The sequence below is a fragment of the Collinsella sp. AF31-11 genome, from assembly GCF_003475605.1.
Classification (GTDB): Bacteria; Actinomycetota; Coriobacteriia; order Coriobacteriales; family Coriobacteriaceae; genus Collinsella.
In genome coordinates, this window is record NZ_QRQS01000006.1 from 113,786 (window position 1) to 166,825 (window position 53,040).

46 protein-coding genes and 1 riboswitch (1 of these 47 running past the window's edge) are annotated in these 53,040 nt (G+C 59.9%); of the genes, 30 read left to right on the forward strand and 16 right to left on the reverse strand.

Annotated features, from left to right (window positions below; all coding sequences use genetic code 11):
- From DWZ22_RS05325 to DWZ22_RS05365, 9 genes are all read left to right on the forward strand, one after another.
- Window positions 1-113, forward strand: the 3' end of a protein-coding gene (locus DWZ22_RS05325) for a PTS transporter subunit EIIC (protein WP_118405636.1). 1,312 nt of this gene lie to the left of the window's left edge; 113 of the gene's 1,425 nt are visible here — the last part of the coding sequence; the start codon falls outside the window, past its left edge; it ends in the stop codon at window positions 111-113.
- A gap of 72 nt (window positions 114-185) precedes the next feature.
- The gene (locus DWZ22_RS05330) at window positions 186-1,067 is read left to right on the forward strand and encodes a Nif3-like dinuclear metal center hexameric protein (RefSeq protein ID WP_118405616.1); all 882 of its coding nucleotides are present in this window, start codon (window positions 186-188) and stop codon (window positions 1,065-1,067) included.
- Window positions 1,068-1,513: 446 nt separating this feature from the next.
- Window positions 1,514-3,517 (forward strand): NAD(+) synthase, encoded by a 2,004-nt coding sequence (locus DWZ22_RS05335; protein ID WP_118405617.1) that lies wholly within the window; start codon window positions 1,514-1,516, stop codon window positions 3,515-3,517.
- Window positions 3,518-3,635: 118 nt separating this feature from the next.
- On the forward strand, window positions 3,636-4,799 hold the full coding sequence (locus DWZ22_RS05340) for a pyridoxal phosphate-dependent aminotransferase (RefSeq protein ID WP_117735271.1): 1,164 nt from the start codon (window positions 3,636-3,638) through the stop codon (window positions 4,797-4,799).
- Window positions 4,800-5,000: 201 nt separating this feature from the next.
- On the forward strand, window positions 5,001-5,951 hold the full coding sequence (locus tag DWZ22_RS05345) for an L-lactate dehydrogenase (RefSeq protein ID WP_022094138.1): 951 nt from the start codon (window positions 5,001-5,003) through the stop codon (window positions 5,949-5,951).
- Between the two features lie 113 nt (window positions 5,952-6,064).
- Window positions 6,065-7,225, forward strand: coding sequence for a DUF2974 domain-containing protein (locus tag DWZ22_RS05350; RefSeq protein WP_118405618.1), 1,161 nt, complete (start codon window positions 6,065-6,067; stop codon window positions 7,223-7,225).
- 111 nt (window positions 7,226-7,336) lie between these two features.
- The gene (locus DWZ22_RS05355; protein ID WP_118099007.1) at window positions 7,337-8,341 is read left to right on the forward strand and encodes a nucleoid-associated protein; all 1,005 of its coding nucleotides are present in this window, start codon (window positions 7,337-7,339) and stop codon (window positions 8,339-8,341) included.
- 112 nt (window positions 8,342-8,453) lie between these two features.
- Complete coding sequence (locus DWZ22_RS05360) at window positions 8,454-8,777, forward strand: hypothetical protein (RefSeq protein WP_147352268.1); 324 nt, start codon at window positions 8,454-8,456, stop codon at window positions 8,775-8,777.
- Window positions 8,774-9,118: a type II toxin-antitoxin system RelE/ParE family toxin gene (locus DWZ22_RS05365; RefSeq protein ID WP_117794500.1), complete on the forward strand. Its 345-nt coding sequence runs from the start codon at window positions 8,774-8,776 to the stop codon at window positions 9,116-9,118. Before DWZ22_RS05360 ends, DWZ22_RS05365 begins: the two co-directional genes overlap by 4 nt.
- Before the next feature lie 118 nt (window positions 9,119-9,236).
- Here the strand turns inward: DWZ22_RS05365 and dapD are convergent, their stop codons facing one another.
- Genes dapD through dapA form a run of 3 tightly spaced genes read right to left on the reverse strand, consistent with a single transcriptional unit; the run spans window position 9,237 to window position 13,038 of the window.
- The gene (dapD, locus tag DWZ22_RS05370) at window positions 9,237-9,956 is read right to left on the reverse strand and encodes a 2,3,4,5-tetrahydropyridine-2,6-dicarboxylate N-acetyltransferase (RefSeq protein WP_117763758.1); all 720 of its coding nucleotides are present in this window, start codon (window positions 9,954-9,956) and stop codon (window positions 9,237-9,239) included.
- Between the two features lie 39 nt (window positions 9,957-9,995).
- On the reverse strand, window positions 9,996-10,736 hold the full coding sequence (gene dapB / locus DWZ22_RS05375) for a 4-hydroxy-tetrahydrodipicolinate reductase (RefSeq protein ID WP_199568423.1): 741 nt from the start codon (window positions 10,734-10,736) through the stop codon (window positions 9,996-9,998).
- Window positions 10,729-13,038, reverse strand: a complete 2,310-nt coding sequence (dapA, locus tag DWZ22_RS10455; protein WP_147336100.1) for a 4-hydroxy-tetrahydrodipicolinate synthase — start codon at window positions 13,036-13,038, stop codon at window positions 10,729-10,731. Before dapA ends, dapB begins: the two co-directional genes overlap by 8 nt.
- Before the next feature lie 65 nt (window positions 13,039-13,103).
- Window positions 13,104-13,272, reverse strand: a riboswitch (Lysine riboswitch).
- Between the two features lie 144 nt (window positions 13,273-13,416).
- On the opposite strand from dapA, the gene DWZ22_RS05385 reads away from it, so the two are divergent.
- The 5 genes from DWZ22_RS05385 to DWZ22_RS05405 all read left to right on the forward strand — a co-directional run bounded on the left by DWZ22_RS05385 (window position 13,417) and on the right by DWZ22_RS05405 (window position 17,472).
- Window positions 13,417-14,604 (forward strand): amidohydrolase, encoded by a 1,188-nt coding sequence (locus tag DWZ22_RS05385; RefSeq protein WP_233546455.1) that lies wholly within the window; start codon window positions 13,417-13,419, stop codon window positions 14,602-14,604.
- A gap of 2 nt (window positions 14,605-14,606) precedes the next feature.
- Entirely contained in the window at window positions 14,607-14,930 is a 324-nt protein-coding gene (locus DWZ22_RS05390; protein WP_147352269.1) for a hypothetical protein, read from the forward strand.
- A 164-nt stretch (window positions 14,931-15,094) separates the two neighbouring features.
- A complete protein-coding gene (locus DWZ22_RS05395) occupies window positions 15,095-15,538 on the forward strand; it encodes an FxLYD domain-containing protein (RefSeq protein WP_117735262.1) in 444 nt (147 codons plus the stop codon).
- 48 nt (window positions 15,539-15,586) lie between these two features.
- Window positions 15,587-16,009, forward strand: a complete 423-nt coding sequence (locus DWZ22_RS05400) for an XRE family transcriptional regulator (RefSeq protein ID WP_117735261.1) — start codon at window positions 15,587-15,589, stop codon at window positions 16,007-16,009.
- Between the two features lie 95 nt (window positions 16,010-16,104).
- Window positions 16,105-17,472: a protein kinase gene (locus DWZ22_RS05405; protein ID WP_158573300.1), complete on the forward strand. Its 1,368-nt coding sequence runs from the start codon at window positions 16,105-16,107 to the stop codon at window positions 17,470-17,472.
- Between the two features lie 55 nt (window positions 17,473-17,527).
- Here DWZ22_RS05405 and DWZ22_RS05410 read toward each other — a convergent pair whose 3' ends face one another.
- Entirely contained in the window at window positions 17,528-18,661 is a 1,134-nt protein-coding gene (locus DWZ22_RS05410; protein ID WP_117763754.1) for a glucosaminidase domain-containing protein, read from the reverse strand.
- A gap of 396 nt (window positions 18,662-19,057) precedes the next feature.
- Here DWZ22_RS05410 and DWZ22_RS05415 point away from each other — a divergent pair, with 396 nt between their 5' ends.
- Window positions 19,058-20,314 (forward strand): ATP-grasp domain-containing protein, encoded by a 1,257-nt coding sequence (locus DWZ22_RS05415; protein WP_118345533.1) that lies wholly within the window; start codon window positions 19,058-19,060, stop codon window positions 20,312-20,314.
- 84 nt (window positions 20,315-20,398) lie between these two features.
- Window positions 20,399-21,145 (forward strand): aspartate/glutamate racemase family protein, encoded by a 747-nt coding sequence (locus DWZ22_RS05420; protein WP_233502225.1) that lies wholly within the window; start codon window positions 20,399-20,401, stop codon window positions 21,143-21,145.
- Between the two features lie 125 nt (window positions 21,146-21,270).
- On the opposite strand, the gene DWZ22_RS05425 is transcribed toward DWZ22_RS05420, so the two are convergent.
- The 5 genes from DWZ22_RS05425 to DWZ22_RS05445 form a co-directional block, all read right to left on the reverse strand.
- Window positions 21,271-22,017 carry an energy-coupling factor transporter transmembrane protein EcfT gene (locus DWZ22_RS05425; RefSeq protein ID WP_117763752.1) on the reverse strand — a complete coding sequence of 249 codons (747 nt, stop codon included), beginning with the start codon at window positions 22,015-22,017 and terminating at the stop codon, window positions 21,271-21,273.
- A complete protein-coding gene (locus DWZ22_RS05430) occupies window positions 22,010-23,761 on the reverse strand; it encodes an ABC transporter ATP-binding protein (protein ID WP_118405620.1) in 1,752 nt (583 codons plus the stop codon). Before DWZ22_RS05430 ends, DWZ22_RS05425 begins: the two co-directional genes overlap by 8 nt.
- Window positions 23,762-23,973: 212 nt before the next feature.
- Window positions 23,974-24,546 carry a hypothetical protein gene (locus DWZ22_RS05435; RefSeq protein ID WP_117794508.1) on the reverse strand — a complete coding sequence of 191 codons (573 nt, stop codon included), beginning with the start codon at window positions 24,544-24,546 and terminating at the stop codon, window positions 23,974-23,976.
- A gap of 408 nt (window positions 24,547-24,954) precedes the next feature.
- Window positions 24,955-26,760: a C69 family dipeptidase gene (locus tag DWZ22_RS05440; RefSeq protein WP_158573301.1), complete on the reverse strand. Its 1,806-nt coding sequence runs from the start codon at window positions 26,758-26,760 to the stop codon at window positions 24,955-24,957.
- 409 nt (window positions 26,761-27,169) lie between these two features.
- A complete protein-coding gene (locus tag DWZ22_RS05445) occupies window positions 27,170-28,087 on the reverse strand; it encodes a diacylglycerol kinase family protein (RefSeq protein WP_117735253.1) in 918 nt (305 codons plus the stop codon).
- Between the two features lie 98 nt (window positions 28,088-28,185).
- Between DWZ22_RS05445 and rnd the strand changes: the two genes are divergently transcribed.
- The 9 genes from rnd to DWZ22_RS05490 all read left to right on the forward strand — a co-directional run bounded on the left by rnd (window position 28,186) and on the right by DWZ22_RS05490 (window position 37,307).
- Window positions 28,186-29,319, forward strand: a complete 1,134-nt coding sequence (gene rnd, locus DWZ22_RS05450) for a ribonuclease D (RefSeq protein WP_118098998.1) — start codon at window positions 28,186-28,188, stop codon at window positions 29,317-29,319.
- A 64-nt stretch (window positions 29,320-29,383) separates the two neighbouring features.
- Window positions 29,384-30,088 (forward strand): zinc metallopeptidase, encoded by a 705-nt coding sequence (locus tag DWZ22_RS05455; RefSeq protein WP_118345529.1) that lies wholly within the window; start codon window positions 29,384-29,386, stop codon window positions 30,086-30,088.
- Window positions 30,089-30,203: 115 nt separating this feature from the next.
- Entirely contained in the window at window positions 30,204-31,655 is a 1,452-nt protein-coding gene (gene xseA, locus DWZ22_RS05460) for an exodeoxyribonuclease VII large subunit (RefSeq protein ID WP_369833872.1), read from the forward strand.
- 42 nt (window positions 31,656-31,697) lie between these two features.
- On the forward strand, window positions 31,698-31,964 hold the full coding sequence (gene xseB, locus DWZ22_RS05465; protein ID WP_118405622.1) for an exodeoxyribonuclease VII small subunit: 267 nt from the start codon (window positions 31,698-31,700) through the stop codon (window positions 31,962-31,964).
- 155 nt (window positions 31,965-32,119) lie between these two features.
- Window positions 32,120-32,455 carry a histidine triad nucleotide-binding protein gene (locus DWZ22_RS05470; protein WP_118405623.1) on the forward strand — a complete coding sequence of 112 codons (336 nt, stop codon included), beginning with the start codon at window positions 32,120-32,122 and terminating at the stop codon, window positions 32,453-32,455.
- A 41-nt stretch (window positions 32,456-32,496) separates the two neighbouring features.
- Complete coding sequence (locus tag DWZ22_RS05475; RefSeq protein ID WP_118405624.1) at window positions 32,497-33,387, forward strand: LysR family transcriptional regulator; 891 nt, start codon at window positions 32,497-32,499, stop codon at window positions 33,385-33,387.
- 119 nt (window positions 33,388-33,506) lie between these two features.
- Window positions 33,507-34,667, forward strand: a complete 1,161-nt coding sequence (locus DWZ22_RS05480; RefSeq protein WP_118405625.1) for an MFS transporter — start codon at window positions 33,507-33,509, stop codon at window positions 34,665-34,667.
- Between the two features lie 120 nt (window positions 34,668-34,787).
- Entirely contained in the window at window positions 34,788-35,966 is a 1,179-nt protein-coding gene (locus DWZ22_RS05485; RefSeq protein ID WP_117735248.1) for an acetate/propionate family kinase, read from the forward strand.
- A gap of 162 nt (window positions 35,967-36,128) precedes the next feature.
- A complete protein-coding gene (locus tag DWZ22_RS05490) occupies window positions 36,129-37,307 on the forward strand; it encodes an acetate/propionate family kinase (protein ID WP_118405626.1) in 1,179 nt (392 codons plus the stop codon).
- Window positions 37,308-37,417: 110 nt separating this feature from the next.
- Here DWZ22_RS05490 and pta read toward each other — a convergent pair whose 3' ends face one another.
- Window positions 37,418-38,398 (reverse strand): phosphate acetyltransferase, encoded by a 981-nt coding sequence (gene pta / locus DWZ22_RS05495; protein WP_117655322.1) that lies wholly within the window; start codon window positions 38,396-38,398, stop codon window positions 37,418-37,420.
- Between the two features lie 231 nt (window positions 38,399-38,629).
- On the opposite strand from pta, the gene glf reads away from it, so the two are divergent.
- Complete coding sequence (gene glf / locus DWZ22_RS05500; protein ID WP_118405627.1) at window positions 38,630-39,832, forward strand: UDP-galactopyranose mutase; 1,203 nt, start codon at window positions 38,630-38,632, stop codon at window positions 39,830-39,832.
- Window positions 39,825-40,856, forward strand: coding sequence for a glycosyltransferase family 2 protein (locus DWZ22_RS05505; RefSeq protein ID WP_118098994.1), 1,032 nt, complete (start codon window positions 39,825-39,827; stop codon window positions 40,854-40,856). The genes glf and DWZ22_RS05505 overlap by 8 nt, the downstream gene beginning before the upstream one ends.
- Before the next feature lie 362 nt (window positions 40,857-41,218).
- Here DWZ22_RS05505 and DWZ22_RS05510 read toward each other — a convergent pair whose 3' ends face one another.
- The 3 genes from DWZ22_RS05510 to DWZ22_RS05520 form a co-directional block, all read right to left on the reverse strand.
- On the reverse strand, window positions 41,219-42,220 hold the full coding sequence (locus DWZ22_RS05510) for a P1 family peptidase (RefSeq protein ID WP_118405628.1): 1,002 nt from the start codon (window positions 42,218-42,220) through the stop codon (window positions 41,219-41,221).
- Between the two features lie 101 nt (window positions 42,221-42,321).
- Window positions 42,322-42,903, reverse strand: coding sequence for a nucleoside triphosphate pyrophosphatase (locus DWZ22_RS05515; RefSeq protein WP_118405629.1), 582 nt, complete (start codon window positions 42,901-42,903; stop codon window positions 42,322-42,324).
- Entirely contained in the window at window positions 42,900-43,442 is a 543-nt protein-coding gene (locus DWZ22_RS05520; RefSeq protein WP_117655326.1) for a DJ-1 family glyoxalase III, read from the reverse strand. The genes DWZ22_RS05515 and DWZ22_RS05520 overlap by 4 nt, the downstream gene beginning before the upstream one ends.
- Before the next feature lie 500 nt (window positions 43,443-43,942).
- Between DWZ22_RS05520 and DWZ22_RS05525 the strand changes: the two genes are divergently transcribed.
- The 3 genes from DWZ22_RS05525 to DWZ22_RS05535 all read left to right on the forward strand — a co-directional run bounded on the left by DWZ22_RS05525 (window position 43,943) and on the right by DWZ22_RS05535 (window position 47,956).
- On the forward strand, window positions 43,943-44,923 hold the full coding sequence (locus tag DWZ22_RS05525; protein WP_118405630.1) for an EamA family transporter: 981 nt from the start codon (window positions 43,943-43,945) through the stop codon (window positions 44,921-44,923).
- 122 nt (window positions 44,924-45,045) lie between these two features.
- Window positions 45,046-46,476, forward strand: a complete 1,431-nt coding sequence (locus DWZ22_RS05530; RefSeq protein ID WP_118405631.1) for a 6-phospho-beta-glucosidase — start codon at window positions 45,046-45,048, stop codon at window positions 46,474-46,476.
- A 31-nt stretch (window positions 46,477-46,507) separates the two neighbouring features.
- Window positions 46,508-47,956, forward strand: coding sequence for a PTS transporter subunit EIIC (locus DWZ22_RS05535; protein WP_118405632.1), 1,449 nt, complete (start codon window positions 46,508-46,510; stop codon window positions 47,954-47,956).
- 175 nt (window positions 47,957-48,131) lie between these two features.
- Here DWZ22_RS05535 and DWZ22_RS10285 read toward each other — a convergent pair whose 3' ends face one another.
- The 3 genes from DWZ22_RS10285 to ppk1 all read right to left on the reverse strand — a co-directional run bounded on the left by DWZ22_RS10285 (window position 48,132) and on the right by ppk1 (window position 52,468).
- Window positions 48,132-48,461: an IS3 family transposase gene (locus DWZ22_RS10285; RefSeq protein WP_197032199.1), complete on the reverse strand. Its 330-nt coding sequence runs from the start codon at window positions 48,459-48,461 to the stop codon at window positions 48,132-48,134.
- A 138-nt stretch (window positions 48,462-48,599) separates the two neighbouring features.
- Window positions 48,600-49,928 (reverse strand): 23S rRNA (uracil(1939)-C(5))-methyltransferase RlmD, encoded by a 1,329-nt coding sequence (gene rlmD, locus DWZ22_RS05545; protein ID WP_118405633.1) that lies wholly within the window; start codon window positions 49,926-49,928, stop codon window positions 48,600-48,602.
- Window positions 49,929-50,014: 86 nt separating this feature from the next.
- Window positions 50,015-52,468 carry a polyphosphate kinase 1 gene (gene ppk1, locus DWZ22_RS05550; protein WP_233546457.1) on the reverse strand — a complete coding sequence of 818 codons (2,454 nt, stop codon included), beginning with the start codon at window positions 52,466-52,468 and terminating at the stop codon, window positions 50,015-50,017.
- Window positions 52,469-53,040: the final 572 nt, after the last annotated feature.

A 53,040-nucleotide genomic window follows, 5' to 3' on the forward strand; every position in this document is an offset into this window, starting at 1 on the left:
TCATCAACGCCTGCATCGCCGGTGCTGTAGGGTTTATCGCGGCCTTTGCCCTTACGTTCTTCTTTGGGTTTACCGAGGACGAGCTCGAAAATGGACCTGTTTCCGAGCTCTAGTATCAACTCAGCGATGTTTAAACTTGGAAAGCGGCCTTGCGGGGCCGTTTTCCGCTATCGATAGGAGCACATATGACTATCAACGATGTTATCGAGGCCGTGAAGGGATATTGCTCCAGCATGGATGCCTTTACCGGCAAGCCCATCGATCCGGCGACGACGCGCGATCAGGTGACCTTTGGCGCCGAGGCGCTCGACTGCGCCTGCACGGGCGTTGTGACCTGTATCTGGCCTACGGTCGAGGTAGTGCGCCGTGCGAAGGAGCTAGGCGCCAATCTAATCATCTCGCACGAAGCAATCTTCTGGAACCACGGCGACCATCGCGATGTGGTGGCTGGTAATGCCTCATTTAAGGCTAAGGTTGCCCTGCTTGAAGAGTGGGATGGCACGGTTTGGCGCTGTCATGACTACATTCATGCCGGTGTGCCGCTCGAGGCGGACGGTTCCCTTGCCGATGGCATCTTTTACGGGCTTGCCGATAAGCTCGGCTGGCTCGATTGTCGCATCGAGCGTGATTGCATGGATTTCGAGATTCCCGAGATGCTGGCGCGCGAGCTGGCGGCATATGTTGTCGAGCGTTTGGGGCTTGCCGGTACGTGTGTGATTGGCGACATGGATGCTCCCGTGCGCCGTGTGCGCATCCCCATGCATATCATGGGGCATCCCATGGGCGATACCGAGACACTCAACAAGATGGATGCCGAGGGTATCGATTGCCTGCTCGCCATGGAGCTTATCGATTTTACGGCGAGCGAATACGTGCGCGACGCCGCGATGCTCGGCCAGGGCAAGTGCATTATCCACATGGGGCATTTCAACGGTGAGGAACCGGGCATGGAATACATGGCAACCTGGGTGCCGCGTGCGCTCGAGGGGGCGGGATTGGATTCTGCCAAGGTGCCGGTGAGCTTTGTGCCCATGGGGGATACCTATCAGTACGTGCTGGCACGCTAGCTGAGAGTGGGGAGGCGGCTTTTGTGGCCACCTCCCGCTGTACGTATTTCAGGTAACTTTTCGTGCCCCATCCTGCTGTCCTAGATATGCACAGCGCGCCGGCCGGGAAGGACGGCCAATCCTGGGGCGTCGGCTGGGGACGCTGCATGCGTCAATGCGCTCGCTACTCTACGCTTGCCCCCGCAGCGGTTTCCATGAGGCAAATCGGGAACATTGTGGCAGGCGAGCTCTTCGCCCGTGGTTTCTTGGGCCTCGGTACCTTGGAATGTGCGAGCAAACTCGGGAAGCTTGTCGTGCGTCCATGTATTTAGTTCCATATGCGCTCCGTCTCTCAAGGATTTGACGAGGCCTATCGTATCCCGCGGAGCGCGCCTAAAACGACGGCGCGCAGGCAAGGCGCTACAATGGTGCCCATAAGAATCGCCTTTATGCGCAAGGAGCATGCTATGGATACAGAGCTCAACCAGACGGGCGCCGTGTGCGCGAAAGCAAACGACGGCTTTCTGCGTGTGGCGGCGGCCTCACCGCAGATTCTCGTGGCCGATGTCGAGGGCAATGCCGAGGTTGCGCTGGCGGCTGTTCGCGAGGCTACCGAGCGCGGCGTTCGCGCGCTGGTGCTGCCCGAGCTTAACCTGTGCGGCTATACCGCGGCCGATCTGTTCCATAACCGCACACTGCTGCATGCCTGCGAGGCGGCACTTGTGCACATCCTCGATGAAACCCGTGAGTTGCCGGTCGTCTTTACCATCGGTCTTCCCGTTGCAGTTGCCGAGAATATCTACAACTGCGCCGCCGTGTGCTGCGCGGGCGAGCTTTTGGGCCTCACGGCCAAAAAGTATCTGCCCAACTATGGCGAGTTCTATGAGCGCCGTTGGTTTGCTCCAGCGCCTGCGGATCCCGTGTGGGTTGAATTTGCCGGTCAGGGTCCGGTTCCGCTGGGTTCGGGGCTTGTCTACCGCTGCTGTGATGAGGGTGCCGAGGATATGGTGCTGGGCGTTGAGGTCTGTGAAGACCTGTGGGTGCCGGCGCCCCCTTCGACCGAGATGGCGCTTGCCGGTGCGACGGTGATTCTCAACCCGTCGGCCTCGGATGAGATTATCGGTAAGGCAGACTACCGCCGCAGCCTTATCTCCAATCAGAGTGCGCGCCTGTACTGCGCCTATGCCTATGCGGATGCGAGCGAGGGCGAGTCCACGACCGATATGGTCTTTGCGGGGGAGAACCTCGTCTACGAAAACGGTTCGAAGCTCGCCGCGACGAAGCTCCTCACTTGCGATATGGCCGTCGCCGACGTCGATCTTGACCGCCTGGTTGCCGAGCGCCGTCGCTCGACGACGTGGACGCGCGCGGACGATGCGCCGGAGGCCACGACCGTTGAATTTTCGTTTGAGGGCGTGCTGGCCGAAGAGCCTGTCCTGCGCGATGCGCTCGGCATCGACCGCGCCTTCCCCCGCGCGCCCTTTGTGCCGGCCGATCACGGCGACCTGGCCGAGCGCTGCGAGACCATTCTTGACTTGCAGACCGCGGGCCTCAAGACCCGCCTTGCCCATACGGGCACCAAGGCGGCCGTCATCGGCCTTTCGGGCGGCCTCGATTCCACGCTGGCGCTCCTCGTGACCGTGCGTGCGTTCGACGCCTTGGGCCTGCCGCGTACGGGTATCACGGCGGTTTCCATGCCGGGCTTTGGCACGACGTGCCGCACCAAGTCCAATGCCGAGTCGCTTGCTCGCGACCTGGGTGTGAGCTTCCGCGAGGTCTCGATTCATGCGGCCGTGGAACAGCACTTTAAAGATATCGAGCACGATCCGGCAGTTCAGGACGTGACCTACGAGAACAGCCAGGCGCGCGAGCGTACGCAGATTCTCATGGATCTTGCCAACCAGGCCGGCGGTTTTGTCATCGGCACCGGCGACCTCAGTGAGCTGGCGCTCGGCTGGGCTACCTATAACGGCGACCACATGAGTATGTATGCCGTCAACGCGAGCGTGCCCAAGACGCTCGTGCGTCATCTGGTGCGCTATGCGGCCGATGTCTTTGGCGAACGCATCGCCGAGGTGCTGCTCGATATCCTCGATACGCCGGTGTCTCCCGAACTTCTGCCGCCCACGGGCGACGGCGAGATTGCGCAGAAGACCGAGGATTTGGTGGGCCCGTACGAGCTGCACGACTACTTCCTCTACTACCTGCTGCGTTTTGGCTTTGAGCCGGGCAAGATCTACCGCATGGCGCTCAAGAGCTTCGAGGACGTCTACGACGCCAAGACCGTCCACACGTGGCTGCGTACGTTCTACCGCCGCTTCTTTGCCCAGCAGTTTAAGCGAAGCTGCCTGCCCGACGGCCCCAAGGTGGGCTCGGTGACGCTCAGCCCGCGTGGCGATTGGCGTATGCCGAGTGACGCCAGCTCGCGTCTGTGGCTTGCGCAGATCGATGCGCTCAATCCGATTGACTAAGGTTGGCTAAATTGAACCAATACGGGGGTTGCAAGCGTTACACTTTTGCAATCTGATGGCCCGTATCGCGCGGCGCTCTTGTCGGAACGCCGCGTTTTTTATATCGAAAGGTGGCACCATGCAGGCATCGGAGCGTCTCGACCGCTTTGGCGCGGAGGTATTTGCCTCGCTCAATAATAAGCTTCTTGTGCTTAAGGCCCAGGGCAAGACCATTTACAACATGAGCGTGGGCACGCCTGACTTTAAGCCGTACGACCACGTGGTCGAGGCGCTGGTCCAGGCCGCCCAGGACCCCGAGATGTGGAAGTATGCCCTGCGCGATCTGCCCGAGCTTAAGCAGGCCGTGTGCGATTACTACGAGCGCCGCTTTGGCGTTTCGGGCATCACGCCGTCCATGGTGCAGTCGTGCAACGGCACGCAGGAGGGCGTGGGCCATTTGGGCCTGGCGCTGCTCGATCCGGGTGACACCATTCTGGTTCCCGATCCGTGCTACCCGGTCTTTGAGGCGGGTGCCAAGATCGCCGATGCCAAGCTCGAATACTATCCGCTGGTTGCCGAGCATAATTACCTGCCCTATGTGGCGGGCATCGATCCCGAAGTGGCCGATCGTGCCAAGTACATGATCGTGTCGCTGCCCGCCAACCCGGTTGGCTCGGTGGGCACGCCCGAAGTCTACGAGGAGATTATCGCCTTTGCCCGTGAGCATGACCTGCTCATCGTCCATGACAACGCGTACTCCGATATCGTGTTTGACGGCGAGCCGGGCGGAAGCTTTTTGCAGTATCCCGGCGCGCTCGAGGTGGGCGTGGAATTCTTCTCGCTTTCCAAGTCGTTTAACGTCACCGGTGCCCGCATCGGCTTTTTGGTCGGTCGCGAGGACGTGGTCTCGGCCTTTGCCAAGCTGCGCAGCCAGATTGACTTCGGTATGTTCTTTCCGATCCAGAAGGCTGCCATCGCCTGCCTGAACGGTCCGCGCGATGAGGTTGAGGCGCAGCGTCTGAAGTACCAGGAGCGCCGCGATGCCCTGTGCGACGGCCTTGAGGGCTTGGGCTGGGAGCGTCCCAACGCGCATGGTTCGATGTTTGTGTGGGCCAAACTTCCCGGCGGCCGTACCGATTCCATGGCGTTTTGCGAGGAGCTCATGGAGAAGGCCGGCGTTGTGGTGACGCCGGGCGCGAGTTTTGGTCCTTCGGGCGAGGGACACGTGCGCATGGCGCTGGTCCTACCGCCCGATCAGATCGCTTTGGCTGTCGAGGCTATTCGCGAGGCGGGTCTGTATTAAAAAGACATTTAGGCGCGTCAATAGCTCGAAACCGATTTCGGGCAGTTATCTTACGAATTCTGCAAACAATTTCGGTAAACGGTCGATTTTTGGCTGCGAATAGGCGCATAATCAAAGTCCCGATTGGCTATATTGGGATTACGGCAAGCCGCTTGGGTCGTTCCCGGGCGGCCTGTTTGTGGAGAGAGATGGGAGTTTCTAATGGTTAACGAGAAGAAGGTCGCTATTGTCGGCTGCGGTTTCGTCGGTTCGTCGTCGGCGTTCGCACTGATGCAGAGTGGTCTGTTCTCCGAGATGGTCCTCATCGACGTGGACAAGAACCGCGCCGAGGGTGAGGCACTGGATATCGCGCACGGCATGACGTTTGCCGAGCCGATGAAGATCTACGCCGGCGATTATTCCGATGTCGCCGATGCTGCCATGATCGTCGTCACCGCTGGCGCTGCCCAGAAGCCCGGTGAGACTCGCCTGGACCTGGTCAACAAGAACGTCAGCATCTTTAAGTCCATTATTCCCGAGATTAAGAAGTCCGGCTTCGACGGCATTCTACTAATCGTCTCCAACCCGGTCGACGTTCTGACCTATGCCGCCATCAAGATGTCCGGTCTGCCCGAGGGCCACGTCATCGGATCCGGCACCGTGCTCGACACCGGCCGTCTGCAGCAGATGCTCGGCGCTCACGTCGAGGTCGATCCGCGCGACGTTCAGGCCTACGTCATGGGTGAGCACGGCGACTCCGAGTTTGTCGCTTGGTCCAGCGCTCAGGTTGCCGGCGTTCCGCTGAACACCTTCTGCGAGCTTCACGGCCATCTGGAGCATGAGGCTGCCGAGAAGCGCATCGCCGAGGACGTCAAGAACTCCGCCTACACCATCATCGAGAAGAAGCACGCCACCTACTACGGCGTCGCCATGGCCGTTAAGCGCATCTGCACTGCCGTCATGCGCGATGAACAGACCGTTCTGCCCGTCTCCTCGCTCATGGTGGGCGAGTACGGCCTGTCCGATCTTGCCATCTCCATGCCGACCGTCGTTGGCCGCGACGGCGTTGTCTGCCGCGTCCCCGTGCCGCTGAACGATGACGAGCAGCATGAGCTCACCGTCTCCGCCAAGGCCCTCAAGGACATCATCGACAGCGTCGACTTCTCCTGCTAAATTAGGCTCGTTTGCCAGCAAGCTACAATGAAGGCGCCTGGGTCCACACGACCCGGGCGCCTTTTTGGTGCAAGGGGGACAGGTTGCTTTGCGCCATTGTTGATGGGAGAGCCATGTCGGATTTGCCTAATTTTTTGACCTATGCCCAGACGGCGTTTGATCCGTTTGAGGAACGGTCGTTCTGCGCTGTGGATAGCCTGGTCTTTGCGTGGCTGTCCTATTTGCGTTTGCCGGGGGATATGCCGGAGCTTACCGGCTGGCAGGGTCTTGACGTACGCGAGCTGCTGCGTGCCGAGTGCTACCGGGACATGATTGGCGACCTGTGGGATCCGGAGGGGAGCAGGGCCTTGTTGGAGGCCGTGGCAGCAAGCCCTCGCTACCGTGGCGTGCACGTTTGCGGCTATCGTGCCGTGAGCGATGTGGTGGTGACAGAGCAGTTTGCGGCTATGACGTTCCGATTTCCGGCGGGGTTTAGCTATCTTTCCTTCCGGGGGACCGACAGCACGATTGTGGGCTGGAAAGAGGACTTTAACATGGCGTTCCGGTGTCCTGTGCCGGCCCAGGAATCCGCGGCGCGTTATGTGGACGAGGCAGCGGATACGATTGACGGGCCGCTTTTGTGCGGAGGTCATTCCAAGGGTGGAAACCTTGCGGTGTACGGTGCGGCGATGTGCTCCGATGTCGCCCGAGAGCGAATCGAACGGGCGTATTCCCATGATGGTCCGGGCTTCGTCGAGGAGTTTCTGAACGGCAGCGCCTTCGCTGATCTATCCAGTCGAATCGACAAGACGCTACCTCGGTCGTCGATTTTTGGCATGATGTTCGAGACGCAGGAGGACTATGCCATCGTTGAGAGCACCGAGTTCAGCTTGCTGCAGCACAATCCCTTTAGCTGGGTGGTTGATGGTCGCGACTTCGTGTACTGTGAGCGCCTGTCCGCCGGTGCTCGATACGTTGATGGCTCCATTCGCGAGATGCTGCTTGCGGTGTCGCCTAGCGAGCGCGAGCGTTTTGTAGATGCGTTGTTCTCCGTGCTTGAGGCTACGGGTGCTGAGCGGTTTGCGGATATCGCCGGGAATCTGCGCGAGAGCCTGCCCGTGATGCTCCAGACTGCGCAAGGCTTTGACAAGGATACGCGACGCTTTGTCTCGCAGACCATCGCGGCAATCCTTAAATGCGCACTGCTGCCCAAACGACCCCAGATCGACATGCCCGCTGCCGGCAAGAGTTTGGCAGAACAGCTCGAGGCTTGGCAGTCCGAGCTCCTGCGCTAGCCATTGGTGCAAAGCAACCTGTCCCCGATGCACCAATCTTCGATGCGCCTGGGGCGGGCTCGACCGCTATACTGGTTCGTGCTCAATTCGATCTAGAACGGAATGCCGTATATGAAAATCAATCACGCGATTCTGCATATCCTGGACTTTGACTCTGCCGTCAACGTCATGAGCCAGCGAGAGCTCGATATCGAGAGCCGCACCGTGCGCAACTTTGTGACCACACATTTGCGCCGTGCCCGTACATCGGCCGATAACAAGCGCGCCACGTTTGCCGAGAACTCCGCATTCGGCGGCGAGCTCAAGGGCTATTTCTTTGGCGAGCGCGAGTTCGTGGACCTGTCGCAGCAGATTGCGGAGTTCATTTCCTCCGAGCTCACCAAGGCCGAAAAAGCCGAGTCCACCGATGTGCTCGTGGCCGACTTTGACGACGACGAGGATGCCCGCTGGTTTGCCGTGATGTTGCTGGGCTCCAAGCAGGCTTTTATGCACGAAGTGGGCCGCGAGGAGGGCGAGGTGCGCAACGACATCACGCGCCACTATGCTATCCTGCCGAATCCTTCACAAAAGGTGTCAAGCTATGCCATCGTGCGCGCGAGCACCATGGAGATCGGTTATGTGGACAAGAAGCGCAAGATTGCCGGTGAGGACCGTATGCTTATCCCCGATGGCCTGCTGCAGTGCGACACGGGCGTATCGGGCAAGGAGGTCATCGACACCGTGACGCGTGTGGTTGAGGAAGTCGCCGAGGAGCACGGTGCTAACACAGCTGTGGCACTGGCTAAGGTCAAAGCTGCCGTTGCCGAGAAGGTCGAGGATGACGAGGAACTGCCGCCTTGGGATATCGTTGACGAGGTCTTTGAAGACGAACCGGTCATCAAGGAGAGCGTGCGTGCGGTGCTGACCGAGGAGAAAGTACCGGAGCGCGTGCCCGTGGAGCGCAAGCAAGTCGAGCGCGCGGCCGTACGCAATCACAAGATTCGTACCGACACGGGTATCGAGATCAGCTTCCCGGCCGAGATGGGTTCGAACTCCGAGTACATCGAGTTCGTCAACGAACCCAACGGCCTCATCTCCATCGAGCTCAAGAATATTGGCAGCATCGAGAATCGATAAAGCTTTTTACTCTTGAATAAAAGTCTGGATTATATTTCGATGTATACTTGGAAATATAATCCAGACTATTTTTTGGAGGTCAAAAATGTCCCCACTTGTTCTGGAAAAACCGGTGTTTACGAAAGACCAGGTTGTTTCTGCTACCGAGGCAAGCAAGTCTTTATCCGCCATACGCAAGCGCGCCAAGCGTGCCCCGCAATTCATTGCAGACCATAACGATATCGATACCGTGATTGTTGATTATGCCGCCTATGAGGAAATGTACGGTGCGCTGCAGTATCTGCGCGAACTTGAGATTGATCGCATCGCGGCGGACCGAATCAAGAACGGTCCGCACGAGTTTATTCCGTTTGAGGACGCCTTAACTCCTGAGGAGCTCGCAGAGTTTGAGTCAATGGATCCCGACGCGATTTCCGACGAGGACCTTTTCGAATGAGTGGGCATTTTGTCATCGGCTTTTTGAATCGAGATGTCGAGAAGGAATATCAAAAGCTTGATGGTTCTCAGCGAAGACTCGTGCGCATTGCAATAGAAAAATTAAAGACGCGCGCCGATGAAATCGGAACGCCGCTTCACGGTGAGCTTGCCGGCTGCAAAAAGATCAAATGGCGAAACGCGGGACTCCGAATGATTTTTCGAATTCGAGAGGACGGAACAGTTGAGATTGCCGAGATTGTAGCAATTGGGCGGCGTGACCGTTCCGAGGTCTATAAGACGGCCGCAGGGCGCCTGTCAAAGCGACCCGCCATGGTTGAATACGACGGAACCCTGAGATGATGAAGGCCGAAGCCCCGATGGTGCTTCGGCCTTTTTTGTTTTCGGCTTGGTTGCTGACACTGTGCCGCAGGTTGAGCATACGTCAGCGAAAACGCGGTTTGTCAAAACCGCGTAACCTTTAAAGCTGGCGCAGGCCTTCCTCGAGGCCGGTCTTGCTGTCGGTCTTCTCGTCGCGCATCTTGATGACGCGGGCGGGGACACCGGCCACGACGGCGCCGGCGGGGACATCCTCGACACATACAGCACCGGCGGCCACGACGGCACCCTTGCCCACGCGCACGCCTTCCAGGACTACAGCGTTGGCGCCGATCATGACATCGTCCTCGATGATGACAGGTGTGGCGCTGGCGGGCTCCACGACGCCTGCCAGCACGGTACCGGCGCCGATGTGGCAGTTCTTGCCCACGGTGGCGCGGCCGCCCAGCACGGCGCCCATGTCGATCATGGAGCCCTCGCCAATGACGGAGCCGATGTTGATGATGGCGCCCATCATGATGACGGCGCGATCGCCGATCTCGACGCGGTCACGGATGATCGCGCCCGGCTCGATGCGGGCGTTGATGCCCTTAAGGTCGAGCATGGGCACGGCGGAGTTGCGGCAGTCGTTCTCTACGTCGTAGTAGTCGATGGAGTCGGCGTTGGCGTCGAGGATTGCCTTGAGCTCGTCCCAGTCGCCAAAGACGGTCTTGCCGCGACGGCCGCCGTAGACATGCGCGTCGCCCCAGGCAACCTCCATGCCGGGCTTTTCGCGCACGTACAGTTTGACGGGCGTCTTCTTGGGCGCGGTGGCGATGTAGTTGATAATCTCCTGTGCATCCATCTCGGCTGCGTTGCTCATATGCTGTCTCTCCTTTGGGTGGATCCGGTTGATACCTGGTTAGGCAAACATGATCTGGTCGAACGTGTAGAAGCCGGGCTCGCGGGTGACGAGCTTCTGGGCGGCGGCCAGGGCGCCGTTGACGAAGATCTGGCGGCTCGTGGCACGGTGCGTGAGCGTGACCTCCTCGTCCTGGCCAAAGAAGCTCACCTCGTGCACGCCGGCGACGGTGCCGCCGCGCAACGAGTGCATACCGATTTCCTTGGGGTCGCGCGCGCCGCACATGCCCTCGCGTCCGTAGACGGGGTGGTAGCCTGCCTCGGGCTCGGCCTCGACTACGGCGTCGAGCAGCAGCTTGGCGGTGCCGCTGGGGGCGTCAACCTTTTGGTTGTGGTGCGTCTCGACAATCTCGCAGTCAAAGCCGGGCAGCTCACGCGTGGCCTGGGCCACTAGATGACGCAGGGCAGCGATGCCGATGGAGTAATTGCCCGAGTGCATAACGCGGGCGTTCTGGCCCAGCTCACGCAGGCGGTCCATCTGCTCGGGAGTGTAGCCTGTGGTGCCCGAGACCAACGCCGTGCCCGTGCGCTCGACATAAGCGACGACGGCGTCGAAGGTCACGACGTTCGAGAAGTCGATAACCACATCGGCAGCCGGTGCGTTCTCGAGCTCGCTCAAATCGAAGCCAATCTGGGCCACGATATCAAAAGCGGGCTGCCCGGCGGCGTCGACAATTCCTTCGGCGGTAGTGCGGATGAGCGAGCCCATGCGGCCCGTTCCCATAATGACGGTCTTAATCAAGCAGACCAGCTCCCTTCAGAGTATCGGTAAGTGCGGCTCGCGTGTCGTCTGCCATGGGGCATAGCGGCATACGGTAGTTTGCCTCGATCATGCCCATCTGGGCGAGCGCTTCCTTAACGGGGATGGGGTTGACCTCGCTAAAGAGGGCGTTGATGAGCGGCTGGCCGGCAATCTGGATATCGCGGGCGCGCGCTACGTCGCCGTCCAGATAGGCGCGGCACATGTCGTGCACGAGCTGCGGCTGTACGTCGGCCCACACGCTGATGGTACCCGAAGCGCCTAGGCTCATGAGCGGCACGGTGAGTGCATCCTCGCCCGAGTACATGCGGAAGTCATCGGACAGCAGGTGGGCGATCTTGGCCGCGTAGGCGACGTTGCCCGAGGCCTCCTTGATGCCCATGATGTTGGGGTGCGCGGCCAAGCGCTCTACGTTGCGCTCGCTGATACCGCAGCCACAGCGGCCGGGGATGTTGTACAGAATGCAGGGGATGTCCACGGCGTCGGCCACGGTCTTAAAGTGCTGGTAGATGCCTTCTTCGTTAGACTTGTTGTAGTAGGGGGTAATGAGCAGCAGACCATCGGCACCCAAGCCCTGGTAAGTGAGCGACTTAGTGAGCATGGTTTGCGTGGAGTTAGAGCCCGAGCCGGCAATAACGGGGACGCGGCCCGCAACCTGCTTGACCACTGCGGCGACAACGGAGTTGTCCTCGTCGTCGGTCATCGTGGCACTCTCTCCGGTGGTGCCCAGGGTGAGGATGGCGTCAGTGCCATTTTGCAGGTGGAAATCGATAAGGCGCTCAAGCGCGTCAAAGTCGACACTGCCGTCCTTTTTAAACGGCGTGACAAGGGCGACGATTGAGCCCTCGAGATTGCGGATATCCATGTTCTTCTCCTTCGCTTCCGCGATCTGGACGCGTTTGTTCCATTGGGCGGCGACTGCTAGGCGCTCGTCCTGAGCGCGACGGCGGGCGGCATCGGCGCGCGATTTGGCCAGCAGCTCGCGGCCGCACGGCAGCACGTCGAGCGTGGCAAAGTAATCGCCCGGGCGCTCGGCGCGGCGGATGAGGTCTGCCGAGCCATCGGGGCGCAGCAGGACCTCGGCGGAGCGCAGACGGCCGTTGTAGTTGTAGCCCATGGAGTAGCCATGCGCGCCGGTGTCGTGAATCACGAGCAGGTCGCCCATGTCGATATGCGGCAGCTCGCGGTCGATGGCGAACTTGTCATTGTTCTCGCACAGATTGCCCGTGATGTCGTAGGTGTCCGTAACGGGCGTTGTGGTCTTGTCGTCGCCACCCGGCTGGCCCATCACCGTGATGTGGTGGTAAGCGCCATACATGGCGGGACGAATGAGGTCGACGGCACTGGCGTCCACGCCGATATAGTCCTTGTAGATTTGCTTCTCGTGGATGGCCTTGGTGACCAGGCACCCATAGGGGCCCATCATAAAGCGGCCCATCTCGGTACAGATCGCCACATCGCCCATGCCGGCGGGAACCAGAATCTCGTCGTAGGCCGTGTGTACCCCTTCACCGATGGCGTGGATGTCGTTGGCCTGCTGCTCGGGCAGGTAGGGGATGCCGACGCCACCAGATAGATTAATGAAGGCGACGTGTGCGCCGGTCTCGCGCTCCAGGCGTACGGCAAGCTCAAAGAGGATGCGCGCGAGCTTGGGGTAGTAGTCGTTGGTGACGGTGTTGCTGGCAAGGAATGCGTGGATACCAAAGTCCTCGGCGCCCTTGGCCTTGAGCATGCGGAAGGCCTCGAAGAGCTGCTCGGTGGTCATGCCATATTTGGAGTCGCCCGGGTTGTCCATGATGCCGTTGGAGAGCTGGAACAGACCGCCCGGATTAAAGCGGCAGCTGACCGTCTTGGGGATTGGCCCCGCAACGTGCTCAAAGAACTCGATGTGGCTGATGTCGTCAAAGTTGACGATGGCACCCAGCTTGTCGGCGAGCTCAAAGTCGGCCGCCGGCGTGTCGTTGGACGAGAACATGATGTCGTGGCCGGTGATGCCCAGTGAGCGGGCGATCATGAGCTCGGTATAGCTCGAGCAATCGCAGCCGCAGCCGTATTCGTTGAGGATGGAGATAAGTGCCGGGTTAGGGTTGGCCTTGACGGCAAAGTATTCCTTAAAGCCCGGGTTCCATGCAAAGGCGTCGCGCACTTCTTGCATGTTGCGGCGGATGCCCGCCTCGTCGTATAGATGAAACGGCGTGGGGAACTGCTCAACGATATGCTCGAGCGTTTCCTTGTCCACAAACGGCTTCTTTGCCACATATGCCTCGTTGGGAGTCAATGACATGTCCCGTAAACCTCGCTATCCAGACGGCGCTACCTGCGCATCGAATCCGCATAGCGTGGACCCAATGTCCGGATAGCGCTCCCGCATTGCTGCAGACAGTCCTGCGGGTGTTTCCCGCAGGCCCACCAGGCTGTTCGTGCCCGAAAAACCCAGTTCGGCGGGTTTCGCCTCCCCACGGGGTCAAAGCCTGCCGGCTCGCCCGCGGATCTTCGTGCCCGCGCCTCTATCAAGTGGTAAAGACCCTACCACGTTGCACTTTACCAAACAAGAGTATTCGTATATAACGTTTAAAAAATGCAGGGATATGCTGGAAACATGTGTGCCACAATCCTGTATCACAATAAGTTGCAACAGATGTGCCTTACGAAGGGATTCTCTATGACCGAGCTCCAAGAACTCCGTCGCTATCGGCGCGACTTGCACAGGATTCCGGAGCTCGATTTCGATCTTCCGCAGACGATCGCTTATATCGAGGGCGTGCTGGCGCCGCTCGACTGCGAGCTGACCCATCCGTGCCCCAGCTGCGTCTGCGCTTTCTTTGACGCTGGCGTTGGTGCCACGCATGCCACGGCGATTCGCGCGGATATGGATGCGCTGCCCATTGCCGAGGCGACGGGCGCGGCCTTCGCCTCGTCTCATCCCGGTAAGATGCACGCTTGCGGGCACGACGGGCACATGGCCACGGCGCTTGCCGCCGCGACGTATGTCGACCGTACGATTCGCGAGCAGCCGGGCACCATTAAACGTAACGTGCTCTTTGTGTTGCAGCCGGCCGAGGAGACAACCGGTGGTGCCAAGAATGTGTGCGAGAGCGGCGTCTTCGAGCGCTACGGTGCCGACCGCATCTTTGGCTTTCACGTGTGGCCCGACCTTCCCGCCGGTACGCTGGCGAGCTGCCCCGGTCCGCTGCTGGCACGTTCGAGCGAGACGCATGTGCACATTCACGGGACGAGCATCCATATCGCCAAGACCTATGGGGTCCCGGTTGAGGAATCGCGCGATGCGGCGCTGGCAGCTGCCAAGTTCTTGGTCGCCGCGCGCGAGCTGATGGACGAGCTGGGCGCCGATGGACCCTGTATCGGTAAGTTTGGCCTGCTGCAGGCCGGCACCGTCTGCAACGCCGTGGCGGGGGAGGCCCACGTGGCCGGCAGCCTGCGCGTGTTTACGGACAATATGTTCGACCGTGCGCGAGAGGGCGTGCGCCGCGTGCTCGATGAGGCGTGCGCCGCTACGGGCTGTACGTACGATCTCGACTTTGCTGAAGGGTATCCGCCGGTCGACAACGACCCCGAGCTGTTTGCCAGCGTCGCACCTGCTTTGCCCGAGCTGCAACTCGTGGATGAACCGCTGTTAATTGCCGAGGACTTCGCCTTCTATCAGCGCCATCTGCCAGGCGTGTTCTTCTTGCTGGGCGCGGGTGTGCCGGAGGGCCAAGGCAATCCGATCGATTCGGATGGCTGTCCTGCCTATGCCACAAGCGCCCTGCATACCGATACCATGCTCTTTGACGAGGAAATCCTGCTCAAAGGCCTCAATGTCTACAAACGACTGCTTGTGATGGAGTGACGATGAGGCGACGCCGACAGTCTGCCGTATATAGTCCGGGTGGATGCGGGCGCGGTTTGCTGCTGCTTCCGGTCATCGCTGTGAGCATTGGCGTGATGTTTGTGCTTGCTGGGCTGGCTGCGGCGGCACTCGTACTGTTTATCACTGCCATCGGCGTGACGATTTGGCTTTATCGCAGTCGTGAACAGCGCCGCGCCGACGGTAAGACCAATGTAGAATGGATTGCCTTTTTGGTCATCGCCTACCTGCTGAGCATCAGCTATTTGGCCTTCTTTATCCTGTTGGTTGTGAGCACCTTTACCGGGGAATCCGTCACGGTGGGTTGATGCACTGCCAGCAGACGGTCGCGTAAAGTGCGTTTGCTCGGCGTTTGGATAACTGCATTGGCCGTTTACCGCAGCCTTAGCTCTCAGCTAATGAATCCAAGTTCAATCCTTTCTACGATGTGCTGTGTGCCGGCACGGTGGCCGGATAGTTGGAAGGATGCATAATGGCAAAAGAGGGAAAGAAACCGATCGGCAAGATCATTTTGGGCGTCATCGTGGTGCTCGTTGTTGTCGGGGCCGTAGGTTCTATGGGTGGCAACTCGTCTGGTTCTTCTACGGGTGATGCGGCAAAATCTGCTGAGCAGACCCAGCAGGTCGAGGAACAAAAAGAGGCACAAGAGCCCTATACGGTTTCGGATGAGGCAGGGGATACGTCTAATCAGTTCGCATATAAGATCACCGGCACGTTGACCAATAATACGGATAAAGAGCAAAGCTACATTCAGATTGAGTATGTTCTGTATGACGCGGACGGCAATCAGGTGGGAACGGCTCTTGCGAACACTAACCATCTAAAAGCGGGCGGCACCTGGAAGTTCGAAGCGTTGAGTACGGTATCTCCCGACCAGGTTGCCAGCTGGGAGCGTTCTGATGTGAGCGGCTTTTAACTAGAATTAATAACATGATTACTGTGCGAGCTGGGGAGGCGAAGCCGCGTGCCCGATAAAAAACTGACCGAGGAGCTGCTCGACGAGCTTCTCGATGCGCCAAGTATCGATGGCTACATAAGGGAACACGACTTTGCCGCCCCATCGCTTTCTGATTACCTAAAGCAGCTGCTGCAGGAAAAGGGACTGGAGCGTTCGCGCGTGGTCCGTATGGCCGACCTCAACGAGACGTTTGGCTATCAGATTTTTACCGGCACGCGGCATCCGAGTCGCAATAAGGTGCTGCAGATTGCCTTTGCCATGGCGCTGACGCTCAAAGAGGCCAACCGCGCCTTGACGGCGGCGGGCGCCAACGTCCTCAACTGCAAGGACCGCCGTGATGCGATCATCATTTTCTGCATCGATCGCGGCTGCAGCTTGCAAAAGGTAAACGAGGAGCTATACCGCTTTGGCGAGGAGACGGTGAGCTAGCGGCTGTCTGCCGGCGGAAGAGCACCTCACGATATTTCAAACATGCAGGGCATGGGCGTCATGGGGCGCCCGTGCCCTGCGTTATTATGGACGCTATGGATACTCAGAGCCCAACATATTCCGATGAGGAGCTGACCGCCGCGCTCGCCGGCCACCTGGCGTCACTCGAGCGCGATGATAGCTATCGCGTAGACCGGGTGCTCAAGCGCTCGGATGTCGAGACGACCGAGCTCGTGTACTTTGAGGGCTCTGGCGGAGGGTCTCTCGGCCCCTTTGTTCGTAAGCGTATCGACGCATCGGCCCAGATTGGCGGGGTATATGAGCGTCTGTTTGCGGCCCAGCGCGCCGGACGACGCTATGAGCACTTGCCCCGGATTGTCGATTGCCGCCGCGTGGGCGACGAGCTTTGCGTGGTCATGGAATATATCGAAGGCGAGACACTCGAGGCTCTGGTGAGGCGTCTGGGTACGACACCCGGTTATGCTTGCGAGCTGTTTGGCGCTCTTTGCGATGCAGCCGCTGAGCTCCACGCCGGTTTTGCGGCAGCCGGAGAACATTCGGTGCCAGTGATTCATCGCGATCTGAAGCCTTCGAATATTATCGTGTCGGGCGTGAGGTATTCGGCAGATGCCGGTATGACCTTTACGTCGCTGGTGATTATCGATTTGGGGATTGCGCGGGTATGGCGTGACGGAGCCGATGCCGACACGGTGAAGTTTGGAACGCGACCCTATGCGCCACCCGAGCAGTATGGTTTTGGGCAGACGAGCGTGCGCAGCGATGTCTATGCGCTCGGCGCACTCCTGTTCTTTTGCTTGACGGGGGTCGATCCCAAGCCCGGGCAAGGCATGCGCGAGCAATGCGAGGCCCTCGACGTCCCCGTCCCGCTTGCCGATGTTGTCTGCATGGCGATGGCGCTCGATCCGGCCAAGCGCTTTGCAAGCGCGGAGGCGCTCGGGCACGCTGCGCGCGCGGCATATGAGCTGTGCCTGCCTGGGCCTGGCTCGATTGGCGAGACGGAGCCTTCAGCGACGCAGACTGCTCCGCAAACGGCGGCATCCACCGCGCGACAGTCCCAAGATGTCTCGACGGTGGCCCCTTGCCACAAGGGCCTGCTTTCGCGGATCCCGGAGCTCATCGGGCGTATATGGAACGGCTTTATCTATGCAGCAACCTTGCTGCTGCTCGTCGGAAGCCATTTTGCCGTGTTCCAGCCCACGGGAGCCAACCGTAGCTATCCAACGTGGTTTTTGGCCCTTGAGTATTTTCTTATGGTCGATGGCGTGGTGGTGCTCATTGCGTTTGGCATGCTCGACCGCCGCAGGCTTCGGCGTCGCTTTCCCGTGCTCGATCGCTATCGGGGTCGTGGGTTTGTCACCCTGTGGCTCAAAGCGTTGGGGATTATAGTCGCCATCATGATCGTGGTTGTTGCCATCGGCAATGCGACTGGCATTGTTACCTAATGTGGCGTACTGCTCAAAGAAAAAGGGCCCCGATTGGGGCCCTTTGCAGCTATAGCTAGATGCGGTTCATCTGGCCGGCAACCTTGTTGTACCAGTCCTGCCACGTGGGCGGGCAGTACTTTTTGGCGGCATCCGGGGTAAGCGTGGAGCCGTAGTTGCGACCAAGATAGGCAACGTGGGCTGAGATGCCCTCGCCCCAGCTGCCAAAGCTGCGCCAACCGCCGCCAACGGCGCTCCAGCCCCAGGCGTTGTAGGAATTAGCGCAATAGAGGCCCTTGCTGCTCTCGATGCAGGCGATGGCGGGGGACCAGCGAGGGTCAACACCGGTGTTCCAGGCGGCCACGGCAAAGTTGTAGCCCTGGCCTGCCAGGGGGGAGCCGGCGAGGTAGTTGTCGATACGGCTGGTCCACTCGTTGATAAACGAGTCGTAATCGGAGTTGCCGGTATTGGGGTTGTTCACCGTGGTATCGATGGTGGTGTTGGAGTTATTTGCCTGGCTGTTGGAGTTGTTGCCGCTCACGCCAGTGCCCGCGAGCTTCTCGGCGGCAGCAGCCTTGTCGGCCTCGAGCTTGGCCAGCTCGGCGGCGTTCTCCTGCTCGGCCTTTGCCTGGGCTTCGCTGCGAAGCTGCTGGGCCTGCGCCAGTGCATCCTCGGCGGTTTTCTGCTCGGCCTCGAGCTGGGACTTGGCCTGCTCGAGCTCAGTCTTGTTCTGCTCGAGCTCGGTCTGCATCTTGTTGAGCTCATCGATCTCATCGACGCTCGAGCTCGTGATCTGGTTGGTGTACTTGCAGGTCGTGATGAACTCGCCCAGGCTCTGCGCGTTGACCAGGAAGCTCACGATGGGGTTGGTGCCCTTCTGGTACTTGTACAGGTCGCGCATGGCGGAGCTTGCCTTGGCCTGCTGATCGGGAAGCTCGGCTTCGATCTCCTCGATGCTTGCCTCGTTGGTGTCGATTTGCTTCTGCAGATCCTCGAGCTTGGTGCGGGCCTCGTTGTAGGCGCTCGTGGCGGCTTCGATTTTCTGCTGGGCGGCGGATAGCTGATCCTGCGTTGCCTGCGAGGCGGCATATGCCGCGACGGGGGAGAGCATCGGCGAGGCCGTCAGTGCAACGGCGAGCGCGGCGCTCGTGATGATACGAGCCGGCTTCGACGCGATGAGCGCTGCGGTGCGATGGTTCGAATGCTGCATCCAGTCCCTCTGCAATCAATCGTAGGTTATGGTTCGAAAGGTATTCTACTACTGCTTTCGACCTCAACTTGAACCTTAAAGGTTCTAAAGGGTCAAGTTGAACTTGAGGCTTTGGCTTTGACCTGCAGTTATATCGAATTGTTGAGAAACCATAGAGTTCAACTTTAACGTTACGAGGACCTGTTTGTGGGCGAGTTTTGGGCTGTGAAAGCTCTCTTAACGTGGGGTTTTGCAACTACAGGGCCCTATCGCGGTGAGCGTGGCTTTCATACTAGATAATTGCGTTGATTGCCATAGATACGGTGGAGCTTTAGGAGGAGACGGCCCGACACGTTAGAATAAACAGGTTGCATAAAGACCGCTCAGCGTATGGGCAGTTGATGATAGGAAGTATCCATGGCATTGCAGTTTACAGAGCGTGAGTTTATCCCCGTGCTGCTCGGTGGCGACATCAACGCCTATTCGGTGGCGCGCGCCTTCTACGAGGAGTACCAGGTCAAGAGTCTGGTCTTTGGCAAGTATCAGACGGGTCCCGCGTACCGCAGTCAGATTATCGACTACACGCCCAACGTGGATATCGATACCATGCCCGTGATGCTCAGGACCGTCAACGGCATTGCCCAAGCGCATGCCGATAAGACGATTGTCCTTGTGGGCTGTGGAGATAACTATGTTGCCCTCGTGGCTCAGGCCAAGGATGCCCATGAGTTGGCGGATAACATCGTCGCGCCTTACGCTCCCTATAGCATGCTTGAGCAGTGTCAGAAGAAGGAGATCTTCTACGAGCTGTGCGAGAAGCATGGCGTGCCCTATCCGCATACCTTTACCTTCACCATGGCGATGCTGAATGCCCAAGGCGAGGCACCTGCCGAAGTGCTCGACCAGATCGATTTTCCTTACCCGATGATCCTGAAGCCTTCCGACGGCATCATGTGGTGGCAGCACGAGTTCGAGGGCCAGAAAAAGGCCTATGAGATTGCCGACCGTGCTGAGCTGGAACAGGTCATTCGCGACTCGTATGCCAGCGGCTACACCGACGACCTGATCTTGCAGGATCGCGTGCCCGGCAACGACGAGTACATGCGCGTGCTCACCAGCTATTCCGACCGCAACGGCAAGGTCCGCATGATGTGCCTGGGCCACGTGCTGCTCGAGGAGCATCAGCCCCATGGCGTCGGTAATCACGCCTGCATCATCACCGAGCCCAATGACGAGCTTATGGGTGGCGTGCGCAAGTTGCTCGAGGACCTTCACTTTGTGGGCTATTCCAACTTTGACGTTAAGTACGACGAGCGCGACGGCTCGTTTAAGTTCTTCGATTTCAACACGCGCCAGGGTCGCAGCAACTACTACGTCACCAACAGCGGCTTTAACGTTGCCAAGTATGTGGTGGACGAGTATGTGTTCAACCGCCCGTTTGAGCCGGAGTTTGTGACGGCGCAGGACGAGGCCCTGTGGATGGTCGTTCCAGTGGGCGTCGTCGACAAGTACGTCAAGGATCCCGAGTTGCGCGCGAAGGTGCATCGCCTGGACAAGGAAGGCAAGGGCGCCGACCCTTCGTTTATGAAGGGCGACTTTGTCTTTAACCGCTGGCTGCGCATGTGGCACACCAAGCTGCGCCACTTTAAGCTGTTCAAGACGTATTACAAGTAGATGAGTGCGGCGCCCGTCCGGTTTACATCGGGCGGGCGCGGGTATGATACGCGCAATTGCGCAAGCGTCACCAAGGAGGCGGCGATGGAAAAGCTGGGAGTTATCGGCGGCATGGGCGCCGAGGCCACGTCGTATTACTACGACCAGGTGGTGCGTCATACGGCTGCTGCCTGCGATCAAGAACATATCGACATGGTGGTGCTCTCCAAGTCGACCATGCCCGACCGCACGCTGGCCATTAAGACCGGCGAGCATGCCAAGCTGCTGGCGACCATGAAAGAGTGTGCCCAAGCACTCGAGTCGCTGGGCTGTGCGCACATTGCCATTCCCTGCAACACGTCACACTACTTCTACGACCAGATCCAGTCGTTTACCAGGGTGCCGATCATTCACATGCCGCGCGAGTCGGTTCGCTATGCCCTTGCGGGTGCGGTGATGGGGGAGTGCGAGTTCGATCCCAATCTGAGCATGCCGGCCGAGCCGGTTCGCAAGATTGGCATTATGGGAACCGACGGCACCGTGGGTGCCGGCGTCTACGGGCGCGAGTGCGAGGCGGCAGGTGTCGAGGTTGTCTATCCCAGCGAGAAACGTCAGAACGATGTGATGTCGCTTATCTACGATGATGTGAAGGCCGGACGTGAGCCCGATATGGATAAGTTCGATCGCGTGATGTGGGAGTTCGCCCGTAGCGGCTGCGACCGCGTCATTCTGGCCTGCACCGAGCTATCGGTGCTGCAGAAGTACCGAGAGATGCCCGAGATTACCCTCGACGCCATGGATGTCCTGGTGCGCGAATCCATCATCCGCAGCGGCGCACTCTATCGCCTGTAGCTTCCGACCTGCCAAAAAGGGACAGGTTTATTTTGGTAGGTTTTATCTGTTGAAACAGTAAAGGCCTCGGCTCGTTTGGTGCGAGCCGAGGCCTTTTGCGTTGGGCGGTTGCTGTCAGTGGTGAACTAGAACAGGAAGCCGATGGCGATGAGGGCGATGCTGGCGATGAGCACGGCGATGTCCAGGCCCTTGATGGGGTAGCGCTTGTACGAGCTGGCGCGCGTACGCAGATAGAAGCCGCGCTGTTCTGCCGCCAAGGCCGTGGCATCGGTTTTGCCCACGCTCGAGATGAGCAGTGGCACGCACAGTGGCAGCATGAGCTTAAGCTTCTTGATGGGGTTCTTGGTGTCGTACTCGACGCCGCGTGCGGTCTGCGCCTCCATGATGGCGTTCATCTCCTGACCAAACACCGGCACAAAGCGCAGCGCCGTGGTAAAGGTGAAGGCATAGCGATACGGCACGTGCAGCACCTCGACGCAGGCGTTGGCAAGGTCGTTGAGCTTGGTCACCATGAGCATGAGGATGAGTGGTAACGCCACGCCCAGCAGGCGCAGACAGGCCTTCGATCCTGTGATGAGGCCCGTGTCGGTGATAAGGCCCCACACCACGTTGCCATCGCGCATAAAGGCCAGCTGGAGCACCAGCATGATAAGCGCGAGCGGAATCAGCAACTTGAGTAGCGAGAACAGACGGTTGACGACGCCGGCATAGGCACCCAGAGCAAGGGTGAGTGCCAAAAAGCCCAGCAGCGCCACATAGGTGTCGGATAAGAAGATGCCGACGATGATGGCGGCGGCGAGGCCCAGCTTGACAACGGGGTTCAGGCGATGCAGCAGCGTATCGCCCGGCATGTAGTCGATGACGTTAACCACGGTGGACCATCTCCTTGGTAATTCGAACGACATCGGTGACCTCGCTCACCTGCGCAAAAGCGGGCGAGACGGAAGATGCCAGACGGCGCGAGAGTTCAATAACCTGGGGAGGCTCCACGTAGACACGCCGCATGAGATCGATGTTCGAGAATAGCTCGTGCGTGCGGCCGCGGTCGAGGATGCGGCCGTTTGCCATCACCACGATGCGCTCGGCAAAATCCGAAACGACTTCCATATCGTGGCAGACCATGATAACGGCGCAACCGCGCTCGGCCATGGTGCGCACCGTTTCCATGACGGTCATGCACTCGCGGTAATCAAGGCCGCTCGTGGGCTCGTCGAGCACGACGATCTTGGGCTCTACGACCACGACAGAGGCGAGTGCCACCATCTGGCGCTGACCGCGCGAAAGCGAGAAAGGCGCCTCATCGGCAGGCAGGCCAAAGCGGTCGATGACGAGTTGAGCACGACGCAGAGCCTCGGCGCGGTCCATGCCGCCAAGCTCCAAGCCAAAGGCGACCTCGTCGAGCACAGTGTCCTTGCAGATCTGACGGTCAGGGTTTTGGAAGAGGGTTGCAACTTCGCGGGCGATACGGCTCGTGGGAACGGCTGCGGTATCCAGTCCCGTGACGCGCACGCTGCCCGAGGCGGGCTTAAGCAGGCCTGTGAGCAGCTTGGTGAGCGTGGTCTTGCCGGCACCGTTCTGGCCGACGATGCCCACGAGCTCGCCGGGATAGAGGGTCAGGTTGAGGTCGTGGACGGCGGCGCCGCCATTGGGATAGGCAAACTCAACATGATCGAAGGTGAGCACGGGCTCGGCGTCCTTGGCGTGCGGGCGCAACGACGGTGCGTGCGGGGAACCGGTGGGCGCCTGGGCTTCGATGGCCGCGTGTGCGGGGTCGACGATGCCCGAAATCAGGCGCTCAGCCTCATCGACATCCAAGCAGGGGGTACCGCTTACCAGGCCATCGGCCTCGAGGCTATTGAAGATACGCGTGACGCGAGGGCAGTCGACGCCGATGGCACGGAGCTCGTCGGTATGCGCGAAGACCTCGTGTGGCTCGCCCTGCAGCGCAATTTCGCCATGGTTGAGCACGAACACGCGGTTGCAGTACTCCGAGAGCAGAGCGACCTTTTGCTCAACGACGACGATGGTGATTCCAAGTACGCGGTTTGCCTCACGCAGCGTCTCGAAGACCAATGTGGAGCTGGCGGGGTCGAGTGCCGCGGTGGGCTCGTCGAGAACCAAGACGCGCGGACGCATGGCGAGGATGGCGGCGATGGCTACCTTTTGCTTCTGTCCGCCCGAGAGGGTTGCGATCTCGCGGTCGCGCAGGTCGCTGATGCCGACGGTCTCGAGCGTTTCGCTCACGCGCTGCTCGATCAGGTCGTGGGGAACGCCAAAGTTCTCGAGTCCAAAGAGCATCTCGTCCTCGACGACCGAGGCGACCATCTGCGTGTCGATATCCTGCAGCACGCTGCCGACGATCTGTGACACGTCGGTCAGCGAGACCTCGCAGGTGTCATGGCCGTCAACCATGACGGACCCAAAGAACGCGCCGGTGTAGTGGTGGGGCACGGCACCTGACAGGCAGGCGGCAAGCGTGGACTTGCCGGCGCCCGAGGGCCCGATGATGCCGATGAAATCTCCCTTGTTCACGCTGAGCGAGATGTGGCTGAGCGCCTGCTCGGTCTGCGTGCCATAGGAGAACGAGACATCGTCGACGTTGATGATCGTTTCCATGGATACCTTTCATAGTCATTGGGGACGTTCTTACATGACTAGTCGTTTAAGAACGTCCCCAAGAGCTAGTTGTTTGGGACAGTCTTTGTTGGTGGAGTGCGGAGACGGCTTTACGAGGGGCCCCAGGTTGGCGCGAAAGAGGAGCGCAGCGTACTTGGGTACGCGAGCGACAAATGAACGCCAAGATGGGGTGGCTCGTAAAGCCGAGCGGGTTAATGGAGCCTAAGGGCCTTCTGGATGGGCAAGTAGAGGGCACCGACCAGAATGGCGTTAAAGACGGCGGTCATGGCGACGACGGGCAGCATAGCGGCGGCGAGCTCGCCCACCACGCCGAGCATGGCCATCTTGATGACCATGAAGATGACGCCCGAGACAAAGGTGGTCACGAACGTTGCGACGATGGCGACGGCAGACTTGACCTGTCCGTCCTTGGCGGCAGCGTTGACGATGACGGCCATGAGCATGGCGGCGATGCCCTCGGCGGCAAAATCGACGAACGGCGAGGTGGTGGTGATCTGGATCACGGCAGCCGAGATGAGGCCAATGACGAGCGCCTGGCCGATGTTGGGGCGAACGACCAGGATGGTGAGGCAGAAGGCCGAGATGATGAACTCGGGGCTGATCATGCCGCCCGAGATGCCCGAGATTGCCTTGCCGACGGTGAAGTTGAGGATGAAGCCGGCGGCGAGCAGGATGGCGAGCAGGACGAGGGCGCGGACATCGAGCTTGCCGCGGTCGGCGGTCTGGGCGGTGCGGGGCTGGGCGGCGGTGGTGTTCTGAGACATGGTGAAAATCCTTTCGGAATGGGAGTGCAAGAGAAAAGCGGAGGCGCGTGATGCGAATGCGATCGGGCTCGAGATAGAAAAAGGCCCCCGGTCGAAACCGGAGGCCTTCCAATCACCTAGAGCGCAAAAACAGGCGTGAGGGACTCACTGTCGACCGATCGAATTCGCATCACGCCACCACCAGTTGTTGAGAGAGTTCATCGTGTTCTTCATGTTGGTGGCTCCTTTCGTGATGTCGTGGCGCGGTCGCACCTAGTTGCTGTTGCGCTGCACTATAGCACAGCGAAGTGTGTGCGGGGAAATCTTTTTTAAAAAGATTTCAGGCGGGTTTCCCGCCGGTCAAAAGAGCGGGCTGAGCGAACGAGGCTGCCATCGCTGCCTTGCCCGCTCAGCTAGGACATGAGGGCCTTAGGCCTTCTTGCGACGATAGATCACGTAGGCGCAGACACCGATGATGACGACGGCGCCAACTGCCATGGCAGCCATGTTGTTGCCCTCGGACTTCTCCTCGGTGGCCTCTTCCTCTTTGACCTCGGGCTCGGCTACATCCTCATCGGAGAGGGCCTCGTCGGCGTAGGTGATGGACTCGACCAGGCAGTCGTTGTCGGCATCGTAGTCACTCGGGACGAACTCCTCGGAGAAATCCTCCTCCTTGAGGTAGTCACGCATCTCCTCGAGCATAGCCTTGCACTTGAGGTAGGTGTTCTTGGTGGCAGCCTTGCCGGCCTTGTTGGCCAGGGCGGTGCGGGCCTCGGTGTCCTCGGTGGCCTGCATGGCATCGTCGACGGTCAGGTTCTGCTCGATGAGTTCCTTCTGCAGGGCGTCGAGATAGGCGCGGACGCCGGTGGCGCAGTGGACGCGGTTCTCATAGGCGAGTGTGTTGATGTCCATGAGGACGTAGTTGATGGAGTTCTTGGGCTCCTCGTTGTTCACGACGTCTTCCTCTTCGCAGTGATCAAAGGAGACATCCTGATCGCTGAAGTAGGGGCTGACCTCGGTGAGCAGTGCGGAGTAGAAGGGGATGGCGACGGAGAATTCGGCGTTGGAGAGCATCTCCCACTGAATGGTCGCGATCTCGGGGTCCATGCCCTGACGGATCTGGAAGGTGTGGATCTCGGTGTTGCGGTTGGAACCAATGGCATAGGCGCCGTCGGTGTTGGCGTTGAGGCCGGCGACATTCTCGCCACGAGTAGCAAAGCTGCGGATCATCTCAAAGGTGTTCCAGTCGGACTTGCCGGGCTGGAAGAACAGCGGCTGCATCTCGTGGACCAGGGCGCCGGTCGTGGCGCGAGCATCTTCGCGCTCGTCCTTAACGATCTCGTAGTCGGTGCCCTCGGCAAGCGGAGCCATGAAGTAATCGCGGCCCTGGATATAGCGCGACCAAGAATGCATGGCCTGCTCGCTAATTTCCTCACCGTAGGTCTGGGCAACGTCGAACTGGCCGTCATCGAAGTACTTGGCAAAGCCCTTTTCTTCGGGCATGGTCTGAATGTCCTTGGAGTGGAGGCAGTTCTCGGTGTCGTCGAGGTTAACCTTGTAGTTAAGGTTGCCGATGTTGGGGTTGACCGAGGCGATGTCGTCGGTGAGCTTCATGGCAATCCACTGATGGCCAGAAAGTCCGGCGAACAGCCAGGTCTCGTTGTTGTCGGCGATGATGATCTGGTCGTTGGTGCAGATGCCCTGCTCGTCGACCAGACTTCCGAGGAGCTCGACGCCCTCGCGGGCCGTGGCGCTCTCGCCCAGGATGACGCTGGCGTAGTTGTATTCACCGATGCCGGTCTCCTCGGTGAGGGGGTCGGCCTCCTCGGCCTTCTCGTTGTAGGAGGTGCTCAGCGTGGCAGAGCAGGAGACGCCCTTCTCGTTGATGCCAGCCTCGGAATAAGCGTCATAGCGATCTTCCCACTGAGAGGGGTTGTCGCGAACGAAGGTGTAGCGATACGTGGGGCCCGTGGACTTGTACTCAAAGCCGGATTCGAGCGAGGTGTACTTGCTACCGTCCTTGTGCGCAGGCTCAATGCCAAAGTGCTTGATATAGCGTGTGCTAAAGTCCTCTGCGCGGCCGTAGTACGTGTTGCCGTCCGCCGTGAGTTTGCTGCCCATGTAGATCTGGGTGCAAGCGAGTGCCGAGGTCGGCATGGCCATAATGGCCGCAGCTCCGAATGCAAGGCCGCAGCCAAGCTTCTTGAGCGTGTTGACGGGATGAGTAAACCTCATGATCCCTCCCAACCGTTGAAACCCCGCGGAACCGTGCAGGATTTCAGCTAATAAATACATCTATTAGCCTATCGGAAGTCTAAAAAGTATTCACTAGATTCGGTGAAATACTCGATGAGCGTCATAAAATATGCGATGAGCGGATAAGAATACTCATTTTGTAGCTTTAGTTAAATAAAGGCACCCTGCATTTACTGCAGTGGAATAAAGCGCCAGACAATACTCAAAAGAAAACTCTCCCGCTGTTTAGAATTTGCATAAACAGCGGGAGAGTCGATAACTGGATGAATATCATACTAATGTGGTTTTACTTCTTCCGACGGTGGATCACGTTAATCGCATAGCCGACGAGCATGGCCAGAACAATGACGATAAAGCCGAGCAGGGGATTGTCGTTCATGGGGTCCTCCTATTTTCCGAGCGGGGAGAATTCGTCGACGATGAGGTCGAGGCATTGCGGAAGCGCGCGGGCACCAAAGACGCCCGAGTTGCTGGAGATGATCTCGCCATCGAACTGCATGCCCAGCGACGGCGTGCAGGTGATCTTGGCTTCTTTGGTCTGGATGATCTTGAACTGCGGACGGCCAAGCACCTTGCCGGCGGGGTCGAGCGCGGCGGTGATTACCGTGGGAAGCAGCTGTACCGTGCGTACGGGCTCGATGACCGCGATGTCGACCATGCCGTCGTTCATGCGGCAGTTGGGGAACAGGTTGATGTCGTTTTGGATGACAGACGTGTTGCCTGCCATGCAGCAGATGCCGTCGAGCTCCTCGACAATGCCGTCATGCTCAATGGTAAAGTGCGCCACCGTGGGGTTGGGTGTGGCGAGCGCCGACAGGAAGTAGGCGATCTCGCCGATGTCGTTTTTAGTGGGGGCGGCCTTCATCATAATCTCAGCGTCAAAGCCCGAGCCGGCGATGATGATAAAGCCATGGCGCTTTTCGTTGCCGTTCTCGTCGAGCCAAAAGAGCTCGCCCATGTCGACTTTGACCGTGCGGCCGGCGCGGCATGCCTTGGCGAGCGCCGCTGCCTCGGGGGCATTGCCGATGTTGTTAAAGAATAGGCAGGCCGTGCCGGAGGGGAAAACGAGCGTGGGAACGCCGCAGCCGCGCATCTGGTCGAGCACATTGGAGACGGTGCCGTCGCCGCCCGAGACGACCACGCGGTCGAACTCGCGAACGTCTGCCACGGCGTCCTCGGGCTCCATGCCATCGCCGATAAAGCGCATCACGACCTCGTCGCCGCCCTGTGCAAGGGCGTGCGTGAATGCGTAGATTTCATCTGAGCTGGGGCCCGATGCCGGGTTGTGGATGATAAGGCAGCGCATACTTACGTTCCCGTTCTGTGACTAACCGAGTATAGTTGTAGGGCAATGCCGATATCCTACCCGTGTTTTTCGGGCCTAACCTTATTCGATGGGTTGATATGTACATTTCCACACATCAGGCTCTGCTCGACTTTTGCCAGCGCGCCCGCAAGTTCGACGCGATCGCCGTCGACACCGAGTTTTTGCGCGAGCGCACGTTTCATCCGCGCCTGTGCCTGGTCCAGATTGCCACCCCTGCCGAGAGCGTCGCGGTCGATCCTCTGGTGATCGACGACCTATCGCCGCTGGCAGAGCTTATGGCCGACGAGAGCGTGACCAAGGTGTTTCACGCCTGCTCGCAGGATATGGAGGTTATGCTCCATACCGTGGGCGTGCTGCCGCGTCCCATTTTTGACACGCAGGTGGCCGCCGCCTTTTTGGGCGAGCGCCAGCAGATTTCCTACGGCGCGCTCGTGCAGACGTTTTGCGGTGTCTCATTGCCCAAGACCGAGTCACTGACCGATTGGTCGCGCCGCCCGCTGACCGACAAACAGATCGAGTACGCGATCGATGACGTCAAGTATCTGATCGTCGCCTATACCGAGATGATGAGTCGCCTGCGCGAGCTGGGCCGGGTGGACTGGGTGCTCGACGAGTTGCGTCCGCTGGCCGACGAGTCGCATTATCGCGCCGATCGTCACGAGGCATTCCGCAAGGTCAAGCGCATCAACTCCTGCAGCCGCCATCAGCTGGGCATTGCGCGCGAGCTTGCCGCTTGGCGCGAGGATCGCGCCGAGCGCCGCAACATCCCGCGCAAATGGGTCATGTCCGACGACACGTTGCTGGCCCTGGTTAAACGCAATCCCGTGCGCGTTGAGGAGTTCCGCAGCATCCGCGGCACCGACCAGCTGGGGGAGCGCGACGTGGACGGTGCATTGATGGCCATCAAGCGTGGCGCGAGCTGCCCGCACGATCGCCTGCCGCTCATGGTGCGCGGGCATCGCCAGATTTCGCCGGAGTTGGAGAGCGTGACCGACCTTATGTATGCGCTTATTCGCTTGGTTGCCGAGCGTTCGGGCGTGGCGACCTCGGTCATTGCCTCGCGCGATGACCTGGCCGACTACATCGAGCATCCCGAGCAGAGCCCCCTGCGCGAAGGTTGGCGTTTTGAGCTCGTGGGTTCGCGTCTGGACGATTTGCTCTCGGGCAATATGGGGTTGACGGTCAAAGATGGCAAAATTGAATTGCTATAAGGAAGCCTAGCCGCTTGAGTGGGTAGAATGCCTCCAACGTGTAACTCGATTCGGAGGAATTCGCATGCCTTATTACTATGGATACGGCTTTGGCATCGACCCGCTGTACCTGCTGGTTGTTCTTGTCTGCACAGTGCTTGGCCTTGCCGCGCAGAGCTATATCAACTCGACGTACAAGACGTGGTCTAAGGTGCGCTCGGATGGCGATACGGGCGCCACGGTCGCTCGTCGCATGCTCGATGCCAACGGTTGTAGCGCCGTGGGCATAAAGGGCGTTGCCGGCGAGCTTACCGATCATTACAACCCGCTGGATAACAACCTGTATCTCTCGGATGCCAACCGTTCGGGCGGGTCGGTCGCAAGCGTTGCCGTCGCCTGCCACGAGGCGGGCCATGCCGCCCAGCGTCAAAGTGGTTATGCCATGATGAAGGTACGCACCGCTTTGGTCCCCGTCGTCAACTTTACCCAGAACACCTGGACGATCGTGCTGCTCATGGGCCTGTTCATGAACATCGCGGGGCTCACGACCCTCGCGCTGGTCTTCTTCTCGTTTAGCGTGCTGTTCCAGCTGGTTACGCTGCCGGTCGAGATCGATGCCAGTCGCCGTGCCGTGACGTATATCGAGCAGTCGGGCATGAGTTCCAAGCAGGTCAACGGTGCCAAGAAGGTGCTGACGGCAGCCGCGCTCACCTACGTGGCGGCGGCGCTCACCTCGATTATTCAGCTGCTCTACCTTATGGCTCGCTACAACAGAAACTCCAACCGATAACAAATTGGGTCGCTGGGCGCCGTGGGGATTTGTGTCCCCGCGGCGCTGTACTATGTGTTGGATTTGAATTTGCGCAGGGCCGAAGCCCTTGTGCACGATAACGGAAGGAGGCTGCGTGGCAGGCTGGAATCTAACCGGCAATGCCGTTTCCGCCGAGTTCGACGGTTCGGACGATCAGGAGCGCAAGGAGCTCAGCGTGAGCCAGGCGGTGGAGATCGCCGCCGGCGCGCTCGATGCCATTCCGCAGCTGAGCGTTTTAGGCGAGGTCACGGGTTTCCGTGGTCCCAACGCTCGAAGCGGCCACTGCTACTTTCAGATCAAGGACGACTCGGCGGCCGTCGACTGTATCATCTGGAAGGGCGCCTACCTTAAGCGCACTTTCGACTTGCGCGACGGCATGCAGGTAAGCTTTAAGGGCAGCTTCAATCTCTACAAGCCTACGGGTCGCATGAGCTTCGTCGCCCGCTCGTTCTCGCTGGCGGGGGAGGGTCTGCTGCGTCAACAAGTGGCGCAGCTGGCCGAAAAGCTACGCCGCGAGGGCCTGATGGACGAGACGCGCAAGCGTCGCATCCCGGTGTTTTGCTCGCGCGTGGCGGTCGTCACCTCGCTTTCGGGCGCCGTAATCGATGACGTCAAGCGTACGCTGCGCCGTCGCAACCCGCTTGTCGAGCTTGTCTGCGTGGGCGCAAAGGTCCAGGGCGAGGGTGCGCCGGCAGAGCTTATTGAAGGCTTGCGCCGCGCCGCTGCCATTACGCCGGCGCCCGATTGCATTTTGCTCGTGCGTGGCGGCGGTTCCTTCGAGGACCTCATGACCTTTAACGATGAGGAGCTCGCCCGCGCGGTGGCGGCTTGTCCCGTGCCCGTGGTGACCGGCATTGGCCATGAGCCCGATACCTCGATTTGCGATATGGTGAGCGACCGCCGCGCCTCCACGCCAACGGCAGCGGCAGAATCGGTGGCGCCGGCTATGACGGAGTTGGCCGACGTGCTCGAGGCGCGCCATCAGCGTCTGGGCGCCGCGATGGCTTCGATGATCGGGTCGGATCAGGTCGATCTGGAAATGCTCGACCAACGCGGCCGTCGTGCCTGGGACACCTATACGGCTCGTCTGGGCGACGCGCTCGATGCAGCCGCGTGCCGCCCGTGTCTTAACGATCCAACGTTTATGGTTGAGCGTCGCGAGTCCGAGCTTGCCCTGACGGCCGATCGTCTGTCTGGCGCCATAACGCGTTCGGTCGGGTCCTTTCGTTCCAACTTCGAGCGTCTGCCCGAGCGCTTGATCGCAAGCACCTCAGGGCTTGATGGCAAGCGCCATGCGCTCACGCTCGCGAGTTCTCGCCTAGAGCATCAGGGGCGCACGATGCTCAGCAAGCCAGCGTCCGACCTGGGCCGTGCAGCGGCTTCGCTCGATGCCCTGTCGCCGCTCAAGGTGCTTGCCCGCGGTTACTCCATCGCCTACAGCGAAGACGGTGTGGCTACGAGCGCCAAGACCTTTAAGCCCGGCGACGCCATCCGCGTGCGCATGTCGGACGGTAACGTGTCGGCAACCGTCAACGCGGTCGAGTAGACCGCGTTTCACAGTGATAGACCCTTAGGAAAGGAAACAGATATGGCAGAGAAGACCCCGGTCGAGCAGCTTACGTACAAGCAGGCCTCGCAGGAGCTGGAGCTCATCATCCGCAGCCTGGAGTCGGGCGATATGGAGCTCGAGGAGTCGCTCGAGAGCTACACCCGCGGCGTCGAGCTCCTCAAGAGCCTGCGTACCCGCCTGTCCGATGCCGAGCAGAAGGTCTCGGTGCTCCTTAAGGACGTTGACGGCAACGACGCGCTCGCCGACGGCGAAGCCGCCAACACCGACGACAACCTCTCGTTCTAGCCAACTTACAGCCTGCTTTGGGGTAGTCTTTTTGGGACGGGGCTTTTTTGACTACCCTTGCGCGACGGCTCGCCGAGCGTTTGCGTTTGCGAAAAAGTAGTCAAAAAAGCCCCGTCCCAAAAAGACTACCTTGGTCTGTGAGAAAGGAACCAACCATGTGTGATTGCATTTTCTGCAAAATTGCCAACCACGAGATCCCCTCGACCGTTGTCTATGAGGACGACCAGGTCATCGCTTTTGACGATCTCAACCCCCAGGCGCCGGTCCATACGCTCGCGATCCCCAAAAAGCACTACAGCGATATCGCCGACAACGTGCCCGCCGAGACCATGGGCGCCATGGCTCACGCCATCCAGGAGGTCGCCAAGGCCAAGGGTCTGGAGGACGGTTTCCGCGTCATTTCCAACAAGGGTGTCAACGCCGGCCAGACCGTCATGCACTTCCACATGCACGTCCTCGGCGGCAAAAACCTGGGCGAGAACCTCATCTGAGGGCGCGTAGCCCGTCGACTTGGCTGCCTTTGGAGTAATCTATGCAGCTTTCTCAACTCGAATACCTTCAAGCGGTAGCGAACTATGGCGGCGTGCGCAAAGCAGCTCGCGCCGTTCATGTGAGTCCGCAAGCCGTTTCGTCGGCAACCAAGAAGTTGGAATCTGAGTATCAGATTGTTTTGCTCGACCGATCGGCGGGGGAGGCTGTTTTGTCTCCGGCGGGCAGAGAATTTGCGCGTCGTGCACGCGTGATCCTGGCGCAAGTCGACGATCTCAAAAAGTACGCTCAATCGAGGGACGACGGCGTCTCGCCCGACGGCCACTTCCGTCTTTACGCCCCCTGCCTTCATGGACGGGGGCGCCTTTTTGCCGAAAACTGGTACGACTCGTTTGAACGCTCGCACCCTCAGATTCATCTTGATGTGTGGCATCAGCCAACGGCAACATGCTTTGAATCACTTGTGCTTGGCATTTCGGACGCGGCTATCTCGTTTGAGGAACCACGGGACAGCGTCCTTTCTTCTAAATACTTGGGTGAAAAGGAGCTCAAGGTTCTTTCATACCCAGCGGGTCATCAATCTGTTGACGCTATGACCATTCGTGAGTTACTGGGCGGCAGGCTCGCTGTTCCCATTAATTTGTCACCCTGTCTCAATGCGATTAACCAATGCCCTGAAGCCCAGCTCGTCAATTTTCGCTTCCGAGATGTCGAATACGAAAACAGGGCGCAGGCTGAGTTTCTTCAAGCCGGGGGATTGATATTGGGTTTTTCTGGCTCTTCTCTCGCATCGGATGGATCGGAAGTGAGCGAGTGCTCCATTGAAGTCTCACATGACGTAGCCTTGCCCATCTACTTTTGCTATCGACAAAATGCCTGGACCGATCGACACCAGACGGTATTTCTTCACCTATTGCGTCATCTCGCTTCGTGAGGCCATTTGGCCTCGTGTCGTCAAGTGAATGTTGACGCCCTGCAACGCATAGCTGACAGCTTTGCCCTCATGCTTTTCCAAGATTCCGATTTAGATTGCTGACTCTTGGAGGGCGGAGCATGAAAAACCGTACGGTTTTGCTTTATATGACGTTCGTTTTTCTGTCGAACTTCAGCACCATTTTGTATTTTCTGACGGTTTACCTTGAATTCGTCGGATTCTCGATGGTGGCGATTTCTAGCATGATGATTGCATATCAAGTGAGTAAGTTCATCCTCGAAGTTCCCACTGGCTATATTGCTGATAGGTTTGGACGAAAGACAAGCGGTCTCGTTGGCGGCGTGGGGATGCTTGGATACTACGCCGCCCTGCTTCTCGTCCGTTCCCCTCTGCTTTTAATCGGTGCGTTCGCTCTCAAAGGTTTTGCCGTTGCATGTCTGAGCGGATCCATAGAAGCGATTTACATTGACAGCGTCTCTCAGGACCAGCTCGTAAGACTTAATGTCGTTGAGCGATTTGTTTTCTATGCCTCTTATGCCATCTCCGCTTGCGTGGGCGGTTTCATTTCGTCTGTCGGTGCATATCTCATTGGTCTTTCGGCAGATATCATCGCAATGGTGTTGACGTTGGTTGTCGTTGTCTGCATTCCTGAGATGCGAAGAGGGGGCACTGCGGGGGCACCTGAGCGTGGAATTAGCCCGAAGATGATCGGTGCCGCTATTGCGTGTAATGGCATTCTTCGTTCAGCGTTCATCATGGACTGTTCTCAGGCATTTGCTTTTGTCGCCCTGGAAGACTTTTTCTCACTGCTGCTTGCGGGTCGCGGAATGAATGCCGTCGCTTCGGGTGTGACCATTGCGGTCCAGCTCCTTGCCTCGGCCTCCATGGGGCTTATTGTGCCCAATGTGATTGCTCATGTCGACAAGGGCCGTTTTGCGCGTATTTGCGGCATCATTCGCTTAGTATTGACAGCTTTGTTTTTGATCCCCCTTGCTCCGGCTAATTTGCTGCCCGTGTTCTATGTGCTGCAGACGGTTGCGTATTCGTTGTTTGCCCCAATCAAATACTCAGTTTTCCAAAATGCTGCCGATTCATCGATGCGCTGTTCACTGATTTCGGTTCAAAGCCAGATGGTGGCGGTGGGTGCTGTTCTTTTCTATCTGCTCAACTCTGTGCTGAGTAGCGTTGCGGGCATTCGAGTCGTATTGCTTGTTGCGCTCGGGATTTCTTCCCTGGTGTATATCCCCGCGCTATTTTGTCTTACAAGTCAAAGGCCATGAGTATTTAGGCACCGATAACTTATATATCAACGCAATAAACCCGAGCGCGAGGGCGTTTGGGTTTATTATTGATGCGTATGTAACCTGGCGGCGCCACACCGCCTGTTAGTAGGGAGACACATGAACGTTCTGGTCGTCAACGCGGGATCTTCGACCCTTAAGTATCAGGTCATCGATACCAAGTCCCATAAGGTGTCCGCGAAGGGCTCCTGCGAGCGCGTCTGCTTTACCGGCGGCACCTTCACCCACGCTGCCAACGGCTCCAAGAAGGTGACCGAGAACATCGAGTTCCCCGACCACAAGGTCGCCATCGAGGTCGTCCTGAAGGACCTCGAGGCCAACGGCGTCAAGATTGAGGGCATCGGCCACCGCATCGTTCAGGGCGGCTGGTACTTTGGCGATTCCTCCCTCGTCGACGAGGACGTTCTCGCCAAGATCCGCGAGGTTGCCCCGCTCGCCCCGCTGCACAACAACCCCGAGGCTAATGTTATCGAGTACTGCCTGGAGCAGTATCCCGACCTGCCCAACGTCACGGTTTACGACACCGCTTTCCACTTCAACATGCCCGAGGTCGCCCGCACCTACGCCCTGCCCAAGGACGTCTGCGACAAGCTGCACATCCGCAAGTATGGCGCTCACGGCACCAGCTACCGTTACATCTCCAAGAAGGTCGCCGAGATGACCAACGGCGAGGCCCGCAAGGTCGTCGTGTGCCACATTGGCTCCGGCGCTTCTCTGTGCGCCATCGAAGACGGCAAGTGCATGGACACCACCATGGGCTTGACGCCGCTCGACGGCGTCATGATGGGTACCCGCTGCGGTTCCATCGACCCGGCTACCGTGTGCTACCTGCAGCGCGAGGGTGGCTACACTTTTGACGAGGTCGACGAGATGATGAACAAGAAGTCCGGCCTCATGGCCGTGACTGGCGGCAAGACCAACGACTGCCGTAACGTCGAGGAGCTCGCCGCCGCTGGCGACCCCGAGGCTCAGCTCGCCTTCGATATGTTCGTCTACAAGATTGCCGCCAAGGCCGCCGAGATGGCCACCTCCATGTGTGGCATGGACACCCTGGTCTTTACCGCCGGCATCGGTGAGCACGCTCCGGCCGTTCGCGCCGGCGTGGCCGATCGTCTGGCTTTTATGGGCGTCAAGATGGATCATGCCCGCAATGCCCTGCGCGGCGACGGCGCTTGGTGCCTGTCCGCCAAGGATTCCAAGGTCAAGATTTTTGTCATCCCCACGGACGAGGAGTTCATGATCGCTTCCGACGTCGAGCGCATCGTCAACGCCAAGTAGTTGCAAGAGGGGAGGGGCTGGACAGCAACATGCCGTTTGGCCCCTCTTTTGTGCTCGTTGGGCGATATGCATGATAGCTATTTATCAAGATATGATAACTTCTTATTAACATACGGCCGCCTTAAGGGGCATGCCGACCGTATTGCACTGCAAAGGAGTCTCATGAACGTACTTGTTGTTAACGCCGGCAGCTCAAGCCTTAAATATCAGCTCTTGGATACCGATACCCGCGAGGTTTTCGCCAAGGGCAACTGCGAGCGTATCGGCTCGGACATGGGCAGCTTTGGTCACGCCGAGAACGGTGGCGCCAAGCAGACCGAAGAGGTTCCCTTCCCCGATCATCGCTCGGCCATTGCGCGCGTACTCGAGGAGCTCGAGAAGACCGACTTTACGATCGATGGCATCGGCCACCGTATCGTTCAGGGTGGCTGGCATTTCGATGATTCCGCGGTCGTCGACGATGAGGTCATGGCTAAGATCCTTGAGGTGGCCCCGCTCGCCCCGCTGCACAATTACGGCGAGGCCGCGGCAATCGAATATTGCCGCGAGAAGTATCCGGAGCTGCCCAATGTGGCCGTCTTCGACACCTCGTTCCACATGACCATGCCCGAGGTCGCCTACACCTACGCCCTGCCCAAGGACGTGTGCGACAAGTACCACGTGCGCAAATATGGCGCGCACGGTACGAGCCACCGTTACGAGTGGATGATGGCCAAGGAGATCCTGGGTGCGCGCTGCCACCGTCTGCTTTCGTGCCATCTGGGCAACGGCGCCTCGCTTGCCGCCATCGAGGACGGTGTGTGCCGCGATACCACGATGGGCCTCACGCCGCTTGACGGTCTGATGATGGGCACCCGTTGCGGTTCTATCGACCCGGCCACCGTGTGCTACCTCCAGCGCGAGGGCGGCTACACCTACCAGGAAGTCGATGACATGATGAACAAGCAGTCCGGTCTGCTTGCCATCTCGGGCATCTCCAACGACGCCCGCGACATCCGTACGCGCGCCTCCGAGGGTGACGAGCGCTGCCTGCTCGCCTTCGATATGTTCGCCTATAAGGCCATGCAGCAGGCCGGTTCCATGATCGCCTCCATGGCGGGCGTGGACACCATTACCTTTACCGCCGGCATCGGCGAGAATGACTGGTCGATCCGCAAGGCCTTCTGCGACTGCTTTGAGTGGCTGGGCGTGCGTATCGACAACAACAAGAACCGCGAGGCCGTGGGCAACGGCCCGCAGGTCATCAGCGCCGCCGGCTCTTCCGTCACGGTCATGGTCATCCCCACCGACGAGGAATACATGATCGCCCACGACGTCGAGCGCCTGACCGCGAACAACTAGCGCTCATTTGCAATTGAATGAAAGGCCTCCAGAGCAAACGGCTCCGGAGGCCTTTTTGTTGGCAGAAGGACGACGACCCAAGCTTTGCGGCCTTCGGTGGGATACGTCCGCTACTCAGCCATCTGAGCCTGGACGGCGGTGATGGCCACGACACCCACGATGTCGTCGGCAGAGCAGCCGCGCGAAAGGTCGTTAACCGGCTTGGCAATGCCCTGCAGGATAGGGCCGTAAGCGTCGGCGCCGGCGAAGCGCTGGACCAGTTTGTAGCCGATGTTGCCGGCCTCGAGGTCGGGGAACACAAGCACGTTGGCCTTGCCGGCAACGGAGGAGCCGGGAGCCTTGAGCTGGGCGACGGTGGGAACGATGGCGGCGTCAAGCTGAAGGTCGCCATCGATGGCGAGCTCGGGGGCCTTCTCCTTGCAGAACTTCACGGCCTCTTGGACCTTCTTGGCGACCTCGCCGCCGGCGGAGCCCATGGTGGAGTAGGAGAGCATGGCCACGTGCGGCTCGACGCTGCCCATAAAAGTGGACCAGGAGTGAGCGGAGGCGATGGCGATCTCGGAGAGCTCGTCGGAGGACGGGTTGATGTTGAGGCCGCAGTCGGCGAAGATCAGCGTACCGTCGGTGCCGAACTGCGGGGTGTCGGTGCACATCACGAAGAAGGCCGAGACCAGCTTGGTGCCCGGGGCGGTCTTGAGGATCTGCAGCGCGGGGCGCAGGGTGTCGGCGGTGGAGTGGCAGGCGCCGGAGACCAAGCCGTCGGCGTCGCCCATCTTGACCATCATGGTGCCAAAGTAGGTGGCGTCCATCACCTGGGCGCGAGCCTGCTCGATGGTGACACCCTTCTTGGCACGGAGCTCGGCAAACTTCTGCGCGTACTCCTCGTGCTTCTCGGCATTGCGCGGATCGATGACGGTGGCGCCGGGAACGTTGATCTCGTCGGGGTTGCCCAGGATGACGATCTTTGCCAGGCCCTCCTCGATAATCTTGGTGGCCGCGACGATGGTGCGCGGATCCTCGCCCTCGGGCAGGACGATCGTCTTAAGGTCGGCCTTGGCGGCAGACTTCATACGGTTAAGGAAATCGCTCATGTTACTCCTTACAAGCGTTTCACTAAGCTCCAGGCGCCCGGCTGTTCACGAATAAACCCGCTGCTAGCGGGTTTACCTTTCAAATTTGTACGCCGCGGTGCTTGAGCTTTCCTTGTGTGGCAAGCTCATTATAGGACGCATTAGCGCTATAATCGCTCTGATAAATATGTCTCGAAGAATGTTCGAGAAAAGCCCAGCTAACGAGCCCGTGGCTTTTGACAAGGAGTATCGATGCAGATTACCTCAGGCCTGCCTGAAGGCTTTAACGCCGGCGCGTACGACATGATTGTCGTCGGTGCTGGATATGCCGGTGCCGTTTGCGCCCGCCGTCTTGCCGAGACCATCGGCTATCGTGTTGCCGTTTTGGAGCGCCGTAGCCACATTGCGGGCAATGCCTATGACTGCACTGACGAGGCCGGAATCCTGATCCACGAGTACGGTCCGCATATCTATCACACCTTTAACGAGCGCGTGCACAATTTCCTGTCGCGCTTTACCAAGTGGACGGATTATCAGCACAAGGTGCTCGCCAACATCAACGGCACCCTTATGCCCGTGCCCTTCAACCATGCGAGTCTCAAACTCGCCTTTGGTGACGAGCGCGGCGAGGAACTGTATCAGAAGCTCGTGGAGACCTTTGGCAAGGATGTCAAGGTGCCCATTATGGAGCTGCGTAAGAAGAACGACCCCGACTTGGCCGAGGTCGCTGATTACGTCTACGAGAACGTCTTTTTGCATTACACCATGAAGCAGTGGGGCCAGACACCCGACCAGATCGATCCCTCGATCACCGGCCGCGTTCCCGTCTTTGTGGGCGACGATGACCGCTACTTCCCGCAGGCTCCTTTCCAGGGCATGCCGCAGGACGGCTATACCGCGCTGTTCGAGCATATGCTCGATCACGATCTGATCGACGTGTTCTGTGACGTAGACGCCCGTGACCTCTTTGAAATCAACGAGACCACCGTCAAGATCGACGGCAAGGTCTATGGTGGTGAGATCGTCTACACCGGTCCGCTCGACGAGCTGTTCAACCTCGACCTGGGCGCGCTGCCGTACCGCACACTCGACATGAAGTTCGAGACGCTCGATCTGGATCAGTTCCAGCCCGTGGGCACCGTCAACTACACCACGAGCGAGGACTATACGCGCATTACCGAGTTCAAGAACATGACCGGTCAGGTCCTGCCCGGCAAGACCACCATCATGAAGGAGTACTCCAAGGCCTATACGCCCGGCTCGGGCGAGACACCGTATTACGCCATCCTGGAGCCCGAGAACCGTGAGCTCTACGAGCGCTATCTTGAGCGCGTCCAGAACCTGACGAACTTCCACCCAGTTGGTCGCCTGGCCGAGTATCGCTACTACGATATGGATGCTGTGACCAACTCCGCCCTCGACCTATCGGATGAGATTATCGCCTGCCATGCATAAAGTTATTACATTCGGTATTCCCTCGTATAACGCCGCCAAGGACATGGACCATTGCATCACCTCTATTCTGGAGGGGAGCAATTACGCCACCGATATCGAGATCATCATCGTCGATGACGGTTCCAAGGACGAGACGGCCGCTAAGGCCGACGAGTGGGAGGCGCGTTACCCCGGTATTATCCGCGCGGTGCATCAGGAGAACGGCGGCCACGGTATCGCCGTCCTTTCGGGCCTGCGCGAGGCACAGGGCACCTATTACAAGGTTGTCGACTCGGACGACTGGCTCGACGGCGCAGCCCTTTCGACCATGCTTTCGATCCTGCGCGGCTTTGAGGAGCGCGACCAGCGCGTGGACCTGTTTATCTCGAACTACGTGTACGAGAAGGTTTACGAGGGCACGCATACCGCTATCGGTTACAAGTTTGCCCTGCCGCGCAAAAAGATCTTTACCTGGGACCAGATCGGTCATTTCCGCCTGGACCAGAACCTACTCATGCACAGCCTGTGCTATCGCACGGATGTACTGCGCGAGTCCAACCTTCCCATGCCGCCGCACACGTTCTATGTGGACAACATCTACGCCTACGTGCCGCTGCCGCGTTGCAAGACTATCTATTACGCCGACATCGACCTCTACCGCTACTTTATCGGTCGCGAGGGCCAGAGCGTTAACGAGGCGACGATGGTTAAACGCCTGGACCAGCAGTTCCGCGTTACGCGCATCATGATGGAATCGTTCCACCTGTACAGCGATGTCGAGTCGTCGCGCCTGCGCTCGTACATGATGGGCTACTTCACCATGATGATGGCGATTTGCTCGGTGCTTACCAAGCTTTCCGATGAGGATTGCGCCGATGAGCGCCTGAAGACGCTGTGGGGCGATTTGAAGTCCTACGACGAGCGCATGTATCGTCGTGCGCGCTACGGCGTGGTCGGCTTCTTTACCAACCTGCGCGGACGGGCCGGGGACAAAACCACACTCGGCCTATACCGTCTTGCCTCAAAGATCTTCAAATTCAACTAGGGCAGAAACGCTCGGGTAACGGGGACCCCTGGTCCTTAACTTGCTACTTCGGACAGTCCTGCGCAAGACGGAGGCGCCACTGGCGCCTCCTTTGCGTGCGGAACTCGTATCAAGTTAAGGACCAGGGGTCCTCTGCTATGTCTCGCTTTATGTCAGACGGCTGAATTTGAAGATCTTGGACGCGCGGTACACAGGGGCCTGGGCTGAAAGGGATCTGGTTGAGTAGGTTGCCCGGTGGGGCTTGGTTATGTTTGTCGCGAGTTCCGCACGAGCCGAAGAGCACTTAATGTGCTCTTCGTGCGAGCCAGGACTGTAGAGCAGCAAACATAACCAAGCCCCACCGGGCAACCGGACGAGCTAGTTTACTTTGCGGCGCCGGGGATGCCGTGGGAGGTTTTGGCGGTTTTGGCTCCGTTTGCGATGGCGGTTTCCAGCGTCCTTACGGCGAGCATGCCCAGCAGGTCTAGGGGAATGGCGGCGCTTGCCTGGGCGCCCAGTTTGCCACTGGCGAGGGTGTAGATGGTGTCGCCGTCGTTGGTGGTATGCGTGGGGCGAATGGCGTGCGCGTAGGCGTCTGCTGCCATCTGGGAGACCTTGGTGGCCTGGGCCTTGGTGAGCTCCACGTTGGTGACGATGCAACTGATAGTGGTGTTGGTGCGGTCGAGCGGCATCTGCATAGAGCCGGCGGCGGCAAAAGCGGCGAGCTCCATATCGATGATCTGGTCGCTATCGGCTGCTGCGCGCATGCCTGCCACCCACTCGCCCGTGGTCGGGTCGACGACGTTGCCGCAGGCGTTGACCGAAACCACGGCGCCTACCTTAACGGGACCGAGCGCCACGGCGGCAGTGCCAAGGCCGGCCTTCATGCAGGTGGCGGGGCCCATGAGCTTACCTACGGTAGCGCCGGTGCCGGCGCCCACATTGCCCTGCTCGAGTGTGGTGGGGGTGTTGTCGAGTGCCTCGCGCACGGCGGCGATGCCGGCCTCTATGTCGGGGCGCACGGTGGGATCGCCAAAGGCGAGGTCGAAGATGCAGCTGGAGCACACGATAGGCACCTGCGTGGGGCCGACGGGAAGGCCGATGCCGCGGCTCTCGAGCTCGCGGGCGACGCCGCTTGCGGCCTCCAGACCAAAGGCCGATCCGCCCGAAAGGCAGACGGCGTGGACCTTGTCGACGGTGTTCTCGGGTCGCAGCAGGTCGGTTTCGCGCGATGCTGGAGCACCGCCGCGAACGTCAACGCCGCCGGTGGCGCCCTCGGGTGCCACGATTACGGTGCAACCGGTGCCGGCCTCCTCGTCCGTATAGTTGCCATAGCAAAAGCCATCGACATCGCAGACGTCAATGGCCTCGAGCAGTGTATCCATGTTTAACTCCTATCGGTTTTCCGCCGCGCCATGTGCCCGGTCGGGATCCGTACGGTACGCCAAAATTGTAGGCGCTGGGGGATACCCAGCGCCAGGTGCAATTACGAGAGTTTTTTAATCGCGCGCGCGACGCGAGCGATGGGTAGGCCCACCACGTTATAGAAGTCGCCCGATATATCATGCACGAGCATGCGTCCTCCTGTGCCCTGAATGCCGTAGGCGCCGGCCTTGTCCATGGGCTCACCCGAGGCGACGTAGTGCTCGATCTGTTCGTCGTTGAGCTCGTAGAACGTCACGTCGGTCACATCGACAAAGGACAGGCTCTCGGCGGCGTGCGGAGCCGTGGCGTCGCCGGCCTTGACGATGCAGACGCCGGTCGCCACCTGGTGCGTGCGGCCCGAAAGCTCGCGGAGCATGGTGCGCGCCTCGTCCTCATTTGCGGGCTTGCCCAAAATTCTACCGTCAAACGTGACGATAGTATCGGCAGCGACGGTCAGCTCGTTGGGCTCGGCGTGTTCAGCGGCGACGGCAGCGGCTTTGGCGCGTGCCAGGCGCTCGACGAGCGTAAGCGGAGCTTCGCCATCAAAAGGCGTCTCGTCGATATCTGCTGGAATCACGCGAATGTCATAGCCCGCTTCGCGCATCAACTCGATGCGGCGCGATGATTGCGAAGCCAAAATCATAGCTGAATGCCCTCGGCAACCTTCTCGACGGCCTTGTCGCCGGCGAGCGTGCGCAGCAGCTCAAGGGCAAAGGGGAGTGACTGCGCCATGCCGCTGGCGGTGATGATGTTGCCGTCTTGCGTAACCTTCTCGCCGGTATAGGCGCCTTCGGGGAAGCTTTTCTCAAAGCCAGGGAAGCATGTGGCGCGGCGCCCCTCGAGTAGACCAAGCTCGCCCAGGATAAACGGGGCGGCGCAGATGGCGGCAACGTGCTTGGTCGCGGCGAAATCGCAGACTACGTCGCAGACGCGCTGGTCGGCGCGCAGGTTGGTGGCACCGGGCAGGCCGCCGGGCAGCACGACGCAGTCGTACTCGTCAAAGTTGATCTCGTCAAAGAGGGTATCGCAAGTCACGGGAATCTGCAGCGAGCTCACGACCTCGCGCGTGGGCATGATCGAGACGAGCGTGGCGCGCACGCCGCCGCGACGCATGACGTCGACCATGGTCAGGCATTCAATCGTTTCAAAGCCATCGGCGGCGAGAACGGCAACGCTGGGCATGAGAGTTCCTTTCGTAAGGCGGCATACAATTAGCCGTCTTATACCCCGAAGACCTCCGCTTGCCACGCTCGATTTCCCAATGTTTAAAATAGCCCCGTCCGAATTAGCTACCCCCACCCATCCTCAACAATCTCAATCTGTAACATCCATCGACCAAAACTAGCCCCAACTGTTACAGATCGAGACAGTCCCCAACAGCACCGCCTCGTTCGGAGAACGACCGCCACAGGTACGGCGGGCAGAGGCTCACTTTTTTCCTCGGTTTTTCTTGACGGAATCTCACCTGTTGTAGTACTCTGTCCCAGTCTAAAAACGCGTGGACTTTTCTGGGCGCTAGCCACCTTTTTGCCACGCAACCGAGCAGTCGGTTGCGTGGCTTTTTTCGTCTTGGCAGCAGGTGCCACATGCACCGCCAGAAGACCGCACGAGCCCACCTTCCGACTGCAGGGAACAGACGCACGAGACGTGCGTCTGCAAGATAGCAGACGGAAGGGAGCCTAATGGCAGGAACAAACACAATCAAGCAACAGGCCGCCGGGGCAGGAGCCACGGGCGCGGGACAGGCCAAGGCGGCGCTCCAGGTCTTTGCGGGCGGCGCCTGCTACGGCGCGATGGCCACGACCTACAAGCTCGCCTACGCCGCGGGCTTCACCTCGGCACAGGTGGTGGCGAGCCAAGCGTGGCTCGGCTGCCTCTTCTTCGCCCTCGCCACGCTCGCAGGGCACGCACTCGGGCACCGCTGGCAGCGCGTGGGCTGGAAGCTCGCCCTCAAGCTCATGGGCCTGGGAGTCCTCACCTGCCTCACCTCAATCCTCTACTGCTACGCCATGAGCGTGCTGCCCGCCCCGGTGGCGCTCACGCTCCTCTTCCAGTTCACGTGGCTGGGGCTCGTGTGGCAGACCGTCATGACGCGCCGCCCGCCAAGGCTCCTCCAAGTGGCCTCCGCCCTGGTCATCGTCTTCGGGACGGTGTTCGCCAGCGGCGTCTACAAGGCCGGCATCACCGGGTACGACCCCGTGGCCCTGCTCTGCGCGCTGGGGGCGGCCGTGTCCTGCTCCCTCTTTGTCACCCTCTCCGGCAAGGTCGAGGCCCCCTGCTCGTCCGAGCAGCGTGGCGTCATCGTGTGCGCGGGCTCCGTGGTCATGTCACTCACGGTATGCCCGGACTACGTCGTCTCGGGCGTCCTCGCCCAGGGCATCCTGCCCTTTGCTGTCATCGCCGGCTTCTTTGGCATGCTCTGCCCGGTCCTGCTCTTCGGCATGGGCTCTCCGCACCTGCCCGCAGGCCTCTCCACTGTCATGGCCGCCGCGGAACTCCCCGCCGGCCTGCTCATCGCCATGATCGTCCTCGGCGAGCCGCTCGGCGTCGTCGAGTGGCTGGGCGTCGCCATCATCCTCGCCGGCGTGTGCCTGGCACGGGTCCCCTCCCTGCTTGGAGGCCGGGAGGCACGTCGCGCCGCCGCAGGACAAGCCGTCAGCTAGTCACCCCTTCACAGGCGGCCCGCGCGCATCAGGGAAAGGGCCACGGGCCCGGCGCGTGAGGTCGCAAGGACGTTATAAAGCGTCCCCCGCAGAGATGGGGGCGCCAGAGAGAAGGAGGCACTATGCCATTTCCAAAAGGGTTCCTTTGGGGAGGAGCCACCGCTGCCAACCAATGCGAGGGAGGTTATGACGAGGACGGCCGCGGCCTTGCCAATGTCGACGTCATCCCACACGGGTCGGAGCGCAACGACGTAAGTCGCGGTCTGAGGCGCATGCTCGACTTTGAGCCCGGGTACTACTACCCGGCCCAGACGGGAATCGACTTCTACCACCACTACCGCGAGGACATAGCCCTCTTCGCGGAGATGGGCTTTAAGGTCTTTCGCCTCTCCATCGCCTGGAGCCGCATCTTCCCCAATGGCGACGAGGAAGAGCCCAACGAGGCCGGGCTCGCCTTCTACGAGGACGTGTTCCGCTGCTGCCGCGAGCACGGGATCGAGCCCCTCGTGACCATCACGCACTTCGACTGCCCCATCCACCTCGTCAAGAAGTACGGCGCCTGGCGAAACCGCGCCCTCATCGAGCTCTACAAGCGGCTCGTGAAGGTGCTCTTCAACCGCTACCGCGGCCTCGTGCATTGGTGGATCACGTTCAACGAGATGAACATGATCTTGCACCGTCCCTTCATGGGTGCCGGCCTCGTCCTCGAGCCCGGGGAGAATGCCCGCGAGGCCGAGTACCGCGCCGCGCACAACGAGCTCGTGGCGAGCGCCTGGGCCACCAAGATCGCCCACGAGGTCGACCCGGAGAACAAGGTAGGCTGCATGCTCGCCGCGGGAAGCTACTACCCCTACTCCTGTCGTCCCGAGGACGTCCGCGCAGCGCAGGTCAAGAACCAGGAGGACCTCTTCTTCGTGGACGTGCAGGCACGCGGGCACTACCCCGGCTACGCGCTCAAGATGCTTGAGCGCGAGGGCATCGACGTGGGCATGACCGCCGAGGACGAGCGCATCCTTGCGGAGAACACCGTCGACTTCATCTCGTTTAGCTACTACTCCTCGCGCTGCACCGCGGGCGACCCCGACTCCGTGGGCGGCGTCGCCGAGGGCAACGCCTTCGCCGGCGTGGAGAACCCCTACGTGTGCACGAGCGACTGGGGCTGGGTCATCGACCCGCTGGGGTTCCGCATCACGATCAACGACCTCTGGGACCGCTACCAGAAGCCGCTCTTTGTGGTGGAGAACGGCCTCGGCGCCTATGACGAGGTGCTTCCCGACGGCACGATCGAGGACGACTACCGCATCGCCTACCTGCGCGAGCACATCGAGGCCATGCGCGATGCCATCGAGCAGGACGGCGTCGAGATGCTCGGCTACACCACCTGGGGGCCGATCGACCTCGTGAGCGCGGGCTCCGGCGAGATGGAGAAGCGCTACGGCTTCATCTACGTGGACCGCGACAACCTGGGCAACGGCACGCTCGAGCGCAGGCGCAAGAAGAGCTTCTACTGGTATCAACAGGCCATCGCCACCAACGGAGGCGACCTGGGCTAGCCGCCCGGGCAATATCACTAAGGAGAAAATAATGGCTGAAAAATACGACGACCTGGCCAGATCCATACTCGAGAACGTAGGCGGCGCTGAGAACGTCGCCAGCGTCGCGCACTGCATCACGCGCGTGCGCTTCAAGCTCAAGGACGAGTCCCGCGCCAACACGGCCAAGATCGAGGCCCTCAAGGGCGTCATCCAGGTCATCCAGGCCAACGGCCAGTACCAGGTGGTCGTGGGTAACATCGTCGAGGACGTCTACGACGCGGTCCTGGAGGCCGGCAACTTCTCGAGCGGCGCAAGCGCCGACGACGAGCCCCAGGGCGAGAAGACCGTGGCCTCCGTCATCATCGACCTTATCTCTGGCATCTTCCAGCCCATCCTGGGACCGCTTGCCGCCGCAGGCATCATGAAGGGACTGCTTGCCCTCATCACCTACTTCGTCCCGGACTTTGCAAACGACGGCCTCTACACGCTGCTCTACACCGTGGCTGACGGCTTCTTCTACTTCCTTCCCGTCGCCCTGGCGTTCAGTGCCGCGCGCAAGTTCCGCATGAACGAGTTCACCGGTGTGGCAATCGGCGTGGCGCTCCTCTACCCGACGATGGTCGCCCTGACCTCGGGCGAGGCGCTCGGCAGCATCGACCTCGGCGTGGCCGGCACGTTCTCGTGGTACGCCACCGCCCTCGGGATCCCCATCATCATGCCCGTGTCCGGCTACGTGAGCTCGGTGATCCCCGTCCTTCTCATGGTGTGGTTCGGCTCTATCCTTGAGCGCTGGCTCAAGAGCTGGATGCCGGCTGCGCTCAAGATGTTCCTTGTCCCGCTCGCCACGATGACGGTCTCCATCGTTTTGGGCTACCTCATCATCGGCCCGGTGGCCACCCTCATCACCAACCTGCTGAGCGCGGCATTCTCGTTCATCTTCCAGCTCCCCGTGGTTGGTTCCGTCTTGGGCAGCGCCCTGGTCGGCGGACTGTGGATGTGCCTCGTCATCTTTGGCTTCCACTGGAGCCTCATCCCCATCTCCATCATGAATCTGAACACCCTCGGCCACGACAGCGTGCTCGCCGCCACCATCGGCCACGGGTTCGCGCTCGGAGCGGTCATCTTTGCCATGTACCTCAGAAACAAGGACGAGCGCTTCCGCGGCATCGCCCTTCCCGCGATGATCTCCGCCTTCTTCTTCGGCGTCACCGAGCCGGGCATCTACGGCATCGCCCTCCCCAACAAGCGCGCGTTCGTCGTGGCATGCCTGAGCTCCGCCGTGGGCGGCGCCATCGTGGGAATGACTGGCGCTCTCATGTACATCTCGGGCGGCCTCGGCGTCTTCAACCTGCTCAACTTTATCGACGGGACCCCTGGTGGCGCCGGGATCTCCCACATGATCTTCGCGATCATCGCCTCGCTCGTCTCTGCCGTCCTGGCCTTTGTTATCGAGTTCATCACCTACCGGCCCAACGACGATGAGGAAGGCACCCGCTAGCCTGCGCCCTTTTCGACCAGCTCTATTTAATTGAGGGGCAGTTGAGGTGGGTGAGGGCCGAGGGCGATCAAGGTGGCCGCCCTCGGCCCGGGACAACCTGCCAGAAGGCGTTTAGCTTTCTCGGGCGGCGCTGAAATGAACTGCGCCCCGATACTTGGACGGGTCAATTAGCGGCCTATGCCGCACATGGGGACTGATTTCGGAACTCCTCCGGGGTCAGCCCCTTTTGCTTAACCCGCCTCCTCTTGTTCCAGTGAACGGTATAGGCTTCGAGGTCCCGCTTGAACTCCTCGAAGCTCCGCCACGTCCGGCTCCTGTAGAATTCGTCCTTCAGGCGCCCGGGCAGCAGCTCCGTCGCATGAGCTTGCCCTCGCACGCCGCCGGCCCCGGCCGGGTCCGGGCACCCTTCGGCCTCCCGCTGGCCTTCGGCGCGCCCGCACCCCCTGTCGCAAAGCTCTGCTGCAAGAGTCCTCAGCGTGGCGTCGTGCCTGACTCTCCCGTCCATAAAGAAGCCCCCATTTCTAATGTTCAAGAAATGAGGGGGCGGTTCAATTTCTGGACGGGGATTAAATAATCATTCGGAGCAAATCTATTTTTATCCCCGTGCCAGAAAAATCATCGGGCGTGGTCTGGGGCAAACAGTCTAGTTGCGCTTGAGGTGGACGACGGTTTCGCAGTGGAAGGTTTGCGGGAACAGGTCGACTGGCGTGATCTTTACGGGGGAGAAGGTGCCTTCTTCGACAAAGCGTTTGAGATCGCGCGCCAGGGTGGCCGGGTCGCAGCTCACGTAGGCGACATCGCGAGCACTCGTGCTGGCGATAAGGTCGATCGCCTCGGGGGCGAGGCCTGCACGCGGCGGGTCGACCACCAGGACATCGGCGTCCTGATCGGGGAACTCGCGCACCGCGTCGCCGCCGATGACATCGACGTTATCGAGTTTGTTGATCTCCAGGTTACGGCGCAAGTCGCGCACGGCCGGGCCGTAGGCCTCGACGGCGGCAACAAAGTCGCAGCGGCGGGCGAGCGGCAGGGTGAAGGTTCCAGCTCCGCAATACAGGTCCACGGCAAGTTCGTCTTCCTGCGGGTCGAGCGCCTCCATGACAAGCTCGATCAAAATCTCGGCACCCTTGGTGTTGACCTGGAAAAACGACGGGGCCGAAAGGCGCATCTGGCCGTCGGCGATGTTCTCGGTCCAGGAGCCCTCACCGGCGAGCATCTCAACCTTGGAGACGCGGCGGGCCTTCTTCTCACCCTTGCTCATAACGCGCACTATGCTCGTGGGGTGTGCGGCGTCTGCCAGCACGCGCGAGACTTGCGAGCGCGGGAACGAGCCCGTGGGCGTCCAGAGCGCGACCTCGAGCGCTTTGGTGCGACGCGAGGCGCGAATGCCCACGCGCTCCAAGCCCAGGTCGTGGCTGCCGCTCAGATAGTTAAGCGCGCCGACGACCGATTTGAGCGCCTTGGGAAAACGCTTTTCGAACAGCGGGCACGAATCGACGGTCACGATCTTGCTGGGATCGACGCCGTGCATGCCAAGACGAACGCGGCCGTTAACGACGGTCGGTTCGAGCTCAATTTTATTGCGGTAGCCCCAATCGTCCTTGGTGTGGCGGATAGGCTGCACCAGCTCGTCGACTTGCTCAGGGGTGAACTTGCCGATGCGCTCGAGCGTGGAGCGCAGGTTTTGCTCCTTGGCGGCAAGCTGAGCGGTGCGCGAGAGATTGCCCCACGAGCAGCCACCGCAGACGTCCACGAAGGGGCAGGGAGGCTGAATTCGATCGGGGCTCGGCTCAAGAATCTCGGTGGCGCGGGCGCGCATAAACGACTTGCCGTCCTGCACGATTTCGACCTCGACGGTATCGCCCGCCACGGCGCCCTGCACAAATACGGCCTTGCCGTTGTCGGCGTGCGCCAGACCATCGGCGCCATACGTCATCGATTCTATGGTGAGCTTCATATTCCTGCCTGTCATTCGCGTTGTTGTCCGCAACCATGGTAGCAGGGAAAAGCGCCCCGTACCTGAGGCATTCCTCAAATACGGGGCGCTTCTACAAACGTCTATTTCGTCTTGCCGGTAATGAGCGTCTTAAGGCCTAAGCCGATCAGGCCCAGACCCATACGCACGCGGCCGGGGCGATGGCGCTCGATGGCCTTGGTCTGGCCGGCGGGTTTCTCGCGGTGGGCGCTTGCATGGGGCGCGGACTTGACGGTCTGCGGCCGAGGCTGGGGCTGGGGCTGGGGCGCAGACTCGGGTTCGGATTCCAGGTCGGGTTCAATGACGGTTGCCTGGACCTTCTGGACCTTGGGAACGTCCGCCTGGGGCTTGGGCTTGGGGCCCAGAACAGGTGCGGATTCCGGTTTTGCTTTGGCGACGGGCTCCGAAGCCACGGCTGCGGACTCGGCGTTGCGATAAGCGCGCTCCAACAGGAACTCCTGCGAGTTAAAGGGCTTCTCACCCTCTTTTCGCTCTACGGGAACCCAGGTGCCGTCGCTCGTCAGGCTGCGTGCCTTCACGTTGTCGCGCAGCTGCACGCCCATGTACTCGTGCACCAGCGCGCGGCAGGTGGGGTCGAGCACGGGGAAGGCGATCTCTACACGATGCTCGGTGTTGCGCGTCATCATGTCGGCCGAGCTCAGATAGATCATGTCCGAGTCCACGCCAAAGGCGTAAACGCGCGCGTGCTCCAAGAAGCGTCCGACGATAGAACGTACGTGCACGTTTTCGGTCTTGCCCGCAATGTTGGGCTTCAGGCACGAGATGCCGCGGATGATCATGTCCACGCGCACACCGGCACACGATGCCTCAGCGATCTTGTCGATGACCTCGCGGTCGGTGAGCGAGTTGAGCTTAAAGAATACGCGCGCGGGCTCGCCGGCGAGAGCGCGTTGGATCTCGCGGTCCAGACCGCGCATGATGAGTGGCTTAAGGCCGACGGGCGCCACGCCCAAAAAGCGGTAGTCGCCGCGCAGGTTGCCCAGCGACAGGTTGCGGAAGAACAGGTTGGCGTCTTCGCCGATCCCGGGATGGGCGGTCATGAGCATAAAGTCGCTGTAGAGCTTGGCCGTCTTCTCGTTAAAGTTACCGGTGCCCAAAAGCGTGAGTCGGGTGAGCGCCATGCCCTCGCGATAGGTGAGCTGGCAGATCTTTGAGTGGCATTTAAAGCCCTCGGAGCCATAGATGACGGTGCAGCCCGCTTCTTCCAGACGCTCTGCCCACTCGATGTTATTTTGCTCGTCAAAGCGCGCGCGGAGCTCCATGAGCACCGTGACCTCTTTGCCGTTCTCGGCGGCGTCAATCAACGACTCGCACAGACGACTCTGCTTGGCCACGCGGTAGAGTGTGATGCGCAGCGAGATGCACTCGGGGTCGTATGCGGCCTCGTGTACCAAGTCCAGGAATGGATTCATGGCTTCGTAGGGGTAAAAGAGCAACTTGTCGCCCTGCAGCACCTGCTCGCGAATGGAGCGGGTCATATCGATGGTGGGGTTGGGCTGCGGCTTAAACGGCGTAAAGAGCAGCTCGTTGCGCAGGTGCTCGGGAATTTTGCCCTCGATGCCAAAGACGTAGTCCAGGTTGAGCGGGATGTCGCAGGTAAAGACCGAGCGGCGCGAAAGCTCGAGCGCTTTGCGGATGGTCTTGAGCGTCGCCTTCTCGAGCGAACCGGAGACGGCAAGCACCACCGGCTGCAGGCGCAAGCGCTTTTTGAGGATGCGCTTCATGTGCTGGCGGTAATCCTCTTCCTCCTCGACGCCCTCGCCGTCCGGGTCGATATCGGCATTGCGGGTGACGCGGATGAGCGCGCGGTCGAGCGGCTTATAGGAGCCAAAGCAGCTGTCCAAGCAGGCAAGAATGACGTCCTCGAGCAAGATGTGGGAGTAGGTGCCGGCGGGCGAGGGAATCTCGACCACGCGGTTCATCGAGGCGGGAATCTCGATGAGGCCCAGCAGACTTTCCTCGTCCGTGACACCGTCCAGTCCGCAAGCTAGATAGAGTGCGCCGTTGCGCAGGTTGGGGAAGGGGTGGCGCGGGTCAATGACCAACGGCGAGATGACCGGCGACACGTAGGCCTGGAAGTAGCGGGTGACAAAGGTGCGCTCCTCGGGCGTAAGCGAATCGACGCGAGCGCGGTGAACGCCCAGGGCGTCGAGTTTGCCCTCGATGCTCTTGAAGATGGACTCCCAACGGGTAAGGAGCCCGGGCATTTCGGCCATGACGGCATCGACCTGTTCGGAGGCGGTCATATTGCTCTTGTTATCGACAGGCTGTTTTTTTAGCTCTGCCAGGTCGGACAGGCCGCCCACGCGCACCATGAGAAACTCATCGAGGTTGGACTCGAAGATCGACACGAACTTTAGACGCTCGAACAAAGGAACGGTCTCGTCGAATGCCTCGTCAAGCACGCGGTTATCAAAGCGTAGCCAGCTGAGCTCTCGGTTCTGCGTATACGAGAAGTCGCGCGGCGGTTTGCGCAGCTTTGCGGCGGCTTGCTTCTTTTCGATTTTGCTCGGCATATGCATCTGTCCGTTCAGTCCCTACAGGGGACGGTAGCCTAACACTGTTCTCTATTGTCTCAATTTAGTCGACCTATGGCACGGGCGTATCGCGCGAACGGTATCTTTACCTACTTCTAACGCTGACGAGCCGAAGCACTTACGTCCGGTGCCTTGAGTAAGCGATCTATATCCTCACTCAACTGGTGAGAATGTATGAATAAGAATGATAGCAAGCTGAATATAATCGAATGTAGGTCGAATCGAGGACAAGCGTCATATATATGCAGAAAACCGTTTTCTCTATGCAATTTTGAATCATGGATAACTTTGAGTGTTCAATCTTGATTTCTTAGAAAAATAACGTTTACCTAGGAAAATCTGCTTTACGAAACTGAAGTGCATCATGGGAAATCATATGCGATATACCGTTCATCGTACTTTGCTGACCGTTCGGGGGCGAGGTGGAATTGCGGGTGGAAATTGGATATAACTAGAGCTGTCAGCAAGCAGCGTCCCATATGGAGGGGCGCTGATACATTCGGCCAGTAAGGCCCGAAAGAAAGGTAGGAGGCCATGACGAAAGGTCTGCA

Excerpts from the sequence above, each read along its gene's own strand:
- DWZ22_RS05330 (WP_118405616.1), top strand. The coding sequence starts at position 186 with ATGACTATCAACGATGTTATCGAGGCCGTGAAGGGATATTGCTCCAGC.
- DWZ22_RS05335 (WP_118405617.1), top strand. The coding sequence starts at position 1,514 with ATGGATACAGAGCTCAACCAGACGGGCGCCGTGTGCGCGAAAGCAAAC.
- DWZ22_RS05340 (WP_117735271.1), top strand. The coding sequence starts at position 3,636 with ATGCAGGCATCGGAGCGTCTCGACCGCTTTGGCGCGGAGGTATTTGCC.
- DWZ22_RS05345 (WP_022094138.1), top strand. The coding sequence starts at position 5,001 with ATGGTTAACGAGAAGAAGGTCGCTATTGTCGGCTGCGGTTTCGTCGGT.
- DWZ22_RS05350 (WP_118405618.1), top strand. The coding sequence starts at position 6,065 with ATGTCGGATTTGCCTAATTTTTTGACCTATGCCCAGACGGCGTTTGAT.
- DWZ22_RS05355 (WP_118099007.1), top strand. The coding sequence starts at position 7,337 with ATGAAAATCAATCACGCGATTCTGCATATCCTGGACTTTGACTCTGCC.
- DWZ22_RS05365 (WP_117794500.1), top strand. The coding sequence starts at position 8,774 with ATGAGTGGGCATTTTGTCATCGGCTTTTTGAATCGAGATGTCGAGAAG.
- dapD (WP_117763758.1), bottom strand. The coding sequence starts at position 9,956 with ATGAGCAACGCAGCCGAGATGGATGCACAGGAGATTATCAACTACATC.
- dapA (WP_147336100.1), bottom strand. The coding sequence starts at position 13,038 with ATGTCATTGACTCCCAACGAGGCATATGTGGCAAAGAAGCCGTTTGTG.
- DWZ22_RS05385 (WP_233546455.1), top strand. The coding sequence starts at position 13,417 with ATGACCGAGCTCCAAGAACTCCGTCGCTATCGGCGCGACTTGCACAGG.
- DWZ22_RS05390 (WP_147352269.1), top strand. The coding sequence starts at position 14,607 with ATGAGGCGACGCCGACAGTCTGCCGTATATAGTCCGGGTGGATGCGGG.
- DWZ22_RS05395 (WP_117735262.1), top strand. The coding sequence starts at position 15,095 with ATGGCAAAAGAGGGAAAGAAACCGATCGGCAAGATCATTTTGGGCGTC.
- DWZ22_RS05405 (WP_158573300.1), top strand. The coding sequence starts at position 16,105 with ATGGATACTCAGAGCCCAACATATTCCGATGAGGAGCTGACCGCCGCG.
- DWZ22_RS05410 (WP_117763754.1), bottom strand. The coding sequence starts at position 18,661 with ATGCAGCATTCGAACCATCGCACCGCAGCGCTCATCGCGTCGAAGCCG.
- DWZ22_RS05415 (WP_118345533.1), top strand. The coding sequence starts at position 19,058 with ATGGCATTGCAGTTTACAGAGCGTGAGTTTATCCCCGTGCTGCTCGGT.
- DWZ22_RS05420 (WP_233502225.1), top strand. The coding sequence starts at position 20,399 with ATGGAAAAGCTGGGAGTTATCGGCGGCATGGGCGCCGAGGCCACGTCG.
- DWZ22_RS05430 (WP_118405620.1), bottom strand. The coding sequence starts at position 23,761 with ATGGAAACGATCATCAACGTCGACGATGTCTCGTTCTCCTATGGCACG.
- DWZ22_RS05435 (WP_117794508.1), bottom strand. The coding sequence starts at position 24,546 with ATGTCTCAGAACACCACCGCCGCCCAGCCCCGCACCGCCCAGACCGCC.
- DWZ22_RS05440 (WP_158573301.1), bottom strand. The coding sequence starts at position 26,760 with ATGAGGTTTACTCATCCCGTCAACACGCTCAAGAAGCTTGGCTGCGGC.
- DWZ22_RS05445 (WP_117735253.1), bottom strand. The coding sequence starts at position 28,087 with ATGCGCTGCCTTATCATCCACAACCCGGCATCGGGCCCCAGCTCAGAT.
- rnd (WP_118098998.1), top strand. The coding sequence starts at position 28,186 with ATGTACATTTCCACACATCAGGCTCTGCTCGACTTTTGCCAGCGCGCC.
- DWZ22_RS05455 (WP_118345529.1), top strand. The coding sequence starts at position 29,384 with ATGCCTTATTACTATGGATACGGCTTTGGCATCGACCCGCTGTACCTG.
- xseB (WP_118405622.1), top strand. The coding sequence starts at position 31,698 with ATGGCAGAGAAGACCCCGGTCGAGCAGCTTACGTACAAGCAGGCCTCG.
- DWZ22_RS05470 (WP_118405623.1), top strand. The coding sequence starts at position 32,120 with ATGTGTGATTGCATTTTCTGCAAAATTGCCAACCACGAGATCCCCTCG.
- DWZ22_RS05475 (WP_118405624.1), top strand. The coding sequence starts at position 32,497 with ATGCAGCTTTCTCAACTCGAATACCTTCAAGCGGTAGCGAACTATGGC.
- DWZ22_RS05480 (WP_118405625.1), top strand. The coding sequence starts at position 33,507 with ATGAAAAACCGTACGGTTTTGCTTTATATGACGTTCGTTTTTCTGTCG.
- DWZ22_RS05485 (WP_117735248.1), top strand. The coding sequence starts at position 34,788 with ATGAACGTTCTGGTCGTCAACGCGGGATCTTCGACCCTTAAGTATCAG.
- DWZ22_RS05490 (WP_118405626.1), top strand. The coding sequence starts at position 36,129 with ATGAACGTACTTGTTGTTAACGCCGGCAGCTCAAGCCTTAAATATCAG.
- pta (WP_117655322.1), bottom strand. The coding sequence starts at position 38,398 with ATGAGCGATTTCCTTAACCGTATGAAGTCTGCCGCCAAGGCCGACCTT.
- glf (WP_118405627.1), top strand. The coding sequence starts at position 38,630 with ATGCAGATTACCTCAGGCCTGCCTGAAGGCTTTAACGCCGGCGCGTAC.
- DWZ22_RS05505 (WP_118098994.1), top strand. The coding sequence starts at position 39,825 with ATGCATAAAGTTATTACATTCGGTATTCCCTCGTATAACGCCGCCAAG.
- DWZ22_RS05510 (WP_118405628.1), bottom strand. The coding sequence starts at position 42,220 with ATGGATACACTGCTCGAGGCCATTGACGTCTGCGATGTCGATGGCTTT.
- DWZ22_RS05515 (WP_118405629.1), bottom strand. The coding sequence starts at position 42,903 with ATGATTTTGGCTTCGCAATCATCGCGCCGCATCGAGTTGATGCGCGAA.
- DWZ22_RS05520 (WP_117655326.1), bottom strand. The coding sequence starts at position 43,442 with ATGCCCAGCGTTGCCGTTCTCGCCGCCGATGGCTTTGAAACGATTGAA.
- DWZ22_RS05525 (WP_118405630.1), top strand. The coding sequence starts at position 43,943 with ATGGCAGGAACAAACACAATCAAGCAACAGGCCGCCGGGGCAGGAGCC.
- DWZ22_RS05530 (WP_118405631.1), top strand. The coding sequence starts at position 45,046 with ATGCCATTTCCAAAAGGGTTCCTTTGGGGAGGAGCCACCGCTGCCAAC.
- DWZ22_RS05535 (WP_118405632.1), top strand. The coding sequence starts at position 46,508 with ATGGCTGAAAAATACGACGACCTGGCCAGATCCATACTCGAGAACGTA.
- DWZ22_RS10285 (WP_197032199.1), bottom strand. The coding sequence starts at position 48,461 with ATGGACGGGAGAGTCAGGCACGACGCCACGCTGAGGACTCTTGCAGCA.
- rlmD (WP_118405633.1), bottom strand. The coding sequence starts at position 49,928 with ATGACAGGCAGGAATATGAAGCTCACCATAGAATCGATGACGTATGGC.
- ppk1 (WP_233546457.1), bottom strand. The coding sequence starts at position 52,468 with ATGCCGAGCAAAATCGAAAAGAAGCAAGCCGCCGCAAAGCTGCGCAAA.